The sequence below is a fragment of the Campylobacter showae genome, assembly GCF_963515975.1.
Lineage (GTDB): Bacteria > Campylobacterota > Campylobacteria > Campylobacterales > Campylobacteraceae > Campylobacter_A > Campylobacter_A showae_F.
This window is the reverse complement of record NZ_CAUPZM010000002.1, coordinates 57,672-115,342: the sequence shown is the minus strand read 5'-3', so window position 1 is coordinate 115,342 and position 57,671 is coordinate 57,672. Positions and strand designations below refer to the sequence as shown.

The window sequence follows — 57,671 nt, the reverse complement described above, 5'->3', positions numbered from 1 at the left end:
ACTTTGAGAACAAAAACAAGCAAACGGGCGTAAAAACGTACGATGAGAGCGGCACTAGCTATGCGGCGAGCTTTATTTATCGCCCTATCGAAAACGTAAGCCTATACTTAACGTATGCAGACAGCTTGCAAGCAGGCTCAAGCTATACTTATGAAAGAACCAATCCAAGATACGGCGAAACGGTCGTTTTAAAGCCGTTTAGAAGCAAGCAATACGAGATCGGCGCAAAAGCCAGGATAGAGGATATCGACCTATCTACGGCACTTTATGAGATAAAACGCCCGATAGCCTATCTAGGCGACAACAACGAGTATAGCATCCAAGGCGAGCAGGTAAATAGAGGCCTAGAATTTACCGCAGGAGGCAAGATAACAAACGATCTTAGCGTAATGGGCGGCGTCGCGCTAATACAGCCGAAGCTAAAAAAGGCAAAACAAGCCTACGCGCAGGGCAAGATCGTGGTCGGCGAACCAAAAGTTCAGTCAAATTTACTCTTTGACTACGTCGTGCCAAATACAAACAAGCTAGCCCTAAGCGCAAATTTACACTACACGGGCAAACGCTACGCCGATCAGCGCAACGTAAATGCTGTACCTGCGTACTTTACGACCGATCTTGGCATCCGCTACGTGACCAAAGAGTGGCTAGGCAAGCAAACTACGCTAAGATTTAACGTAAATAACGTATTTGATAAAAAGTACTGGGTCGGAATGTTCCCGTCAAATATCGACGGAACTACGACGGGTGCTGGCACAAGTATTTTTTTAGGACAGAGCAGAACGTTTATGCTATCGGCTGAAGTTAAATTTTAGCGGCATGTCTCGCGAGCGCCTTTAAATTCGGCAGCGATTTACCTAGTTGTCATTTTAAAAATTTTACCTTCAAATTTTGAAGTCAAATTTTAATTCGGCTTCAAAATTTAAAATTTAAATATTTTGGAGAAAAAATGCAAGGACTACTAAACTGGCAGGCAATCAGGGAGCTTAAATTTGCCCCGATGACGCGAAACGGAGCCGGCGGAAGCGCGGTTAATTGGGATGAAATAGCCCAGATGTATAACGGCATGGCCGAGCTTGAAAAACATAGCGCGCAAATTTTAGCGGATGCTTTACCGATAACGTCCGAAGATAGCGTACTAGACGTTGGTTGCGGACCAGGGCGCCTTAGCGTACCGATGGCAAGGCGAGCCAAAAGCCTAACCGCGCTTGATGCATTTGGCGGGATGCTTAAATTTTGCAAGCAAAACGCCGAAAATGCCGACGTAAAAAATATAAATTTTTTACAGAAAAGCTGGCTAGACAAAGATGCGTTAGAAATAATCGGTAAGCACGATGTCGTCGTCGCCTCGCGTTCGGTCGGTCTTGGCGATATAAAAAAACTAAACGACGCAGCAAAAAAATACGTATGTATAACTTGCTTTTTGGAAGATTATCCAAGTCTTAGAGAAATTTGGATGGATCTGCTTGCAGGTATCGACGAAAGAGCTTCAAAACGTCCGCCTTTTATAAACGAAAACCCGAGGATGTTTGGCTACAACGTCACCTTTAATATGCTTTACGATCTGGGCGCAAACGTAAACGTGCGTATCTTTGACACAATTTATGAAAAGAGCTTTGCAAGCAAGGATGAGGCTTACGAATTTTTAAAATTCGTCGGCGAGATCCCAAAAGAAAAAGAGAAAATTTTTAGAAAAAACGTGGATAAATGGCTAGTAAAAGATGAGGGCGGAGTTAAATTTTACCGCACGACGAAAAGCTACGCGATGTGGTATGACGTAAGCGAGGTAAAATTTGAATAACAAAGCCCTTTTTATCGTTTTAACGGTAGTGCTGATAGTTTGCGCTTTTATCTCTCTTACTCTTGGTAGATATAGCCTTAGTGCGTCTGAAATTTTTGCTAGTTTACACTCCTTGCTAACCGGCTCCAGCGTACAAAACGAACAAGCAAACGCCGTAATAACGCAGATCAGACTCCCTCGCATCGCCTTTGCGTTGCTTGTAGGTGCCGCCCTTTCCGCATCCGGCGCGGTCTATCAGGGGCTTTTTAAAAATCCTCTCGTATCTCCCGATATCTTAGGCGTATCTAGCGGCGCGGCGGTAGGCGCCAGCATCGCTATCATACTTTCCCTACCCGTGCTTTACGTTTCGCTAACGGCTTTTGGCTTTGGACTAGCCGCCGTTTTTGCGGTGGTTTTTTTAAGCCAATTAATAGCCAGAGGCAAGCTAAACGTTATCATAATGGTGCTTTCAGGCGTCGTTATATCCTCGCTTTTTGGAGCTTTTAGCTCGCTTTTAAAATTTCTAGCAGATAGCGAAAACAAGCTGCCTGAGATCACGTTTTGGCTGATGGGAAGCCTAGCTCGCACGGGAGGATATCAAAACGTCCTTTATATGCTAGGCGTCACGGCGTTTTGCTCGGTGCCTCTGTTTTTGCTTAGATTTAGGCTAAATATCTTAGCCTTTGGCGAAGAAGAAGCTAAAGCCATGGGCGTAAACGTCAAATTTTATAGCTTCATCATCATCTGCGCTTCTACCTTGCTGACGGCTTCTAGCGTGGCTTTTTGCGGTATAGTAGGATGGGTCGGACTCATCGTACCGCACATCGCCCGCTCTATCGTCGGGGCGAATTTTAACGTCTTGCTGCCCGTTTCTATGCTATTAGGCGCGCTATTTTTGCTAGTAGTCGATACTATCGCAAGGTGCGCGATGGCTAGCGAGATACCCCTTGGCATCATCACCTCGCTCATCGGCGCGCCCGTTTTTATCTACCTGCTTTATCAGAGCAAAAAGGGCTGGCTATGAAATTTGAGATAAAAAATTTAAGCTGCGGATACGGCAAAAAGCTAGTCGTGAAGGAATTTAGCGCCGAGCTAAAAGACGGAGAAATTTTATGCTTGCTCGGGCCAAACGGCGTGGGTAAGACGACGGTTTTTAAGACGATTTTGGGATTTTTAAAGCCATTTGGCGGAGAAATTTTAGCAGACGGGCGAGATTTTTTCGCCTTAAGCGACAAAGAGCGAGCAAAGATCGTTAGCTACGTGCCTCAGGCTCACACGCCGCCCTTTGCTTTTAGGGTTTTAGACGTCGTTTTGATGGGACGCTCGCCTTATATCGGAGCTTTTGAAAATCTAAGCGCAAATGACGTAAATATCGCCATGCAAAAGCTTGATATGCTAGCAATGAGCGAATTTGCGGATAAAATTTACACCGATATCAGCGGCGGCGAGAGGCAAATGGTCTTAATAGCAAGGGCTTTAGCGCAGGAGGCAAACGCCGTGATGCTTGACGAGCCGGCTTCAAATTTGGACTTCGGCAATCAAGTAAAAATCCTAAAAGCCGTAAAAGAGCTAGCGGCAAACGGGCATAAAATCATCATGACCTCGCACTTTGCCGAGCATGCTTTTTATATAGACGCCAAGGTCGCGCTTTTAAAAAGAGATCAAAACATCATCTGCGGCAGCGCTAGCGAAGCGATAACAGATGAAAATTTAAAACTCGCTTACGGCGCCGATATAAGAGTAGTAAAAAACCAGATCGAAGGCAGGAGCGTTTATTCCTGTGTTCCCATCATTTAAGGAGAAAAAATGAGAAAAATTTTGACGGTTTTGATACTTGCGGCTTGTCTTTTACAAGCGCGTATCATAGTAGACGACGGCGGCAAAGAGGTAAAAATACCTGATAACGTAGAGCGCGTAACGCCGATGATAGGAGCATTTACGCAGATGAGCGCGATGCTAACGGGCGAAGATAAAATCGTCTCGGGCGCGGCTAGGCTGCCTGAAATGATGAGTAAAATTTTTCCTAAAATAAAAACGATGAATAACGTAAGCGGCTCGCTAACAAGCAGCGCCGAAAGCATTATCGCCTCAAATACGCAGGTGGTTTTTGGGCCCGTCGGTATGATATTTGACGAAAATCAAAGAGCGCAGCTAGAAGCCGCCGGCATAGCGGTCGTAAATATTAATAAATTTAGCAACGCTAGCGAGATAAAAGGCGCTGTTAGCAAAATAGCCGAGATTTTAGGCGGCGATGCGGTAAAAAAGGCGGAGGAATTTAACGAGTATTTTGACGAAAATATAAAATACGTAAACCAAAAAGTTCAAAATATCAAGGATAAAAAGCGGGTTTTGGCTCTAAATTTTAACTCGGGAAATTTTAGCACGATCAGCAGCAAAGATATCGGCGCAGAGTACATAAAAATCGCAGGCGGCGTAAATTTAAGCTCGCAGGACAACGAGACGGATTTTAAGATTTCAAAGACGATAAACGAGGAGCAAGTTATCATCTTTAACCCTGACGTCATCATCACGAATTCTCGCGAAGGCAAGGAAAGAATCCTAAATAATCCCGCGTTTAAACAACTAAAAGCGGTCAAAGAGGACGCCGTTTTCGTCGTGCCTAGCGGAGTTTATCTGTGGTCGGTTAGAAGCGCCGAGGGCGCCTTGCAGCCGCTTTGGCTGGCTAAAATATTTTATCCGAAGGTTTTTAGCGAGTTAAATTTAGAAGAAGAAGTGAAGAAATTTTACCTTAAATTTTATCGCTACGAACTAAGTGACGAGGAAGTAAAACAAATACTAAATCCAAAATAAAACAGCTAAATTTTCGCCTCGCTCGGCAAACGCGGGGCGAATAAATTTAGCCCTCGCCGCTTTTGCGTTTTTATAAATTTAAGCCCGTTTGGGTATAATCTGCCCTTTTAAACGCGAGGAAAATATGCCCCTTTCAAAACTAAATCAAGAACAATACGCCGCCGCAACCGCCCCCGCCGGACACAATCTAGTCATAGCAAGTGCCGGCACCGGCAAAACCAGCACCATCGTCGCGCGCATCGCTCATCTCCTAAATTTAGGCGTAAAGCCCGAAAAAATCCTACTTCTAACCTTCACCAACAAGGCCGCGGCCGAGATGATCGAGCGTCTAAACCGACATTTTGATAAAAAAATCACCTCGCGCATCACTGCGGGCACCTTTCACTCGGTTTCTTATTCGCTGCTTAAATTTCTAGAAAAATCGGTCACGCTAAAGCAGCCTAGCGAGCTAAAAACGCTACTAAAATCGCTCGTCGAGAGGCGCAAATTTAACCACCTAAGCGACGTTAAGCCTTACGGGGGCGCCTATCTTTACGACGCGTATTCGCTGTATCAAAATTTAGCCTTAAAGCAAACGTTTGGCGAGTGGCTAAAGGAGCGAAGCGACGAACAAGGCGTTTATGCCGAGATTTATGAGGACGTTTTGCGCGAATTTGAGGAGGAAAAGAGCAAATTCGGCTATGCGGATTTTAACGACTTGCTTATCAAAATGCGTAACGAATTGAGAAAAGGCGCGCCGCTAAAATTTGAGGAAATTTTAGTCGATGAGTATCAGGACACGAACTCCCTGCAAGGCTCGCTAATCAGCGCTTTTGAGACAAAAAGTCTCTTTTGCGTCGGGGATTTTGACCAGAGCATTTACGCCTTTAACGGCGCAAACATCGAGATCATCGGCTCGTTTAAGGACCGTTTCACAGACGCTAAAATTTACGCGCTAAACATCAACTACCGCAGCAGCTCCGCCATCCTATCCCTTGCCAACAAAGTCATCGCAAACAACCCGCGCCTTTACGAAAAAAAGCTAGTCGTCGGCCGCGAGGGTAAATTTACTTCGCCAAAGCTGCTAGTTTACAACGAGCTTTTCGACCAGTACGCAAACATCGCGCAGATCATCGCCGTTTCGAAATATAAACAAGAAAATATCGCCATCATCTTCCGCAACAACTCAAGCGCCGACGGCCTAGAAGTCGCGCTGCGAGAGCTGGGTATCGGCTCCAAACGCAAGGGCGGCGTGAGCTTTTTTGAAAGCCGCGAGGTGCGCGCTGCGATGGATCTGCTAGGCATCCTCATAAACCCAAAAGACATCATGGCCTTTATCCACGTGTGCGAATACGCAAAAGGCGTGGGCGCTGCGCTTAGCAAGGAGATTTTCGAGGTGCTAAGCAAGGTCGGACACGGCGACGTCGTGCGCGGATTTTTGCAGCCTGATGAGAGCGTTGAGGCATTTGCTAAAAAAACCAAAAACTACCAACTAGGGCTTTTTGACGAGCTTGACGAGGTCGGGGGGAAGTCGCGCTTTGCTAAATTTAACTTTTGCGAGGATTTTTTTGCGCACCCGATTTTAAAAATGCAAAAACTAAGCGAGAGCGGCGGGCAATTTTTGTATGAAATTTACAACTTTTTAAGCGCCGCCAAACGCCACTCGCGCCCAACCTCGCTGATAGAGGATCTCAAAAATAGCAAAATTTACGCCCTCATCGCGGATAGCCTCGCGACCAAGCGCGCCACACAAAAAAACGGCAACATCGACGAAACGCTAAAAAAAGAGGCCCTGGAGCGCATCGCGGGCAAGCTAGAGGTGCTGGGCGAACTAGCCAAAAACTACTCGGAGGCGGAGAAATTTTATAACTTTATCACTCTGGGCAGCAGCGAGATGAGCAGCGGCGAAGGTGTAAATTTGCTAAGCGTGCACGCATCAAAGGGGCTTGAGTTTGACCTCGTTTTCGTAGTCGATCTCGCGCAAAATCGCTTCCCGAACCTCAAACTCATGAGCATGGGCGGCTCGCTCGAGGAGGAACGGCGACTCTTTTACGTAGCGGTCACGAGGGCGCGCGACGAACTGATTTTAAGCTATGCCAAATACGACAAAATCAAAAAGATAAACTACCAACCCAGCCAGTTTTTGATCGAGGCGGGGATGGCTAGCGCCGGGATTTAAATTTGACGGCAAATTTGACCGATGTGAAATTTGAAGTCGTTTAAATTTAGCCGCCTTATTTTATCTTTCATATGCCGCAGTCGGCGCTTGGCATAACCTGCACCTTGAAAAGGCATTTTTTTAAATCAATCTCCGCCGATGCAAGCGGACTAAATTTCAAATCAAATTCGAGTAGCTAGAAGTAGCGCCGCTAAATTTAACTGCGCCGCCCAAGCCCCAAATTTACGCCTACATAAAGCTCGGCGCGTCGTTTGAAAAAAGGATCAGATCGCCCGCTCTGGTGTTTTGTGCTAGGGCTTCTTGTATTTTTGATTTGTCCTTGATGACGATGACTTTTGGCCTGCTTAGGTGCTTTAGTAGCGCGACGGCGTTTAGCGAGCTTGTTAGCATAACGATGTCAAAGGTCTTGTTGATGATCTTGCTTAGCTTTTCGTTCTCTTCGTCGCTGCTCTCCATGATGCCGGGCGTCACGAGCACCTTTCGCCCCTCGTAGCTACCGACTAGCTCGTAGCTCGCGCTCATACCGTTAAAGTTACCGTTAAAACCGTCGTCGATGATGATTTTACCGCCGGCATCGATACGTTCGAGTCTATGCTCGACGTTTTTTAGGCGCGAGAGAGCGGAGGCGATCCTGGCCTCGTCTAGCCCCAGATATAGCGCGGTTTTGACGCAGGCGGCTAGATTTGCGGCGTTAAATTTACCAAGCAGCGGCGAGCTAAATTCCCTCTCTCCAAGCTTAAATTTGACCCCATCCAAGCTTGCCTCCACGCCGCTTAGGTTTTTATCGTAAATTTCTATCTTCTCGCCCTCGCTTGCCTGCGTGCTACTGTGCACGAAAGCCTTTTCTAGGCGCTTTGAGTTAAGGGCTTCAAGCTTTGTAGCGCGGATATTTTCAAGCGTCTTAAAGTACTCGATATGCTGCGCGCCGATCTCGCCGACGATCGCGATCTGCGGGTTCAAAAACTCCGTGATCTGCGCGATGTCGCCTTTTAGACGCGCGCCCGCCTCGGCGATATATATCTGCGTACCGGCGGCAAGTTCGTTATTTACGTCTTGGATGAGGCCTGCTAGCGTGTTTACGCTGCGAGGGGTTTTGCGGCAGGCGAAGTCATTTTTAAGTAGCTCAAATAGGAAATTTTTGATGCTGGTTTTGCCAAAACTCGCCGTTATCATGATGATTTTAAGCTCAGGCATCGAGGCTAGCTTTTTGCGCGCGCTGTTTTCGTAGGCCTTAAATTTAGCCTTTTCCAGCAAAAAGCTAAGCGCAAAAGAGAGCACGAGCGGCAGGACGACGCCTAAATTTACGCGGTGCTGCGTCGCGAGATAGACGGCGTAGCTAGCGATAACCGCGAGCGCTAGGATAACAAAAAATCGCTTGACTCGCGGCGTAAAAACCAGCTTTTTATCAAGCTTTTTATGCCAAAGAGTGAGGCTTGGCACCAGCGCAAAGTAAAAATAAATCCAGAAAAATCGCTCCGCCCCGTAAAAAAGCACGATCGGCACGATGAGGAAAAACACGTGCCACAGCGGCCTAGTGAAGTGAAACAGCACGCGCTCAAACTTGTATGAAAACCACTGAAGGCAGGTGATGAGATAAAATCCGAGTGCAAACGTAAATAAAATTTGCGTCGCGGCAAGGCCGATATTTATGAGGGTTTCGTTCATTTTTTCTCCTAGGTTCACTTAAGCGGGCTTTTGTTTGCGCCATTTTTTGCCAAATTTAGCGTTTTGCAGTTTGTTTTTGCGTGCTTGACGTAAATTTGATAGTTTTTCCGTTAAATTTGAGAGCAAATTTATCCGCCTTGTTTTTTACGCCGTAAAACGCAAATTTGTCAGCCTAGATTTTACAGATTTTGGGCTTAAATTTAGCTCGTAAATTTGATGCAGGCCCGCCAAACCCGCATAAATTTAATGCTAATAACTAAGTCAAAAGCACAAATACAAAATTTGCGCGCTAGTTTAAATCAAACGTTTGTTGCACAGGCTTTTTGGGGCTTTTTTGAGCGTCTTGCTCATCTTTTGGTAAAATTTGATTTTGCTCGTCTCTGCTTAAAACGCCATTTTTGGGTTCCGATTGATTTTGTGCGATTTCTTGTCCGTCAAACAAATTTTCTTTAAAAACTTGACCGTTTTTGGCGCTTATATCGTCAAGCTGCGGATTTTGATCCACAAGGTCGCCGCTTTGCGACTGCTCGTCAAAAAGGCTGCTTTGAGAGACGGTTTTTGTGTTTATGGCTACCTCTTGCTCCAAAGTCTCTTGCGTAGATTCCGTCAAATTTTGCTCGGTAGCGTTTTTAAGATCGCCGTTTTCGTTGGCGCTCTCGTCATCCTCGCTCAAATTTTCACGGTTTTTCGGACTTAAAATTTTCACGCTTTCTATCCCGCTTTCATCGTCCAAGTCCGTCAAATTTAACCCCGCGTTCACGACGCCTTCGATATAGCGCGCGTGGAGTAAAAAGAAAAAATGATCGCCCTTTAGCGCGTGAAATTCGCTGTTTTTGATGAGGCGACTCACGCGTTCGCCGCTTTTTAGGGGTGTGGCTTTGTCCTCTTCGCCCCAAAATATAAACGCCTTACCGCCAAAGTCTGCAAATTTAGAGCTAAAGTCCTCGTCAACGACGTTTTTTAGGGTCTCGTACATCGTTTTGCTCATGCCTTTTACGTCTTTCGTAGCGAAAAATTTGTATAAAAACCCAAGCCCGAACAGCTTTAAAAACTTAAACAATGCGATCTTAAATCGCACCCAAAGCGGCTTTTTAGCCACGATGCCCGCCGAGCTTAAAAGCGCGATATATTCAGGATTTAGCAGGGTTGCGACCTTGCCTCCGAAGCTATGTCCGAAGATGATTTTGGGGTTCGCGCCAAGCTCGTCTAAAAAGGATTTTATGATTTTTGCGTAGTCTTTCGTCGCTAGCGCGCCGTGCATACTGCTCGCGCCAAAGCCCGGCATATCGACATAAACGTGCCGAAAGTCCTTAAAATACGCACCGAAAGCCTTTTTCATGATCTCTTTGTTTGCGCCCCAACCGTGCAAAAATAGCGCGACGTCCTTGTTTGCAGGATTTACGATTTCGTAGCTGATGCGGTAAATTTTACCGCCGTATTTTACCTCTTTGACCGCCATTATTCGCCGCTTCCGGCTCGTTTTTTAGCCTCATAAATGCTTTGCAGTACCTCGACGGCCTCGCATAGGCGCTCGTACTCGCCCATGTTTAGCAGTACGGCTTCAAATTTATTATTTTTGACGATCACGGCGCGCTTCATCTGCGCCTTGCCGACTTTACCCAAGACGGCGCTAAAATTTCGCACCACTTCGGTCGCCGTGTAAATTTCATCTTTGCTAAAAGTAGTCATTTCTGCTCTTTACGTAAAATTTTGTGTAAAATATAGCATATTATCTTTAAATTCAAATTAAAATATAATGGCGCATTATGTTCTTAAAAATCTATTTTAGAGCGTTTTATGTTTTTGGCGTGAAATTTGCGAGAGTATAAAAAACAGGATGGTAAAATTTGATTGAAACTAGCCGTTGTAGAGAAAATAAGCGAATCAAATTTGGCCTACAAATCGGCACTTTAAGAAAAAGAAGCCACGATTTTGCCTAGCAAGCGTAATAGCCGTCAAATTTAAAAGAATTTAATAGCAATAAAACAAAAAAGCCGCTAAAAGCAAGCCGTTTAAAGCGGTTAAATTTGCTAGAAATAGGCGTGCAAAAATGCTGACGTCTCTTTACAGCTTGCCCTTTGCCGACGTTATGGAGTTGATAAATTTGTAGTCGATATTTATCTCGCGTTCTTTTGGCAAGCTTGCGGCTAGGCGACCAAGCGTGCCCTCAAAATCGTCAAATAGATAATTCGCCATGCTACCAGGGTTTGGATTGATCTCGTTTAGATAGACTTCGCCGTTTATCTCGAAAAAGTCGCAGCGTATCAGCGCCCCGTCAAAGCCGCAGTTGTAGATGCGCTCAAAGCTTTGTTTTAGCTTGGCGGCTAACTCTGTGCCGATGTCGGCCTCGCGCGCCCTGCTCTCGTTTGAAAAGCTCATATATTTTTGCTCGTAGTCTAAAAATTCCTTCTTTTTAGGCTCTTCGATGATGGAAAATTTGATCTCGCCATCGGCCTTGTAGCCTGCTAGATTGTACTCCTTCACGCCTTCGATAAAGGGCTCTACCAGGATCTCTTTGTCAAACTCATACGCCACGTCCAGGCCGTATTCTAGCTCGCTAGCGTCTTTTATCACGCTAACTCCTATCGAGCTTCCTAGGCGAAGTGGCTTTAGGATCATGGGTAGCGGCAGGCTAGGCGCTTTTCCTCTGCCTACAACCTCGTAGTTTAGGGTATTTACGCCCGCTTTTTGCGCTAGCAGCTTGGTTAGCTCCTTGTTGTAGCTTAGCGCACTAGCCTCCACGCGAGGGCCGACGTAGCTAAGGCCGTAAAACTCTAGCAGCGCCGCGATCTTGCCGTCCTCGCCGTCCATACCGTGGACTAAATTTATAAACACATCCGCCTCAACCTTTTTCTCGCCGAGTAACCCGCCCGCGAAAAATCCGCCCTGTTTTAGAGTGAGCTTTTTGGCGTTTTTATACTTGCCCGAGCTAAAAAAATTCGCCCTCATATCGGCGCCGTTTATCAGGTAAAATTCTCTAAATTTATCGCAAAATATAAACAAAGGCTCATTTTTTAGCACCTTTTTTAGGGCTATGGCGCTCACGATACTGATCTCGTGTTCGTAGCTTTTAGCGCCGAATATCACAGCAAATTTCATATCTTTTCCTTTTTTATGCTAGTTTTTTTAGGGCTTGTTTGACGAGTTCGCCCGTATTTTGCGCGTCGCACTCGCTAAGCGCCTTGGTTATCTTTTCTCTTTTAAAGCCGAGGCTCTCAAGCGCCAAGATCGCTTCGTGCTGGTGGCTAGGCAGATTTTCGTCCATCGTCATCTTTGCGTCACTAAGTTCGGCGATGATGCGTCTAGCCGTCTTTGCGCCGATGCCCGGCACCGTTTGTAGCGCCGCCGCGTCTCCGCTTTTTACCGCGTTTAAGAATGCGTTCGGATTTAGGCTCGAGCACACCGCCATCGCCGTCGCAGTGCCGATTCCGCTTAGTTTTATCAGCATCTCAAACATCTTTTGCTCGTTGCTATCTAAAAATCCGTAAAGCAAGTCCGCATCCTCGCGGATGATCTGCGTGATGTTTAGCTCCACGCTCTGGCCTCGCTCGAGCTTTGCCGAGCAAAAAAGCGAGATAGCTACGCCGTAACTCACGCCGCCTGCTGTTTTTAGGATGAGATTTGCGGGCTCTTTTTTGGTTATGACGCCCTCGATCGCTTTTATCATCGTTTTCCTTTAAAATTTGCGATTATCTCTAAAATTTGATTAATTCTTGCAAAAATTTGTCCGTAACCTCGCTAAATGCGGCGTTTAGCGCCTTCATCGCGATTTCGCCCTCGTCCGCGCCTGCGTCTTTTTGCGAGCTTAGCACGACGCTTTTTAGCTCTTTGCCGTCTTTAAAAAAGCTAAACATCATCGAAATTTGCGCTTTTTGATCTTTGATTTGAAGGGTGAGTAAATTTGACTTTACGCTTATGTCCGCGTTTTTAAAAGACGGCTTAAACGCGCATTGATCGCTTGCGGCTATGATCAAATTTCGCCTCGCCATCTCGCTTGGGAGCGCTAAAAATTTGACATTTTTTAGCGGACGGATCTCGCCGTTTGCGTCTATCTTTAGGACTTCTCGGCTCTCGTACGCGCCAAAAACCCGCACCTCCTCGATGAAAACCGTTTTTTCGGGCCTATTTTCGCACTCTTTAAATTTATCCTCCGCGCCACCTAGCATAAAATAATTCGTCCTAGGCGCAGGCTTTGCCAAAACGCTACAACCGCTAAAAAACAGCGCCGCCAGAGCTAAAACCGTGCTTAAAATTTTCATTTTTCGTCCTTTTTCTGCGTATCTTTAAAGAAAAATTCGTACGGGTCGTCCTCGAGTCTAAAAAGGGTATTTCTAAAATCCGAAATGAGCTTTTGGAAGCTAAGCAGCGTCCTCTCCGTCTCGTCGCCAATCGTATTTAGCGCGTCTTTCACGTCGTATTCGCCGCTTTTTATCTTTTCTGCTATCGCAGTTTGTAGATTTTTTAGCGCCTGCGCGGCGTCCGTGGCCTTGGTCGTAAACGAATTTACGAACTCAAGCGTGCCCGAGGCGTTTTTTAGCGCTTTTTTTAGCTCGGTTAGCGTCAAATTTGCATTTGCCAAAACCTCGTTCGCGTTTGCGATAGTCGCGTTTATATCGAGATTTCCGGCGTTTATCTTTTTTGCGGCTTCATCAACTGAAACTAGGATAGACGAAAATTTAGCAGCGTTTTCGTCGCTTAAAAATTTATTGATATTTTTAAAGGTAGACTCTAAATTTTTCGTTAGATACTCGGCTCTGTCGCCGATTTTATCAAAAAAGCTCGCCTCAAGCCCGATGTAGGCTTTTTCGTTTTTATCAAAGAGCGGGCTGTCCATGCTACCGCGCGAGATGTTTAGGTAGCCGATGCCCGTGATGCCCTGTATCTCCGCAGACGCCGTGCTATCGGTTCTTATCGGTATGTCTTTCCTTACGGAGAGTTCAAGCTCGATGAGCGCCTCTTTTTCGTCGGCAAATCGGATATCCTTGACCGTGCCCGCGTCTACGCCGATAAATTTGACCGTGGAGTCCTTTTTGATGCCGCTTGGCAGGCTTGTAGTTTTGATGAAATACGACCTGTAATCATCGGCTTTTTTCCCGTATCCGCCCAGCCACCACGCCGCGATACCTAGCGCGCTCACTACGAGCACGAAAAAGAGGCCTATCAAAGTATAATTTATTTTATTTCCCACCGTTTTTCCTTGTTTTTAAAAGCTCTTCGAGCGGATTTTCTGGCATTTGCATCAGCTGCTCAAAGGTCCCCTCGAAGGCTATCTTTTTATCCTGAAGTATCAAAAATCTATCCAAAATCGTACAAATACTATCTATATCGTGCGTTACCATCACGACCGTGACGCCAAGCGTATCTCGTAGCTCCACCACTAGCTCGTCAAACGCCCGAGCGCTACTTGGGTCAAGGCCGGAGTTTGGCTCGTCTAAAAACAGAATTTTGGGACTCAGCACTAGAGCTCTAGCCATCGCCACGCGCTTTTTCATACCGCCGCTTAGCTCGCTTGGATACTGCAAAGCGACGTTTTCGCTAAGGCCAACTTTTTGCAGCCAAAACATCGCTATCTCGCGCATCGATCGCTCGCTCATCCCGCTATACTCTTTTAGCAGGATGTAGATGTTTTCCAGTACGTTCATCGAGGTATAAAGCGCGCCGAACTGAAACATCACGCTGCAAGCGAGCTTTATCTCCTGCCTAGCCGCTTCGTCTAGCGACCATAGATCGCGCCCCAGCATCTCGACTTTGCCGGCGCTTAGCTCTTTTAGATATATCATCGTTTTCATCAGCGTCGATTTACCCGTGCCGCTACCGCCCAGTAGCCCGTAAATTTCAGCCTCGTTTACATGGAAATTTAGCCCGTCGTGGATCACCCGCTCACCAAATTTCGTCGTTAAATCAGTCGCTTTTATTATCATTTATATGCCTAGCTGCGTGAAAATAATCGAAAACAGCGCGTCCACCATGATCACGCCAAATATCGCGTTCACCACGCTCACGGTCGTATATGTGCCCACGCTTTGAGTATTTCCGCTGATCTGAAAGCCTCTCATGCAGCCGATAAACGCGATAACGACGCCAAAAAACGGAGCCTTAAAAAGCCCGACGTAAAGGTGTTTGATATCCACCTCTTGGCCAAACCTCGCCAGATAGCTATCAAAGCTGATGTTTAGGTAGTTTTCCATCACGACCATCTCGCCGAAAATCCCCGCCACGTCGGCTAAAAACACGATAAGAGGCATGGCAACGATAAGAGCTATCACGCGCGGCAGAACGAGAAATTTAAACGGATCAAATCCCATCGTTTTCATCGCGTCGATCTCTTCGGTGATTTTCATAACGCCGATTTGCGCGGTAAAGCTAGACGCCAGACGCCCCGCCACGATGATAGCGGCAATGAGCGGAGCTATCTCGCGCAGAGTTAAAAGCCCCATCATCTCGACGATTATTATCGTGGCGCCGAAACTCTCGAGCAAATTTGATCCCTGATATGCCAGCACGATGCCGATGAGAAAAGAGGTGAGGCACACGATAAAAACCGACTTTATGCCCGCATCCTCGAAATAAGCCAAAATTTCCTTCACGCGGATATTTTTTAGCATAAATATCTTGCTAAATTTGACCAAAAACTCGCCCATAAAATTTAAAAATGCGCAAAATCCCGCAAAAAACGCAGTTAAATTTTTGCCGATTTGAGAGAGCGGATTTTCGTGAGGTTTGGCGTTTATGATCTGCTTTATTTTGGGATTTATTTCGCTATTTATCGAATCAAAAATCTTTTGAGCGTGCGGATTTAAATTTACGAGCTCATACTCTTTGCGAGCGTTTAAAAAGGTATTTTTAAAAAACAGCGCCGCTGCGTAATCAAGCTCTTTTACGTCTTTAAAATTTAAAATGATTTTGTTAAATTTTCTTGAGCCGATGAGCGTGGCCGTCTGAGTCCAAATTTGAGCCGGCAGTTTGTAGGTCCAGTCGTTTTTTAGGTTTATAGTTAGCTTGCCGCCGCTTTGCTCACACTTGTAAAATTCGCTTTCAAATTTTAAAAAAAGAGGCAATTTTAGGCCTTTTTAGCGTTATTTTTTTTCTTTATCACGTAGTCTATGTCGCCGTCCTCGGTCTCGACTTTGGCTATCGTGATTATTCGCGCGATCTCGTTTTCGCGGGTGCTGTACGTGATATCGCGAGCCGGGTCTACGAGCCTAAATTTTATCTCGTTAAATTCGCGCCAATTACTGTGATTTATCACTTTTGAGTTAAATATACCCTCTTGGATATTTGTTATCTCGCCTCTTAGCTCGGCGATCGCGGCTTTTTTCTCGCGAAATTCTTTTAAAAGCGCGTTGTACTCGTGCACTAGCTGCTGATACTCTTTTAGTTTTTTCATAAACGTCGCGGGCGGAGTGTTGTTCGTGCTTTTTAGTTCTTCGATTTTAGCCTTAATGACGTTTATTGGGCCTCTGTTTTCTTCGATGACGCATCTTTTGGACTCTAGCGTGCGCGGCATTTTTACGATCTGTTCTCTGATGGTTTTTATCTTCGCCATGCGCTCGTTTATCTGCTCGCCCGTGTTTTTTATCATGCTAAAATCGACTAAAATTTTATTATTCACGCCTTTTAGTTTTTTTATCTCCAAAGTATCGGCGATTATGATGTTTGAGTTTGATACGAGCGTATCGATGGCGACGCTTTCGGCGATTATCTCGCCGCCGATGACCGATTTTATCACGGCTTTTTTAGCTTTTACCTTGCCGCCTTCTAGCCTATCTATCTCGACGCTCTCGCCTTCAAAGCTACCGATATGTACGGCTATTTTCGCCTCTTTCGCCTCGATGAGAGCTTTGGCGTGGGTTTGTCCGCCGATTGTTACTTTGTTCGCCTTTACTACGGCGTTTGCGGCGACGTTTCCCTCGACGTTTACTTCGTTCGCCTCGACCGTCATACCGGTACCTATGGCGTCTTTTGTTAGATCTTTTTCCTTTACGTTTAGCGTTACGTTGGTATCAAGCCCCGTATCGACCGAGCCAGTGGTTTTAAACGTGATTTCATTTACGTCAAGCTCGTCTTTGATATCAAAAACGCCTTTTTCCTCTTTGACGTAGCCCGGTTTTTTGGCGAAAAATTTTATCCCCTCATTATCTTCTTTTACGTAGATATTTTCGGTGTGTTCGGGCATTTTAGTTATCGTAGCTTTGGCTTTTTGTGCAGGCAGGAAATTCCCCCTCACGTCGCGGCCGCTTGAGCCGTCTCTTAGTTTTACGTATTCGATTATGAGCTCATTTTCGACGACTCCGAGCAGATAGCCTCTGTTTGCGTAGTCGATCTTGTCGTTTTCATCTACGTTTCTGATTTTTGTTTTGTAGTGATAGATTAGCGCGTCGTCCGTGGACGGAACTACATTTACGCCCACAGTCACGGCAAAGGTATAGTCCTTGTCGATAAATTCTTTTACTCTTAAAACCGAAGAAATTTTAGCGACCTCTTCTAGCATCGTTTTATTTCTGATGCCAACCAGGATGCCTACTTTTATCAGCTTTTTGTAGATGAAATTTATCAGCTTTTTATCAAATTCTTTAAAATAAACCGTGTCGGCGTTTTGCGAAACGGTGGCTAAAATTTTGGTCAAATTTTTATTTGCATTGACAGAAACGTTAGGCAAAGGCGTAGGTTTTGCGCGCCTAATGTCGTAAAATTTAACCAGATAGCTTTGCTTGATACTCTCAACTCTATCTACGTAAAATTTATCGTTATCAAAGACGTTTAGCTTGTCTTCGGCGATTTGTCTAGGTTGGCTCTCGCCTACCACCTTGCATTCGGTTTTGATTTCCAAGATATCAAAATCTATAAATTTGCTATCGACGCCGAAGCTCTTTACTAAATTTAATATCTCGCCGTACGGATTGGCGGTCTCAACCTCCATCTCGGCAAGGAAGTTTTGCTGCGCGTTTTGGTTTTCTGGCACGTGATACTCTCGCGTTATTTTTATTTTCGCGAGATTATCTCTAAAATTTCATTAAAAAGACGTTATGCGAGATTTTCGCGCCCGCTTTTACGTATTTTAAAACAAATTTTGTCTATTATTACGCCAATTTTAGATAGGAAATTTTATGCTCATAAAAGGCTTTTTTTCAAACAGCATCGGCATCATGGTTTCGCGAGTTTTAGGGCTCGTGCGCGACCTGCTCACGGCTTCGACTTTAGGTGCGGGCATTTACAGCGATATATTTTTCATCGCGTTTAAGATACCAAATTTACTGCGCCGTATCTTTGGCGAAGGCGCTTTTGCCAACGCTTTTTTGCCAAATTTTACTAAATCAAATAAAAAATCGCTCTTTAGCGCCGAGATTTTTCTTAAATTTCTAGCCTTTATCGGTATTCTCACGCTTTTAGTAAATTTATTCGCTCCTTTTTTTACCTCCATTATCGCCACGGGCCTAGCGGAGAGCGACATAAACGAAGCCGTCCCGCTCGTAAAAATCAACTTCTACTACCTAGCGCTCATCTTTGCCGTTACATTTTTAGCCTCGCTTTTGCAGTATCGCGGGCACTTTGCCACGACGGCGTTTTCGACCGCTTTGCTAAATTTAGCCATGATAGGCTCTTTAGTTTTAGCTCGCGGACAGGAGCCTAAAGTCGCGGCTTATTATTTGAGTTTCGGCGTCGTGGTAGGCGGCGTTTTGCAGCTCATCGCGCACCTTATCGCACTTAAATTTAACGGCATCTCAAAGCTCTTTTTCGGCGGTCTAGTTAAATTTGCACGCGGTAAAAGAGCCGATACGAAGGGATTTTTTAGCAACTTTTTCCATGGTCTAGTCGGATCGTCCGCGATGCAGCTAAGCTCGTTTATGGATACGTGGCTGGCGTCGTTTTTGGCGGCCGGATCGATCAGCTATCTTTTCTATGCCAACCGCATTTTTCAGCTGCCTTTAGCGATATTTGCGATCGCGCTCTCAACCGCGCTTTTTCCTAAAATCACGCGCCAGATCAAGGCCGGTAACGAAGCCGAAGCTCTAAAATGGATGCGGAAAAGCTTTGAAATTTTATATTTCCTGCTCTTTGCGGCGGCCATCGGCGGCATTATTTTGGCTCAGCCCATCATCAAGCTGCTTTTTGAGCGCGGAAGCTTCACGGCATCCGATACGGCGGCGACCGCGAGCGTTTTGGCCGCCTATATGATCGGACTTTTGCCGTTTGGGCTTGCTAAACTTTTTTCGCTTTGGCTTTATGCGCATTTACAGCAAAAACTAGCCTCCAAAATCGCCGTTATCACGCTCGTTTTTAACCTCGTTTTGGCCGCTATTTTGATGCAAGCGTGCGGCGCGTTCGGACTAGCTCTAGCTAGCTCGCTAGGCGGGTTTTTGACGCTAGCCTTAAACGTCAAATTTTTTGGGATAAGGAAATTTTTAGCTATAATTGAGCCTAAAAAGTTAACGCTTTTAAGCGTGGTTTTGGCTTTAGAGGCGGTGATTTTGATATTTTTAAGGAAATTTTTAGATGCAAATTTTTGATAGCGTAAAGAGAAAAAAAGTAGAATTTGAGCCCGTAAAAAGCGACTTTGTCCGTATTTACGTTTGCGGGCCGACGGTTTATGACGATGCGCATTTGGGACACGCCAAAAGCGCGATTAGCTTTGATTTGCTTAGACGCACGTTAAGCGAGCTTGGCTACAAGGTTAAATTTGTGCGAAACTACACCGACATCGACGATAAAATTTTAAAGAAAATGGCGGAGAGCGGCGAGAGTTTAGAAACGATCACGGATAGATACATCGCAAGCTACGAGCGAGATATGAGCGCGCTTAACGTACTTGAGCCAGACGTCAAACCAAAGGCGACGCAGACGCTAAAAGAGATGATAGAGTACATCGAAATTTTGCTAAAAAACGGCTTTGCTTACGAGATCGCGGGCGACGGCATATACTTTGACACCGCAAAAGACGCGCAGTATCTGAGCCTTAGCGGTAAATTTGACACCGAAGCAAACGTCGCTCGCGTCGAGTCAAATTTACAAAAAGAGGATAAAAAAGACTTCGTGCTGTGGAAATTTGACGAGAAATGGTACGAGAGTCCGTTTGGCCGGGGGCGTCCAGGCTGGCACACCGAGTGCGTCGCGATGATAAAAAAGCACCTAAGTAGCGGCGAAAAATTTGAGATCGATATCCACGCAGGCGGACTTGACCTGCTCTTTCCTCATCATGAAAACGAGGCTGCGCAGTGCCGCTGCGCCGAGCGTAAGAGCCTGGCTAAATACTGGCTACACAACGGCTTTATCCAAGTAAATAACGAAAAAATGAGTAAGAGTCTGGGAAATAGCTTTTTCGTTAAGGACGCGCTAGAGCGAAATTTGGGCGAGGCGGTAAGATTTTATCTGATCTCTAGCCACTATAGAGCGAATTTTAACTTTAGCGAAGATGATCTAAACGCGGCAAAAAAGCGCCTAGATAAAATTTACCGCCTAAAAAAACGAGTGCTGGGTGCGGCGGCAAATTTGAGCGCAAACGAGAAATTTAAGAGCGAGTTTATGTCTGCGATGGAGGACGATCTAAATACCTCAAAAGCTCTTGCTAGCGTAGACGAGTTCGTCCGCAACGCAAACGACGAGCTAGACGCAAACCCTAAAGACAAAGCCAAAAAGGGCGAAATCGCGGCAAATTTGGAGCTGATAGCGCGCGTGCTAGGTATCTTGCAAGTAGACGTGTTTGAGTATTTTCAGTTTGGCGTGAGCGACGAAAAGCGAGCCTACATCGAGGATCTGATAAACCAAAGAAACGAAGCTAAAGCGGCCAAAAATTACGAGCTATCGGATAAAATCCGCGATATGCTAGCCGCAAACGGCATCAGCCTCATGGATACGCCAAACGGCTGCATGTGGGAAAAAATATGAAACAGATGAGCCTAAAAGAGGTTTTGCGGCGGTTTGCGCCCTATTTTAGGGATTATATTTCGTATTTTATCATCGCCATCGCCGGCATGCTGATGGCTAGCGGCGGCACTGCGGCGTCGGCGTGGGTGATCGAGCCCGTGCTAAATAAAATTTTTATCGAAAAAAACAAAGACCTGCTTTATCTTTTGCCCTACGCCATCATCGCAATTTACGTTTTAAAGGGGCTCGGGACGTTTTTACAGGCGTATTTTACGGCGTATATCGGGCAGGATATCGTGAGGAGATTTCGCGAGCGGCTGCTAAAAAACCTGCTAAATTTGGATATGAAGTTTTTTAATGACTACCGCACGGGCGAGCTAATAAGCCGAAATATCAACGACATCGACCGCATCAGAAGCATCGTTAGCTCCATGATCCCCGAACTCATCCGCGAGGCTATTACGATCGCGGGACTGCTTTGCATCGTGCTTTATCAGAGCTTGCAACTTGCGTTTTTTGCGCTAGTTATCATGCCTGCAGCCGTATATCCGCTCTCAAAACTAGCAAAAAAGATGAAAAAAATCTCCCGCGCCTCGCAAGAAAAAACCTCCGACATCAGCTCGAAGCTAAGCGAAATTTTTACCAACATCGAAATCATCAAGGCAAATAACGCGCAGGAGTTTGAGCACGCTAAATTTACCGACGAAAACGCTAAATTTTTCAAACTAAATTTAAAAAGCGTAAAAGTAAACGAAATGGTAAGCCCGATGATGGAAATTTTCGGCTCCGTAGGCGTCGCAGCGGTCGTTATCATCGGCGGCAAAGAGGTCATAGACGGAAATTTGACGATGGGAAGCTTCTTTTCTTTCCTAACCGCGCTTTTCATGCTTTATACGCCTATTAAACGCATTTCAGGCCTTTACAACAAGATGCAAGACGCCGTGGTCGCAGCCGAGCGAACCTTTGAGCTACTTGATAAAGAGCCTCAAATTTTAAGCGGCGACAAGCCCGTACCGGCTGAAATAAATTTGATAAATTTTAAAGACGTCAGGCTAAACTACGACGACAAAGAGGTGCTAAAAGGCATAAATCTAAGCGCGAGCAAATCCCAAACTGTCGCGCTCGTAGGCAGTAGCGGCGGCGGAAAAAGCTCGATCGTAAATCTACTCATGAGATTTTACGACGCAAACGACGGAGCGATCGAGATAAACGGCGAAAATATCAAAAATTTTGACCTCGGTTCGCTTAGACAAAATATCGGCCTAGTGACCCAGCGCGTCTATATCTTTAACGACACGGTCGCAAACAACGTCGCCTACGGCCGCGAATACGACGAAGCCAAAGTCGAACTCGCGCTAAAAACGGCAAATGCGTATGATTTCGTGTCAAATTTACCCGAGGGCACGCAGACTGTTTTAAATGAATTTGGCACCAATCTCTCAGGCGGCCAGCGTCAGCGTATCGCCATCGCCCGCGCGCTCTACGACGACCCGCAGATTTTGATATTTGACGAGGCTACGAGCGCCCTAGATAACGAAAGCGAGCAGCAGATAACCAAAGCCATCGCGAATTTACAAAAGGAAAAGATAATATTTATCATCGCGCACCGCCTAAGCACGGTGCAAAATGCCGATAAGATCGCCGTTATCAGCGGCGGAAAAGTGGTCGGTTTTGATACCGACGAGGCGCTTAGCAAGAGCTGCGAAATTTACGCGAAACTAAAAGGCGAAGCCCTTGTTTAAGCCTAAATTTGATAAAATCGCTCAAAATTTAAGGATAAAATTTGAATTACGAAACACTAAAATCCATATTTTTTAAATTTGACCCCGAAACCGCTCACAAAATCGTCGAAAAAACGCTAAGTATCTCAGACTGCGTATTTCCGGGGCTTTATAGCATCGTCGCCAAAAACTGCGTCGTTACGGACGCGGCTCTTTCGCAAAATTTGCTGGGAACTAGCTTTTTAAATCCCGTAGGAATCGCCGGCGGCTTTGATAAAAACGCCACCATGCTGCGTCCGCTAGCAGCGCTCGGATTTGGGCACGTGGAGTTTGGCACCGTGACGCCAAAAGCGCAAGAGGGCAACGCAAAGCCGCGCCTTTTTCGCCTAATCGAAGAAGAGAGTATCCAAAACGCGATGGGCTTTAACAACGAGGGCGCAGACGCTCTTGGCGCGCGCGTCGGCAAACTATATCCGTTTGCGATACCGCTTTTTGCCAACATCGGTAAAAACAAAATCACTCCTAACGAAGAAGCGATAAAAGACTATGAAATTTTAGTCGCTAAATTTAACGAAATTTGCGACTGCTTCGTTATCAACGTCTCCTCGCCAAACACTCCGAATTTACGCGAACTACAAGAAGAAAGCTTTATTAAAGATCTATTTGCGCGCCTATCGCCGATCGCAAAAAAGCCGATAATCTTTAAAATAGCGCCCGACATGGACGACGACAAGGCCGTGCAGATCTGTAAAACGGCCGTCGAAAGCGGCGCGAAGGGCGTCATCGTAAATAATACGAGCGTGGATTATTCGCTATCAAAATCTGCGAATTTACAAAATTTCGGCGGACTAAGCGGTAAGGTCATCGCTAAACGCTCGCGCGAGCTTTTTAGCGCGGTGGCTAGCGAGCTTTACGGCAAGACGGTTTTGATCGCAAGCGGCGGCATAGACAGCGCCGAGGAGGCATACGCACGCATAAAATCGGGCGCAAATTTGGTTCAAATTTACACTTCCTTTATATTTAAAGGCCCAAACATCGCAAAACAGATAAACGAAGGTATTTTAAAGCTTTTAAAAGAGGATAATTTCGCCTCGATTAGCGAAGCGGTGGGCTGCGATATAAAAAACAAAATTTAAGGAAATTTATGCTTATAAAATACTCCAAAACAAAGCTCAAAAACGGCTTTGAGATCTATTACATCCCCGCCAGCAAGGGCTCTAGCGTAATTAGCGTAGACGTGTTTTACCGCGTGGGCTCGCGAAACGAAACCATGGGCAAAAGCGGCATCGCGCACATGCTAGAGCATCTAAATTTTAAATCTACGAAAAATATGAAAGCGGGCGAATTTGACGAGATCGTAAAGGGTTTTGGCGGCGTAAATAACGCTAGCACCGGCTTTGATTATACGCATTATTTCGTCAAATGCTCAAAAGGCAACCTAGACGAGGCTCTTAGGCTTTACGCCGATATAATGGAAAATTTGAGCCTAAAAGATAAAGAATTTCAGCCCGAGCGCGACGTCGTGACCGAGGAGCGCAGATGGCGCACGGACAACTCTCCGATCGGCTTTTTGTACTTTACGCTCTTTAACGTCGCTTTTAGCTATCACCCGTATCACTGGACTCCGATCGGCTTTATCGGCGATATCAGAAACTGGAGCATAGAGGATATAAAAGAATTTCACGAGACGTACTATCAGCCGCAAAACGCGATCCTGCTAATAAGCGGCGACATCGACAAAAAAAGCGCGTTTGAGCTAGGCAAAAAGCACTTTGAAAATATAAAAAACAAAAAACCGCTACCTAAGTTGCACTGCATCGAGCCCGAACAAAACGGCGCGAAAAGGGCTGAAATTTACAAGGATAGCGAGGTAGAGATGCTAGCGCTTGCCTTTAAGATCCCGCCGTTTAATCACGAGGATCAGCCTGCGTTAGGCGCGCTAGCAGAGTATCTAGGCAGCGGACAAAGCTCTGTTTTGCAGCGCATTTTGATAGATGAAAAATGCCTCGTAAACAGCGTAGACGTCTATAATATGAGCAATATCGACGAGAGCCTGCTCATAGTGCTTGCCGTTTGTAATCCAGGCGTCAAGGCAGAGGTCGTAGAGGACGAAATCTGGCGAGTGCTTGGAAACGCAAAAACGCAAAAAATAGACGAAGACGAGATAACCAAGATAAAAAATAGTTTAAAAAGCGATCTCATTTACTCGCTAGATAGCGCGTCGAAGGTGGCGAATTTATACGGCGGATATCTCGTTAGAGGCGATATAAAGCCGCTTTTTGAGCTGCCTGAAAAAACAGCCGCGCTAAAACCGGCCGATCTAAATGAAATTTGCAAAAAATACGTGAGAAAAGAAAAATCCACGACGATCATCCTAAGAAAGGAAAAAAGTGAATAAAAAAGCAATAACGGGCGCTATGACGGCGCTGATTACGCCTTTTAAAGACGGTAAACTAGACGAAATCGGTTATGAAAAGTTAATCAAAAGACAAATCGCAAACGGCATCGACGCGGTCGTACCCGTAGGCACGACGGGCGAGAGCGCGACGCTAACGCACGACGAGCATAGAATTTGCATAGAAATCGCCGTAAATACCTGCAAAAATACCGGCGTAAAAGTACTCGCGGGCGCTGGTAGCAACGCCACTCACGAGGCGGTAGGCCTTGCAAAATTCGCGCAAGATCACGGCGCAGACGGCATCCTCTCGGTAGCCCCATACTATAACAAACCGACGCAAGAAGGCCTATACCGCCACTACAAAGCGATCGCCTCAAGCGTCGAAATCCCGGTGCTACTCTACAACGTCCCGGGCCGAGTGGGCGTAGATATCCAGCCGTGCACGGTTTTTAGGTTGTTTAAAGATTGCGAGAACGTCTACGGCGTAAAAGAAGCCACCGGCAGCATCGAGCGCTGCGTCGACCTGCTCGCGCACGAACCCAATCTATCCGTCATCAGCGGCGAGGACGCGATAAACTACCCTATCCTCTCAAATGGCGGCAAGGGCGTGATCTCGGTTACGGCAAATTTGCTCCCGGACGAGATCTCAAATTTGACCCACTTTGCACTAAAAGGCGAATTTGCGCGCGCAAAAGCCATAAACGACGATCTTTATGCGGTAAATAAAATAATGTTTTGCGAGAGCAACCCGATCCCGGTCAAAGCCGCGATGTATATCGCCGGGCTCATATCAAGCCTCGAGTACCGCCTGCCGCTTTGCGAGCCGAGCACCGAAAATCTCAAAAAAATCGAACAAACCATAAAACAATACAATATAAAAGGATTTTAATGAATTTCGAAAACGAATTTAAAGGCAAAACTCTAGTAATCAGCGGCGGAACGCGCGGTATCGGACGCGCCATCGTGGAGGAATTTGCCGCAAAGGGCGTAAATATCGCCTTTACTTATAACTCAAACGAAGAGCTAGCCAAAACCCAAGCCGCCGAGCTTGAAGCGACATACGGCATAAAAGCCAGAGCCTACGCGCTAAATATACTAGAACCAGAGACTTACAAGGATCTATTTTTAGAGATCGACGCCGATTTTGACCGTATAGATTTTTTCATCTCAAACGCCATCATCTCGGGTCGCCCGGTAGCAGGCGGATATACTAAATTTATGAAACTTCGCCCTCGCGGTATCAATAACATTTTCACCGCGACCGTAAATGCATTCGTCGTAGGCGCGCAAGAAGCCGCAAAACGCATGGAAAAAACGGGCGGCGGCAGTATCATCTCGCTATCATCGACGGGCAATCTCGTCTATATCGAAAACTACGCGGGCCACGGCACCGCAAAAGCCGCGGTAGAAGCTATGGCGCGCTATGCGGCGACCGAGCTTGGCGAAAAAAACATCCGCGTAAACGTCGTTAGCGGCGGCCCGATCGAGACGGACGCGCTTAGGGCTTTTACGAACTACGAGGAAGTACGCGACAAAACGGCCGAACTAAGCCCGCTAAACCGCATGGGTCAGCCCGCAGATATCGCCGGCGCATGTTTGTTTCTCTGCAGCTCAAAAGCCAGCTGGGTCACGGGTCACACCTTCATCATCGACGGCGGTACTACGTTTAAATGAAAAAAGCAAATTTAGCCTGCGCTCCTTTGCCGATTGTTCGCATTTCGGGCAAATTCGGCAGTATAAATTTAATGCGTTTGCAGGCTAAATTTGAAAATTTAAAATTTAAAAGCAAATTTTGCGGCGCGGACGATTCTTTCAAATTTGATCTAAATTTGAAAGAGTCGAAATGCTTTTTGCCGTTAAATTTAAATCCAAAATCGCTCAAATTTGACGAAGCGACGAGCAAATTTAAGCAAAGCGCAAATCCGCGACCGACAAAAACAAACAAAATGCGAGTCGGCAAATTTTATGCAGGCTTTAGCGCCGAGCCGTCAAATTTTAAACTCCGAAATCAAAAAGAAAGAACAAATAAATGAGCCTAAATTTACCAAACGCCCTAGCCTTCCTGCGCGTATTTCTAGCGCCTCTAATGTTTTGGCTGCTACTTAGCGTAAATTCCTTTTCAGGCGTGCACGTTAGCTGGATGAACTACTTTGCCGCGCTTGTATTTGTGATCGCTAGCGTTACGGACTTTTTCGACGGATTTATCGCGCGCGCATGGGATCAAAAGACCAAACTTGGAGCCGTGATCGACCCGCTTGCCGATAAGATGCTGACTCTTGGCGCGTTTTTAGGACTCATGATGATAGACCGCGCGAGCCCGTGGGCGGTGTATCTCATACTAGTTCGCGAGTTTTTTATCACGGGATTTCGCGTCGTGATGGCGGGCGAAGGCGTAGAGGTCGCCGCGTCGATGGCGGGCAAGGTTAAAACCGTTTGCCAGATGGTCGCAATCGGCTTTTTAACCATGCAGTGGCCTTTTGGCGAGTTTTTGCTCTGGCTTAGCGTCGCACTGACGCTGTATTCGGGCTTTGAGTACGTAAATGCTTATGTAAAGCACGTTAAAAATCAAGCCAAAAAGGCATAAATTTGAGAACAGGAAACGCCATAATCTATCTAGCAAGCTTCGTCGTGGTAGCAGCCGGACTAAAGGCCGCTAGCGTCGTCGTGCTACCGTTTTTGATGGCGGTTTTTATCGCTATCGTGGCGACGCCTGCGATAAATGCGCTCGAAAAGCTCAAATTTCCGCGCGTTTTAGCCTTTGCGCTCGTTACGGCGGTCGTGTTTTTGTCGCTGGGATTTATCGCAAACACCGTGATAAAGACGATAAACGGGCTAGTTAGCTACATGCCCGAGCTTCAAAGTAAATTTAAAGCCCTCGCCGATCATTACCACCAGATGTTAGCGAGCCGCGGTCTAATCGATCCCGAGAGCGTCGCCGCACCCGCAGACTTTGATATAAATAAAATTTTTGCCGTGCTAGGCGGATTTTTAAGGAGCGGCACCGAGCTCGTTTCAAAGAGCTTTTTTGTGTTTTTGCTCGTTACTTTTATGCTTTTTGAGGTGCAGGTATTTTCTCAAAAAGTCGAGTATTTTGCGAGTAAAAATCCGCAAACGAACCAGATCGTAGATACGTTTATATCAAATCTCAAGCGCTATCTCGCGATCAAGTCCGCAGCATCGTTTGCGACGGGCGTTTTTATATTTATCGGGTTAAATTTCATCGGCGTGCCTTACGCGCCGCTTTGGGGGATTTTAGCTTTCGTGCTAAATTTTATCCCGACGATCGGCTCTATTATCGCGGCCGTCCCGGCGCTTTTGGTGGCGCTTTTGCTAAACGACGCAGCCTCTTGCGCTTGGACTGCGGCTCTATATTTAGCCGTAAATATCATTATCGGCAACTTTATCGAGCCGAAATTTCTTGGCAAAGGCCTTGGTATCAGCACGCTTGTGGTGCTTTTGAGCCTACTTTTTTGGGGATTTTTGTTCGGCATCGGCGGTATGTTTTTAGCCGTACCGCTTACCATGAGCCTAAAGATCGCGCTTGACGCAAACCCGAGCACGAAATTTATCGCCGTTTTGCTCAGCGATAAACTCGAGCGGTAAAATCAAATTTAAAGGTAAATTTTGAAAAGCATTATCTTTGTGGCGGCGATGCTAGCCGTCGGCATTTATGCGTACTCTTGGCACTTTTTGATCACGGTTTTGGTGATTAGCTTTCTTATATTTTTCCACGAGCTTGGCCACTTTCTTGCCGCTCGCATGCTAAAAGTCGGCGTGTTAAAATTTAGCGTGGGCTTTGGGCAAAGCGTCTACTCAAAAACCATCGGCGACACCGAGTACGCCATCGGTGCGATACCGCTTGGCGGCTACGTGAGCCTAAAAGGACAAGAGGACTCCAAACTGGGGCTAAAAAACGAGGATGCCGACAGCTACACGAGGCTTAGCCCTCTTGGACGTATTTTTATCCTTTTTGCCGGGCCGTTTTTTAACTTCGCTTTGGCGTTTTTTATCTTTATCGCGCTCGGGCACATCGGGGTTGAAAGGCTTGCGCCGACTGTGGGCAAAGTACTTGAAAACTCCGCCGCGGCAAGTGCCGGACTGCAAAAAGGCGATAAAATTTTAAACATAAACGGCATCAAAATCAGCGAATGGGACGAGATAAGCAAAAACGTAAATTTAACCTCCACGGCGATCATGCTCGAGCGCGCAGGCGAAATAAAAACGATAAATTTGACGCCTAAAATCGGGCAGAGCGTAACAATATTTGGCGAAAAGATAGAAAAACCGCTCATCGGCATTTCGCCCTCAGGCGAGGCCGTCACGATACGAAACACCGGCTTTAGCTCGCTCAAATTTGCGCTCGTTGAGACCGTAAACGCCTCAAAGCTCATATTTACGGGACTTGAAAAGCTGATAGTGGGCGTCGTGCCGCTAAAAGAGATGGGCGGCATCATCCAGATCACCGACATCACCTCAAAAGCCGCAGGCATCGGCCTCTCGACCCTACTCATCATCGCTGCGCTGATCTCCGTAAATTTAGGCGTGCTAAACCTACTCCCGATCCCCGCGCTTGACGGCGGTCATATATTTTTCAACCTTTATGAGCTCGTTTTCCGCCGCGAGATGAACGAAAAAGTCTATATCGGCCTCACCTACTGCGGCTGGGCATTTTTGCTCTGCCTGATGGCGTTTGCGACCTTTAACGACGTGATGCGCCTAAGTGGAGCGGGACAATGAAGCTCGCGCAAATTTTAGAACGCATCGAAAACGCACGCACGGGCGAAGCAGTGAAGCTAATCGCCGTAAGCAAAAACGTAACGACCAAAGAGGTTTTGCAGCTTTTTGAGCAGGGGCAAACGAGCTTTGGCGAAAACCGCGTGCAAGAGCTCAAAAATAAGAGCGAAATTCTGTCAAATTTGCCGATAGAGTGGCACTTCATCGGGCGACTTCAAAGCAACAAAATAAACCACCTGCTAGCGCTCAAACCCGCTCTTTGGCAAAGCTGCGAGAGCGTAGAAGCCGCGCTTGCGGTGGATAAGAGGCTTGACTATGAGCTGCCTTGCCTATTGCAAATAAACTCCGCGCGCGAAGACACGAAACAAGGCATCTCGCCCGAGGCCGCCCAGGATGCATTTTTACAAATCGCGCAGGAGTGTAAATTTTTAAAACCCGTCGGCGTGATGAGTATCGGCGCGCACGTAGATGACGAAAAGGTCGTGCAAAAGAGCTTTGAGACTACGCGTAAAATTTACGAAAATCTGCAACCTTGCGGCGCAAAAATCTGCTCGATGGGCATGAGCGGCGACTTTGAACTAGCGATAAAATGCGGCTCAAATATGATTCGTCTAGGGTCGATTTTATACGCGTAAATCGGCCGAATCCTTTGTAAATTTAGAAAAAATCTACCTAAAAAGGAATCAAAATGGGCTACGATGTGAGTTATCATCCGATCAACGAAAACGAGATAAAGCAGTGGTATTTTGACGCATTAAAAAGCGCGAGAGAGGGCGACTGGTCGGTCGTACAAAGGCTTGCAAAAGAGTACGGCATGGAGGATTTTTACGCGCAAAAATACATCGATACCCTAAAAACCGCGCTTGAAACCAAAGATGACGAGAGCTTTTCGACGGGACACGGCTACATACTTGCTACCGTGCAAGGATTTTTTAGAAAATACTTCTACACGCGCGGCACGGCGTTTGGCTTTTTGGCGCAGGAGCACGGCGAATTTAAGCAGTATCTAAGCGATATAAGCGGCGTTATACCGCCTGAAATAAAAGCTAAATTTACGGGCGAATTTGACGGAAACTACTCGTCTGGCGCATTTATAAACGTAACAAATTTGGCCAAATTTTGGCAGGACTACAATGCCGATGAAAATATAAAACAAAAAGTAGATGACTTTTACGCGCAAAATTTGCCTGCGTTTTTGAGCGCAGTTAAATTTAGCGTAGAAAACGGCTACGGGCTGCTTGAGGCGACAGACGTGATTATACCCAACCCGATTGATTTAAATGATTCTGAGTGCTACTCAAATCTTTTTAATTGCGACCCGGAAGGCGCGTTTATCTACGCCGATACGGCAGCTCAGCAACTAAGCAAAGCGATGAAGCTGGATAAAAAGAAAAGCGAAAGCGATAAAAACGAAGGCTCAGGAGGCTTTTTCGGCGCCATAAAGAAGCTTTTTGGAAAATAAAATTTGTATTTTAGGCTCAGGAATTCGGATAATAAATGCCGATTTTCTGAGTTTTTAAATTTTGAGATTTCGTAAGCAAATTTTACTAAAAAATAGCTATCTAAATTTGACGTGAACTCGTTAATTTGGCAATTAAAAAACCGCCTCGCTCAAATTTAACGAGCGAAGCGGCGGAAAGTAGAAAATTAAAAATTAGACTTGTTTTGCTCAACCCATTTGTCGATGCGTTTTGCGTAGTTTTCATCACCCTTAACGTCAAGCGCGAGACCGATAAATTTGCCGTTTACTAAAAACGCGGAGTGGTTAAATTTATATCCGTCCACGTCGCTAGCGCCGAAAATTTGCGCATCTTTTAGATACGGCAGAAAATCCACCGCGCCACTAAAAAGCGTTTGCGGGTGGTTGGCTTGATTGCCGATGGCTACGATGGCAGCTTTTTTGCCTTTACTACCGGCTTTTAAAAGCGGCAGTTTCTCCGCCCAGTCAGACTGCAACTCGCCGTCGCCGTAGCTAGGCGCCGCTACGATGATGACGTCAAATTTAGAAAAATCCTGCGCCCCTGCGCTCTTGACATCTATTAGCTGAGCTCCTATTTTGCCCGCTAGATACTCGCATGCGCTCTTTGTGTGCCCCTTTGTCGTCGTGTAAAAAATACCAACGCTCATTTCGTTCTCCTTAAAATCAAATAAATTAATACCTGAATTATAACGAAATGATACTTAATCTATCTTATTTCAAATCACGCTTTTATTTGCCGTTTTCTATGCAAATTTCGGCGTATTTGAGCCCCAGTTCGTAAGCTTTTTCGTTTTCAGCGTAGACTTTTTTAGGTACTTTTGAGAGCATTACGCGTTTAACCAGCTCAGTATCTAGGCAGCCGCTCATCTGCACGGCGACTGCGAGCGCGACGACGCTTTGGGTTATGACGTTGCCCACTTCGTCTTTAGCGATGGAGATGATGGGTATTTCGTAGATTTTCCACCGTTTTTTATCTTCATCGCTAGCGCGTACTAAATTTGGCTCCACGACGATGATGCCGCCCTCTCTTACGCCGTCTTTAAACTGCTCGAAGCTAACCTGCGCGGTAGCGAGCATAAACTCGATCTCGCCTTCGTTTGCGTAGGGGTAAAATATCTCGCGCTCGCTCAAAATGATATCGACCTTCGTCGGTCCGCCGCGCACCTGCGAGGTGTAGGTCGAGGCCTTGACGCCGTATCCGCCCTCCTCGATCTTGGCCGCGGCTAAAATTTCGCCCGCTAGTATCACGCCCTGGCCGCCCACTCCGACGAATCTCAACTGCCTTTTCATTTTAGCGCTCCAAAGTCGATTTTTTCGCCGTCTCTAGCGGCTTTTATCACCATGTCGTAGGCCTTCGTGTACTCCATGCGAGACTCGTCTTTGTGCAGCACTCCGAGCGGAAATTTACCCTCCCGCTCATCCTCGCTCATCGCGTCAAATTTAGCCTTGCTCACCGTGCGACCGTCTATCCACTCTAGCATCTGCGTGGCCTGCCCCATCTTGTTTTTGCGGCCTAGATTTATGTGGCAGTTTGAAAATACGTCAAAAAAACTGTATCCATCATGCTCGAAGCCCTCGGCAAATATCTTTTCCAGCTTTGCGGGCTCTATCACGCTGCTGCGCGCTACAAAGGTCGCTCCTGCGGCGGTTGCGAGCTTGCACGCGTCAAAATTTGGATCGACGTTACCGTACTGCGCCGTCACCGTCCAAAACCCGGTCGGCGTGGTCGGACTGGTTTGGGAGTTCGTTAGCCCGTAGATGAAGTTATTTATCAAAACGTGGTTTAAATTTATATTTCTGCGGCATCCGTGGATCGTGTGATTGCCGCCTATAGCTAGCCCGTCGCCGTCGCCGGTTACCACGATGACGTGTTTACTCGGGTTTGCTAGCTTGATACCCGTAGCATAGGCTATCGCGCGCCCGTGCGTCGTGTGGACGGTGTTGCAGTTGATGTAGGAGCTAAAGCGTCCCGAGCAGCCGATACCAGAGACCACGCACACATCGTTCATGTCCCAGCCTAGCTTATGGATTGCGCGGATTAGCGCCTTTAGTATCACGCCGTCGCCGCAGCCCCAGCACCACAGAGTCGGCGTTTTGTCCGTGCGTAGGTAGTCGTCGTAGTTAAATGCCATTAAAATTCTCCTATTTTTTGCGCGATTTCTTGCGGGCTGATCGGACGGCCGTTGGCTTTTAGTAGCGTCTTAAAGTCGTCTCTTAGCGTAGCTTTGATTACCTCTCCCGTATACTGGCCCAAATTTAACTCGCAGATCAAAATTTTGCTAAATTTAGCCGAGATCTCGCGTAGTTTCGCACTTGGCGTCGGAAATAGCGTGATAGGCTTAAAAAGCCCTACTTTCACACCTTTTTCGCGTAAATTTAGCACCGCTTCCTTTGCCGCGCGAGCCACGGAGCCAAACGCGATAATGCAAATCTCCGCGTCATCTAGCATAAACTCCTCGCAAAGCTCAAACTCATGCGCATGTGCGTTTATTTTGTTAAAAAGGCGCTTGATGTTGTAGTCCACGACCGCGCCGTCCTCGGTAGGAAAACCCGTCTCGCCGTGATGCAGGCCCGTAACGTGATAGCGGTAACCGCCGAAAAATTTATTTAGTACGGCAGGCTCGTTGGCTGCGGCCCTATATGGGCGGTAGTCCGCGGGATCGCCGCCAAACTGCTTGCGCGAGTAGATCTCTAGCTCGCCGATCTGCGGCAGCACGGCTTTTGCGTGCATGTGTCCGATCGTTTCGTCTAGTAGCAAAAACACGGGCGTCATGAACCTCTCGGCGAGATTAAACGCGCGAACGGTCTGCGTATAGCACTCCTCTAGGCTTGAGGGCGCGATAACGATGCTGTTTACGTCGCCGTGAGTCGGGTTTTTCGCCTGCAAGAGATCGCCCTGCGCCACGCGGGTAGGTAGCCCCGTACTAGGGCCGCCGCGCATGACGTTTACGATCACTAGCGGCACCTCCGCAATAAAGCCAAGCCCGATCTGCTCGGCTTTTAGCGAGATACCGGGACCCGAGCTTGCAGTCATCGCCTTTGCCCCGCTCATCGAGGCTCCAAGCGCCACCGAGATGCCTGCGATCTCGTCCTCCATCTGGATAAATTTACCGCCGTGCTTTGGAAGTAGCACGCTTAGTTCGTGCGCGATCTCGCTGCTTGGCGTGATCGGATAACCGCCGAAAAAGTTACACCCGCACTCCACCGCCGCAAGCGCGACTAGCTCGTTGCCGCTAGCGATGACCTCTCTTTTGCCGCCGTTATTATTTAAAAATTCGCTCATTGCTCCGCCTCTAATTTTTCAAATTTATTCTCTTTTACGGCGGTCGCGCGCTCTTTACTTTGGGCGGTTAGTTTGGCGAATTTAAATCCCTTTTCCGCTACGTAAATCGCAAAATCGGGGCAGTGTAGCTCGCACTCTCTGCACCCGATACAGGCCTCAGGATGCACCACTTCGATCGTTTTACCTAGCACAGCGCGCGGCTCTACGGCCATCGCCAGCACGCCCGCAGGACAGCGGCTCACGCAGATATCGCACGCTTTGCAGCGCGAGATATCGACCCAGACGGGGGCGTCAGTTTTTATCAGCATATTTTTCCTTATCAAATTTAACTCGTAACGATAATTTTATAGCATTTAAGTTAAATTTGGTATTTAAATCGGATAGTAAAATAAAATTTGGAGATTTTTTGTATGAAAACGAGCAAATTTGAAACGCCCTAGCGGATATGCCGTTCTTGATATTTAGGATTTTTGGTTCAAATTTAACGACTACTACGCAATTTGGCGTAGAGTAAATTTAGAAGTTAAATTTACCGCCGCCGATCCGTAAATTTGGCGACGATTTAACGGATACGGCGGTAAATTTGAAGCGATAAGCATAAATAACTAAACTTAGTTTCTCCTTACGCCTGCTTTGCCAAATCCAGAAAATCTATTTGACGCAAGGCACGACGTGCTTTTGTTTTTGCAAGATACGACGTAGGAATTTAGCTCTTTTTTGCCTTTTTTGCGGGTATTTTTATCGTTTAGATTCATAAAATCCACCATATTTTTACCCTTGGTATGGTGCGTAAAAGCTACGGTGCCGTCTTTTTCGACGCTGCTAACGATGCCTACGTGAGTGACGATTTTAGCTTTTTTGTTATTTTTCGTGCTTCTAGTTGTGTTGTTGAAAAATATCAAATCCCCGACCTGCGGATCGTCAAAGGCGATTAGATTTTTACTCTCGTAAAGCTTAAACATCGCTTCGCTTTTTAGGCCGCGCTTGGTGTAAAATTTATCGAGTTCCTTTTCGTCAAAAAAGTCTCGATTAAATTTTTTATTTATAAGCGTCACAAAGCCTGAGCAGTCGCCGCCGTCTCTTTTGCCCACATATTTTTGTATAAGGTCAAGCAGGGCTTTTTCTTTCACGTCAAATCGGTCGCCGACTTTGCTCGTCGTCTCGCTTCCCGAGTTTTGGGCTTTATCTTTTTCTAGCAAAGTCGCAACTTGAATTTGACCTTTCTCCGCCGGCATTACAGCCTGAGTTTGGCTTTGCTTTGTCTGCGTCGCGACCGAGGCTTCATTTTTCGGAGCGCTCGGAGAAACGTTAGCGCAGCCCGAAATAAAAGCCGCTAAAAATAGCGCATGGATTTGTTTTGTTTTGATCTTAGATTTTATAAACATCAGCTACGCGATTACCCCGCTTTCTTTTAAAAATTTGATATTTGCGGCAGTTTGGGCTTCGCCTTTTTCTAGCGCTGCTTTTTCCTCCTCGCTTGGCTGCTTGATCTCGCGTACTCCGCCTTTGCCTAGCTTCACGAGTCTACCGCCCGCGCACTCGCCATCTATCACGCAGCAGCTTAGCCACTGATCGCTGCCGGTTTTTATCGCCTCGCACATCTTGGCCGCAGCCGCGCCCGGAGCGTAATACGCCGACGTACCAAGTAGCTTAACGATCTTTGCGCCGCCCGTTTTAGCCTCCTGCGCTACCGCGTCAAATTCGCCGCCCAAATCCACGCTCACGTTGCTTTGCAGCGCTACCATATCGTCGTTGTGAGAGCCTATGATGTGCGCGCTAAAGGCGCTGTTTTTTAGTCCGGTTTTTTGAGATATCTCGTATTTTAGGCGCGCGGAGTCTAGTTCGCCCGCCATTCCTAGTATCCTGCTTTTATCAAAACCGCTAGTTTTATAGACTAGGTACGTGAGCGCATCGAGCGGGTTTGTTACGTTTATGATGACGCAGTTTGGGGCAAATTTAGCGATTTTCTCCACTGTGCCTTTTACGATGCCGGCGTTTTTTAGCAACAAATCCTCTCTAGTCTGCCCCTCTTTTCTAGGGCTTCCGGCGGTCACGACCACGATGTCGCTATCCTTAATAAGCCCAAAATCATCTCCGCCCGCGACGCTCACGTCCAGACCAAAAACCGCCGCGCTCTGAGATAGGTCGATCGCCTTTGCGCGCGCCACGTCGCCAAAAATATCAACTAGCGCAATATCGTCTGCGATGCCTCTTAGCAAGATAGCGCTAGCCGCGCTTGCACCTACGTTTCCGGCTCCGATAACTGAAATTTTCATTTTTTTCCTTTTTTTATAAAATTTGATTTTGTAAAATTTGATTAAACGTCGCGCTTGGCCTCATCGCCGCGCTTGTCTTTTTATCATCCGGCTTATAGTATCCGCCTACATCGATCTTTCGTCCTTGCGCCGTGTTTATTTCATCCGCGATTACGCTCTCGTTTTTCGCGAGATTTTGAGCGATGAGTTTAAATTTATCGCCTAGCTGCGTGCCGCTAGCGGCAAGCTCGCTCGCCCAGTAAAGCGCGATATAAAAATGGCTCGTACGCGTATCTAGCTGCCCCACTTCAAACCGTGGAACCTTATTTTCTTTTAGATAGCGCTCTACGGCCGCATTTAGGGCATCGGCTAAAATTTGCGCCTCAGGGCTTTGCTTAAAGATAGCTAACTGCTCGAGACTAGCGCCCAGAGCCAAAAACTCGCCAAGGCTATCCCAGCTTAGGTGATTTTGCTCCAGTAGCTGCTCGGCGAGCCTAGGTGCGCTGCCCCCCGCTCCCGTCTCAAAGATACTTCCGCCCTCTAGCAGAGGCACTATAGAGAGCATCTTGGCGCTGGTTTCAAGCTCTAAGATCGGGAAAAGATCGGTCAGATAGTCGCGCAGGACGTTGCCCGTGACACTGATACAGTCCTCGCCGCGCCTCATGATCTCAAGCGACTTTTTGCAAGCAGCCGCGGGAGACATGATCTCTATATCAAGCCCGCTAGTATCCGCGCTTGCTAGCTGCGCTCTTACTTTTTTTAGGATTTCTCGGTCGTGAGCCCTGTTTTCGTCCAGCCAAAATATCGCCTTTTGTCCCGTGATTTTTGCGCGTTTTAGCGCCAGCTCGACCCAGTTTCGCACGGCGACGTCTTTAACCTGCGTCATCCTAAATATATCGCCTTGTTCTAACTCAAATTTAAATAAAATTTCGCCTTTTTCATTTAGTACGCGCGCCTCGCCCGCTTCGCTTATCACAAAGGTCTTATCGTGGCTGCCGTACTCCTCGGCCTTTTTAGCCATCAGTCCGACGTTTGAGACGCTGCCGATTTTAGCCGGATCTAGCGCGCCGTTTGCCTTGATATCCGCGATCGCGGCTTCATAAACGACGGCATAGGTTTTGTCGGGTATCACGGCTTTGGTTTCCCTGGCTATGCCCTCTTTGTCCCACATTTTGCCGCCGTTTTTTATCATCGCGGGCATCGAAGCATCGATGATAACGTCGCTAGGCACGTGTAAATTTGTAACGCCGGCAGCCGAGTTTACCATCGCTAAATTTGGCCTCTTTGCGTAAATTTCATCAAATTTGGCTTTGATTTTTTCCTGCGTAGCTTGAGGTAAATTTAAAATCCGCGCAAAAAGGTCTTTTAGCCCGTTGTTTTCGCTGACGTTTACGCTTTTTAGCTCGCTTTCAAACTCATCAAAAACTTCCGCGAAAAAAATCTTCACGAAATGCCCGAAAACCACGGGATCGCTCACCTTCATCATCGAGGCTTTTAGATGCACGCTAAAGAGCAAATTTTTTGCTTTCGCATCCGCGATTTGCTCCTTGATAAAGGCATCCAGCTCCCGCGCGCTCATAAAGCTAGCGTCGATTATATCGCCTTTTTCTACCGCTAAATTTTCTTTTAGTACGCGTTTTTCGCCGCTTTTTGAGATAAATTCGACGCGTAAATTTTCATCCGTTTCAAAGCTAACCGAGCGCTCGGAGGAGTAAAAATCTCCGCCTTTCATATAAGCGACTTCGGTTTTGCTATCTTTTTCAAAAGGGGTGATTTTGTATGGGTTTTCGCGGGCGTAGCGTTTTACCGCACCGACGCATCTGCGGTCGGAGTTGCCCTCGCGCAGCACCGGATTTACAGCGCTTCCTAGCACTTTGGCGTATCTAGCGGTCGCGTCTTTTTCCTCCGGCGTTTTTGGATCTGACGGATATGGGGGCAGATCGTAGCCCTTAGCGCGAAGCTCGGTGATAGCGGCGTTTAGCTGAGGCAAGCTTGCCGAGATGTTTGGCAGCTTAATTATATTCGCGCGCTTTTCTTGCGTCAAATTTCGCAGCATCTCAAGGTCGTCGCTCACGCGCAGATCGGGCGGTAGCTTGTCGTTAAAAGCGGCGATGATCCGCGCGGCTAGCCCTATGTCGGCCTGCTTTATCTCTATGCCGCCCGCGCGCAAAAACGCCTGCAGGATCGGAAACAACGAGTAGCTAGCAAACAGCGGGGATTCGTCGGTTCTAGTATAGACGATGTCGCTCATCTTTTCTCCTAAATAAATTTCGCAAAATCTTATCCAAATTTATATTAAAACGCCTTTTGGCGGGCTATTTTTGAGAGTTTATCGCGCCTACGTGTTCCTCGTACGTCGCGCTAAATTTATGCTTGCCCGTCTTTTTATCGCGAACAAAGTACAAAAACTCGCTCTGCGCGGGCCTTATCGCCGCTCTTATCGCCGCTAGACCCACGGTGCAGACGGGGCTTGGCGGCAGACCTTCGTTTAGATAGGTGTTAAATTTGCTTTTATCGGTTCGTATGCGCTCGGCCGTGACCGTCTCGTGCGAATATAGCCCGTAGTTTAGCGTGCCGTCCATTTGCAGCTTCATACCCTTTTTTAGGCGGTTTTGGATGACGGAGGCGACAAGGGGCATCTCATCCTCGTTTGCAGCCTCTTTTTGCACGACCGAGGCCGTCACGAGATACTCGCTCCAGCGCTTTTCGTCGTAGCTTCCCAGCAGCTCTTTAGCCGTTTTTTCGTGGGATTTTTTAGATAAATTTACCAGATGCACCGCTAGCTGTTCTTCGTTTACGCCAAGCGGTACTTTGTATGTCTCAGGCACCAAAAAGCCGTCCTCTAGCGGAGCAAATTTGGCGTAAAATTCATTTAGCTTCGCCTCGCTCAAATTTAGCTTTTTTGCGACCTCTTGCAAAAATACGGCCGTCGTTTCGCCAGGAATCAGCGTTATTTGCGTTAAAGCCGCTTTTGCGGTCGTGAGCTTATATAAAAAATCAAGCTTGCTAAGCTTTGCCGCGCCCAGGTCTATCCAGCCTGCTTGCACATGCCCCATAGCGCGCAAGATCACGGCGTCTATTTTATTTGCGTCCGTATTTTTTTCGCTTAGATATGATATAATCCCAAGCGTACTGCCCTGAGGCACGAAAATGACCTCGCTCACGCTCACCGGGCGGCTAAGATAAACAAGAAAGCTCAGAAAAAATATGAAAATCATCTCGCTGATAATGAAGAAAATTTGGCGCATTTTGATCCCTGCGGTTTTGATATTCGTCATTTTTATAGCCGTCCTAAAACACGGCGTCGAGATAGAAAATATCGACGCGGGCGACTTTAAAATAGAGCAATTATATATAAAACTCGATAAAAAAATAATTTTACGCGCGAAAAATATAGAGATACCTAAACAAAGCGCCAAGGATAGCTCCGAGGAAGCGCTACTAGACCTCTCCAAAAACATCGTCTGGATCGACAGGCTATTTGACGAAATTTTGCTCGAACGCGTCAAATTTCTAAACAGCGAGTCCACGCTATTTTACAGAGACGACGTTTTTTACCTAGATAGCCCGTTTTTGGCGGTTAGCTCAAATTTTAAAGACACCGACGACGGCATTACCGCAAATGTTTATCTACTCGAGTTTAAGGACTTTAACATCACTTTAAGCGGCGTTAGCAATGCCGATTTGAGGCGTCAAATTTACGATTTTAACGGTACGTTTTCCAGTCACGAGCTAAACGGAAACGCTACGGTAAATCTCAAAAAAGGCGAGCTATCATACGAGCTAAGCGACATAAATGCGACTAGCCTAAGAGGCTTTATGGACGAGCTGGGCGCAAAAACGGGACTAGATAAAGAGATAAAAAGCTGGATCTACGGCTACATCACAGCGGATAACTACTTCGTAAAATCGCTTCGGGGCAGATTTGACCTAAACAAGCAAGAACCCTATCTAAACGAGCTTAGCGCGCAGGGATTTTCTAAGAACGTAAAGGTTAAATTTCACGAAAAGTTGCCCGCTGCGACCGCCGAAGGAGTAGATGTCGAGCTAAAAAAGGGTTCGCTATTTTTCACGCTAAAAAACCCAAAATGGCAGGGCAAAAATCTAAACGGAAGCAATCTTGAAATCTATAAAATTTTCGAGGAAAAAGGCGCCGGGCTCACGCTAAATCTGCAAACCTCGGCTCTCTACGACAAAAGCGTAAACTCCATACTAAAGGCCTACGATATCGAAGTTCCCGTCGAGCAGCTAAGCGGCAAAACCGACGCCAAACTCGCGCTTGATATCAAATTTGACCCGCTAGAAGTGACGCCTAAGGGCAAATTTAAGATCACCGGCGGACAGACGCTAATCGCTGGAGCTAAATTTAACGTAGATACCGCAGACGTCGAGCTTTTAAACGACAAGTTAAAGGTAAATGCGAAAAACACGGGGATGGATTTTTTTAGCGCGGACGCAGCGGTAAATCTCGATCTAGGAAAGCTCGCAGGCGACATAAACGGTACGCTAAAAGGACTAAATTTAGCCTTCGGCAAGAGCGAAATTTTAAAACTGGGCACGACGCCGTTTGCGGCTAGGCTTGATTTTAGCGGCAAAGATACGAAGCTAGATATCGCGTCTCCGGCTGCCGCCAGTTTAAAATTCGCCGCGCAAAACGAGATAAATTTACCCGACGCGCGCGATCTGCTGCCCTACTCGCCGCTGCTAAAAAGCCTGCAAATCTCTGAAGGCGGCGTAAATATAAAAACCAAGGATTTTGAAAATCTTAGCATAGAGGCTAACGATGTCAAATTTGAAACTCCGCTACTTAAAAAAGACGGCTCGCCGTATGACGCCGATAGCTTTACCATCGACGTAAATGCAAAGGGCGCAACGGGCAAAAGCAAAAGCGGCGGTCTAAATTTCAAAATCGCGGGCGGCAAAACGGAGCTTTTTATAAAGGAGCTCGATCTTGTGCTTAGCGGCGATGAAAATTTGACCGATAAGGAAGGCGACATCGAGTTTGAAGCCAAGGGCTCGAAGCTTGTTTTAAATGATTTTAACGCGACTCTAGATCTGCTAGCATATAGCGGTCAAAGTGCGGGCGGGACGGTGAGATTTGACGCTAAGCCCGCTCGCGGCAACTTTTCGCTTATAAAATCGGACAAAAAATTTGAAATATCGGCAAACGACATCAGAGGCGAGTTTATCAACTCGATCTTTAACATTAAGAGCTTTGAGGGCGGCAGCTTTAAAATGCGCGTTTTGGGTGCTAGCACAGATGATTTTAAGGGTGAAGTAAGGCTAATCGGCGCCACGCTAAAAGACTACACGTTTTACAATCAGCTTCTCACGTTTTTAAACTCCGTGCCGTCCTTGCTCGTGTTTAAGACGCCCGACTTCGGCGCCGACGGCTATCCGGTAAAATTCGGCAAAATTTTATTTGAGAAAAAGGCAGACGTGCTAAAGTTTCTAGCCATCGAGTTAGAGAGCTCGAGCGCGGATATCGGCGGTCACGGCACGATAAATCTCGCAACCAAAGAGATCGACGTGGATCTGGAGCTAAAGCTGCTAAAGGACGCCAGCTCCATCATCGACAAAATCCCGCTCATAAATCAGATCGTGCTGGGTAAAGACCGCACTCTCTCGACCGTCATCAAGGTGCGCGGAACGTTGCAAAAGCCGCAGTACTCGACGCAAATCCTGCAAGATGCGCTTCTCTCGCCGTTTAAGATAATCAGAAACGTACTTGAAGCGCCGTTTTTGATATTTGAGTAAATTTGACGAGTGCAAGCGTCTGCGCCGCTAGTTTGCGGGTTAAATTTAAGCCAAATTTGATACCCAGCACCGCTTGGCTGCGCAAGGCGTTCGCTGAGTATCGGCAAATTTAATCAAATTTGTGGTCTTTGCTATTTTTAAACGGCAAGCATGAGCGCCATACTTAAAAACCGAGTCGAAAACAAAATCCAAAATCGCAGCGTCAATGTCCGCGTAGCAAAAATTTCGCCCTTAAAATAGACTAGAGTCGCTGCGGATTTTCGTAAATTTGTAATCTTTATAGATCGCAACGGCGGTAAAACGGCAAGCAAAACGCCAAATGTCGCCGCAATATTTTACGGCACAAAGTCAAAAATTGCGTACGCGTCAAATTTAATGAAAACGGCGCAAAGGCTGGCAAGATAAACCAGGCGTAGGTGTATAGTATACAGACGCGCTAAATGCGCTCAGGGCAAAAACGGCCTCATAAAATTAGCGCACCGACCGTAGGTTTTTGTGTATTTCCTGCAAATTTGCGGTAGGTTTTGGCGCTCGGCGCCGTCTTGCTAGGACTACGATTTTTATTAAATTTGCTTGCGTTTTAAATTTTTTCGCTAGCGGCTCGGGCGTTTTACGGCGTCAAATTTAGTTTTTGATCTCATCGTCAAAAAGCTCGCGGACGTCCACCCAAAAGCTTTCGGGCATAAAAATCGGCGAGTCCAAAATCTCCAGCAAACCGTCCTTAAAAGATAAAAACTCCGCGACTCTCTGGAGTCCGTCCACGGTTTTTATGCTCATGTCCGCTAGCCGTAGCACCTTTGCGAGCTGCATTTTATCGGCCGTCCACTCGGCAAACGCCAAAAACCGCAAATCGCCCGAAAACGTAAAGCACGCCGTAGCCTGCTCGCTTAGTAAAATTTGCTCAATCTCGCCGCTTCGGCTAAATTTTACGTTTTTGCTCTCGCCATCGCTTTCTTTGCGCTTCAAATTTAAACCCTGCGTCTCCGCGCTCGCGTAAAGCCGTAGCTCGCCAAGACTTGGCGCACCCATGGCTAGGTCGAGACCATCAAATTCCGCGTTAAATTTACTGTCCGCGCTACGCTCTTTCGCGCTGCAATTCCAAGCAGAACCCATTTATTTCCTTTCAAATTTATTTAGTTCAAATTTACCCGCGCATTTGCCTGCGCCGCACAAATCTCGGGGTCTCACGGCTCGAAATCAAAACAGTAAAAATCATCCGCCTCGCCCCAAAGCTCCTCTAGCGAGCGCCCGTCTATCTACGGCGCGACGTAGAGTTCTTGCAGCGTGGCAAAATACCGCTCGCCGCTCGCGTTTGCGCCGGATCCGTCCGCGCACCTTTGAAACGAGCAGCGATGCGCATAGGCGATGATCATGTACTCTGCGCCGCGCAGGCAAAAGCTAAGCTCGGGCTCGCCGCCCTGGGCTACGCATTTTAGCAGCATTTGCTCTATGGTTTCAAACGAATATCTAGGCATCTAGCTTCCTTTTAAATTTATCTAGGCGCTTTTTAGAGGGGCAAGTAGACAGAGTTTCGTCAAATTTGCCGCGTTTTTGGAAGTAAATTTTAAAAATTAGCTCAAATTTAAACGCCGAATTTGAGCTAAAATTTGCGGCAAAATCACCGCATCTCAAGGCGCATGAGGTGCATATCCTCGCCGCCCGTGACATCAAGCTCCTGCGAGCCGCAGGCCGGACAGGTGAAGTCGTTTTCGCTAAGCTCGCCGCTAAAGCCGCAGCTTTTGCACTCCACGGAGACGTTTTGCAAGACGATCAAAAGCTCGGCATTTTCGCAGATCGTGCCCGCTTTATAAACTTCAAACGCGCTTTGCAGATAGTGAGGTTCGACGCCGCTTAGCCGCCCGATACGCACTTCAAGGCGCACGACCTCTTTCGCGCCGTTTGCGGCGGCGTTTTTCTCGCAAAGCACGACTAGGCTTTGCACTATGCTTAGTTCGTGCATCGGCTTGCCTCGCTTGCAGACGGAGCGGATTTTATTTTTACGCACGCGTCTAGGGCGTAAATTTGATAAATTTTGCGAGCCAGCTCGCGTGACGTATAAGCCAGAAAATCTAGCGCATCTAAATTTGATCTAGCCATCGCCGCGCCTAGCATATCCTGGGCAACAGCTCGCCCTTTGGCGCTTCTAAAAAGCGCTTTGAGCCGTATGCGTTTTGCAAGATGACGCGGCCGTTTGAGGCACCCAAAATCTCGCCGATCGAGGCTGCGTTAGCGTCAAATTTGCGTAAAATTTCAAGCGCGCGCGCCTCGTCTTTTTCATCTACGGCCAGCACGAACGTACCCTCGTTGGCTAGCTCATAAGGCTCAAAGCCAAATAGCTCGCAAACGCCCGTCACTTCGTCGCTGACCTTGATATCCTCCTCGCGCACGAGGATATCTAGGCCGCTAAATTTCGCCCATTCGTTTAGCACCGCCGAAAGACCGCCGCGCGTCGCGTCGCGCATACAAAGAGGCTTTACGCCGCCCTCTATCAGCGCCTTTACCGCGCCCATTAGCGCCTTGCAGTCGCTTTTTAGCTCGCTTTGTAGATCCAGCTCCTCGCGGCTAGCCAGCACCACGGCGCCGTGCCTGCCCACGTCGCCCGAGATCAGGATCTTAGCGCCCGCGCGCAGGCTTTTTAGCTCCACGCCCTCGAAGACGATCTCGCCGATGCCGCTCGTGTTGATGAAAATTTTATCGCATTTGCCGCGCGGCACGACCTTGGTATCGCCGCAGACGATTTGCACGCCGTTTTCGCGAGCGACGGCGGCTAGCGAGCCTAGCACGCGCTCTAGTTCGGATATCTCAAGCCCCTCTTCGATTATTAGCGCGCAGCTTAGGTATCTTGCCTCGGCACCGACCATGGCTAGGTCGTTTATCGTGCCGCACGCCGCGATCTTGCCGATGTCGCCGCCGTTAAAAAATATCGGCGTAACCACGAAGCTATCGGTGCTAAAGGCAAGTTTGCCTTTAAATTTAGGTGTCAAATTTGCCGAGCATTTATCGCTCTCGTCCGCGTAAAGGTCGCTAAATTTTAGTATCGCGCTATCGTTGCTCTCGCGCAAAATTTCATTATCGAATATCCTAAAAATCGTCTCGTTTATGAGCGAGTTCATCTCCTCGCCGCCGCCGCCGTGGCTTAGCATTATCTTGCTCAAATTTGTCTCCTCTTAGCCCGCGCTTTTGACGTCGCCGTATTTGTAGTATGCCGCACATGCGCCCTCGCTAGAGACCATGCACGAGCCAACCGGGGTTTTTGGCGTGCAGGCTTTAGCGAAAATTTTACAGTCAAAGGGCTTTGCTCGTCCGCGTAAAATTTCAGGGCAGATACAGGCCTTGCTCTCGCCTTTGCTTTGCACGCTACAGTCAAATTTTACCCTCGCGTCAAGCTTCGCGTACTCGGGGCGTAGCTTCATACCGCTTTGAGCTATAACGCCAAGACCGCGCCACGAGAAGTCGCACGGCTCGAAAAACTCGTCTATGAGCGCCTTTGCTTTTTGATTGCCCTCGCGCGTGACGACTCTTGCGTATTCGTTATAGACCTCGTGCGTGCCCGCGTTTTGCTGGCGAACGAGGTTTAGGATACCGTCCATCAGATCAAGCGGCTCAAATCCGCTAACCGCGATAGGTTTTTTATACTCGGCCGCGATGCTCTCGTAGATGCCGTATCCCGTGATCACGCTCACGTGGCTAGGCCCCAAAAATGCGTCGATCTTGACGTTTTCGTCGTTTAGGATCGCTCGCACGGGTGCGGGGACGGTAACGTGATTTATATGGAAAAATAGATTTTTTAGCCCGAGCTCTAGCGTCTTTTGCACTAAATTTGCGCTCATAGGCGTCGTCGTCTCAAACCCGATCGCAAAAAATATCACGCTCTTGTCGAGATTTTCCCGCGCGATTTTGATGCAGTCTAGCGGGCTATATAGCGCTCTGATATCGCAACCCTCGCCACGTAGCTTTTGCAGGCTGGTGCTTGAGCCAGGGACTCTCATCATATCGGCTAGAGTGCACAGGATGGTGCCCGGCATCTGGGCTAGCTTGATAGCCTCGTCTACGCGACTCCTTGGCATCACGCACACGGGACAGCCTGGGCCGTGGACGAAATTTATATGCTCGCCCACTAGCTGTGGCAGGCCGAATTTCATGATCGAGTGCGTGTGTCCGCCGCAAATTTCCATGATATTTAGCGGTTTTACGCTCTCTTTTTTGATGAGTTTTGAAAGCGCCAAAATAAGCTCTTTATCGCGAAAATCATTGATTAGATTCACGCTTTTTCCTTTGCGCCCGGCTTATTTGCCGCCGCTTGCATGGCACTTAGCCCCGCGTCGCCCTCATTCGCGCCGATCTGGCCGCTTTGCATATCTTTGGCGATTTGGCGGTAGATTTCGATGCTTTCTAGCGCAAATTTCGTATCGATTTTCTCCATCGCGTAGCCGACGTGGATGAGTACGTATTCGCCGACGGCCACGGGCTGGGCGATGAGATCGAGGCTCACGCGGCGACTCACGCCTAGCGTCTCTACGGTAGCGACGTTATTTTCGTCGATAGCGATTACTTTTGAAGGGATTGAGAGGCACATTATCTAAGCTCTTTTTTAAATTTTAAAAAATCCAGCCACTTCTCCATGCCCTCGCCCGTTTTTGCGTCAAGCTCGACGACGTCGACCTTCGGATTTAGCTTGCGAGCCTCTTTGACGACTTTTTTAACGTCAAATTCAAAATGCGGCAACAGCGAAGTTTTGGTTATCACGATAAGATCGGCGGCACGAAACATCACGGGGTATTTGGCTACCTTGTCGTCGCCCTCTGGCACCGATAGCAGCACGACGTTAAAGTGCGAGCCGACGTCGTAGCTAGCAGGGCAAACGAGGTTGCCGACGTTTTCTACGAAAACTATATCAAGGCCCTCTAGGGGCAGATGATGAAGCCCCTCGTGCACCATAAACGCATCCAGGTGACATGCCTGTCCGGTCGTGATTTGGTGGGCTTTGCCGCCGGCTTTTACTATGCGGTCGGCGTCTTGGTTGGTTTCTAGATCGCCCTCGACGACGCCGATTTTAAATTTACCGCTTTTTATCGTAGCTTCTAGTAGCGTAGTTTTGCCGCTGCCGGGGCTACTCATGAGATTTACGCATAAAATCCCGTGCTCGTCCAAGTGAGCGCGGTTGTGCGCGGCCTCTTCGTCGTTTTGGGATAAAATTTTCGTTATCACTTCGACCGTTTTGCTGTCGTTTAGCGCCGGGTGCGCGTGGCCGTGACTATGCTCGTGAGCCGCTCCGTGTCCGTGCTGGGCGCCATGATCGTGAGCGTGCGAGTGAGTCGTGCCGTCGGCGTGAGTATGAGCGTGATCGTGCCCGCCCAGCGAGCATCCGCAATCTTTACACATCTTGCTTCTCCTTAGCGATTTTTTGGGGTTATTATACTCTTAGATGTTAAAAAATTGCTTTAGTTTCATACTTGCGGATATTATTTTGTTGCGTTTTATTTATATTTTGAGATTTTTGTGGCGGCGGCGAGATCGGTCAAATTTGACTCAAATTTAAGCTGAGTCAAATTTTGAAGGCTAGGGCTAAATTTGAGCTTAGATAAATCTAGTCAAATTTAGCCCCTCTAGCCGCCCGTAAATTTAACGCTTGCTAGATTCTCCGACTTTTGGCTTTTCTATTACGATATCCTTGATGCGAGCTTTGCCGTTATCCATCACGCTGATGACGGCCGTGGCGTTAAACTCCATCATATCTCGCTCCATTTGCTTTGCACTTTTGGGCGGCATGAAAAAGGCCTCGATGCCGAAATTTGCGGTATTATAATCAACCCTGCCCGCTAAAAACGTGCCGCCCTTAGGTCGCTCGAAGCTATATCTGTCAAATTTATACCTGCCGTCTTTATCCTGCTTTAAAACGGCGTAAATTTTAGCACCGTGTAGCTGCTGCCTTTTGCTTAAATTCGAGTCTCTTTTGTCTAGTTCGTAAACGCTCGCAAAGCCGTAGCTAAGGCGCACGTAATCGCCGCGAAACATATCGCGCGGATCGTAAACCGTAGTTCGTATCAATATCTCTTTACCAAAATATATCGGCGCGTACGCATACGCAAGCATCGCGATCACGGCTAAAATTTGAAATACCGCGGCGGCAAAAATCAGCTTTAGTTTCATTTCGCGCTCCTTTTTTTAGATATCCTAGAGACCCCGAGCACCACGAGCGCAAATACCAAAAATAGCGCGCTGGCGCTGACGTAATCACCGACTAGATCGACGTAGCGCACGAACGCCACCCAAAAGATAAGCGCTATGCCGAATTTCATATTATTTTGCTTGATAAGAGCGACCGCGACGCAAACGCCGATGAGCGAAAACACGCCCTCCTCGTAGCCCGCAAACGCGTCTAAGATAAAAGGCAGCGCGACTAAAAGCGCTATGGCGGTAGCGGCGGCGTATTTTTTAAAGTAAAACGCAAGCCCCAAAGATACCGCGCAAAATGCGGCAAATAGCGCTCCAAACACGCTTTTTAAAAACGTAACGCCGTTTAAAACATACTCGTAGTTCTGGGCGCCGTAAGACCACGGACGCGAAAAATGCAAATCCTCGTAAAGCGACATATCAAAGCACAAGATGCCCGCACCGCAGACGATGCCGATGTTTTTAAGGTAAAACGCGAGTTCAAATTTACCCGCCCTCTCAAGCAAAAACGAGGCGCAAACGGCGAGCAAGCAGTAGCTAAGCGCAAAAAAATGAACTCCGTAAAGCGCATCGTCCACGCGCAAATCAGCTAGAAAATACCGCTCGTAAAGCACGAAAGAAACGATATAAGCAAACACGCTCGCAAAAAGCGCAGCCATTAGCAACCTGGAGTCGTCGCGCCAAAGCACCGCCGCGCAAGCTACTATAAATAACAAAAATCCGTGCGAAACGCCGCTAAACTCAAACTCCATCAAAAACCAAATAAGCCCCAAAACAAGAGCTTGCAATGCGATGATGGATTTACGCGTCGCAAGCGCTAGCACCAAAGCTCCGACCGCCCACAGCAGCACGCCGTCAGGCATATGCTCGCCTAGGTGGTAAATTTGCGCAACTAAAACGATCGCCGCGCCGTAGCAAAAGTTACCTAGAAAAAACAGCGTCGTAGCCTGCGTCTCTTTGCCGTTTTTTTGCGCCCAAACTCCGCTAAAATTTACCGCTGCCAGTATGCCAAGAACTATAATCAGCCTTAGAGCGCGCGGTAGCTCCTCCCAGTTTGCGCCCACTAGAGTAAATAGCGAAAGCGCCAAAAATAGATATGCAACGAGCTTTAATATAAAGCTTCGCCGCTCGTTTGCGCCCGATAAATCTATATCGTATCTAGCCGCTATCTTGCGCGCCGCCTCATCGCTTATTAGCCCTTCTTCTCGCCACTTCGCAAGCTCGTCTGCGAGAAAATTTTTATGAAATATCATCATTTTTCTACTCCACGCATTTCATTATCCTGTGTCGTCCGGCCCAGTAGAGCATCGAATAGCCCGTCACACCCGAGATCAGCGATGCGATGAGTACCGCGAGCTTATCGGCGTACGCAAACTCGTACGTGTCGTGATAGGAGAGCGAATTTATAAAAAGACTCATCGTAAAGCCGATACCAGCAAGCAAGCAAAGGCCGTAAAACTGAGCTAGATTGCAGTATTTCGGTAGCTTTGCGAGCTTAAATTTGATCGCAAGAAAGCAAAACCCAAACACCCCTAGCTGCTTGCCCGCAAACAGCCCTAGTATGACACCTAGCGACACGGGGTGGAAAATCTGCTCCAGCCCGATGCCTTTTAGCGAGATGCCCGCATTTACAAAGGCAAATACCGGCAGCACGAAAAATGCGACGTAGCCGTGCAGGTCGTGTTCGATCTGTTTTAACATCGAGCCCTCGCCGTCCTTTGCCTTAAGCGGTATGAAAAATGCCGCCACGACTCCCGCTAGCGTCGCATGCACGCCTGATTTTAGCACGCTCACCCAAAGGATTATGCCCAAAATCACGTAGCAGGCTTTTTTATTTACGCCAGCTAAATTTAAGGCCAAAAGCCCTAAAGTAGCCGCTCCGGCAACCACAAACGACATAGCCGAGAGATGTCCGCTGTAAAATATCGCCATTATCAAAATCGCACAAACGTCGTCGATGATAGATAGCGTCACGAGGAAAATTTTTAGACTCGCCGGCACTCTTTTGCCTAAAATCATTATGATACCTAGAGCAAACGCCGTGTCCGTCGCAGTCGGGATCGCCCAGCCTTTTAGCGCGAAAGCGTCGGCGTGGCTAAACGCGTAAAAAACGAGCGCAGGCATGACGATGCCGCCGACGGCGCCTACGATAGGTAGCACGATCTGAGCGGGATTTCGCATCTCGCCCTCGACTATCTCGCGCTTTAGCTCAAGCCCTAAAAGAAAGAAAAAAACTGCCATGAGCCCGTCGTTTACCCACAAAATGAGCGGCTTTTGCAGGCTAAATTCGCCAAAAACCACGCCCATATTTATGCGTAAAAAAGAGTTGTAAAATCCGCTCAAAAAACCGTTTTGAAATATCATCGCAAAAATCGCGGCAAGTATGAGCAAGATACCCGAGCTCGCCTCGTTTTGGACGAAATTTTTAAAAGAAATATGTTTCAAATTTTAGCCTTAGGATAAAAATAGCGATAAATTCCGGCGATTTTAACATCAAAGGGCTAAATGCGCGATAAAAAAAGAGATTTTTGCGGGCAAATTTGATAGAGCTTATCAGACCCGCCCGCATTTTAAGCGCTATGAGCGCGGGATGGCAGCTTTGGTGAGTTTTGCAAATTTAACCCCTTTTAGTCCGCCCATTTTTTCTGAAAATTTCTCGATAGACCCTGCTTTGCCGCGCAGTATCAGAGTTTCTAGGCAGTTATCGTGATCCACATGGACGTGAGTCGTGCAGGCGATATGCAGGTTCGCCTTGTGCTCGATGTCCATCATTTTCACGACGAGGTCGTTTTGGTGATGTAGATAAATGAGCGTCAAAACGCCGATAAGATCCTCATCTGCGTCCTTCCAGCTGTCATTTACTATTTTTTCCCTAATCAGATCGCGAGTGAACTCGCTTCTCGAAGCATAGCCCTGAGCGCTTATTTTGTTGTCAAGTTCGTCTAATAACTGCTTTGGCAACGAGACGCTGAATCTTATGATATTTTCCACTATCGCCTCCTTAAAGAAATTATTAGATATTATACATCAGAAAACTTTAATTTAAATTAATGTAAGCGCGATTTGACCGATAGCTACCGAAGAGTCGTTTGACGAAAAGTTTTTATTTATGTAATACTTCTTACCTTTTTGCTTAAGAATTAAAATTACATTTTCAAGCAGGGCTTTATTTTGAAAAACTCCGCCCGCTAGCAAGACGTCGTTAGGCTGCGCGCAAGCCGCGTCTGCTACGAGCTTTACGAGCCCTTTTATAAAGCCCGTCGCAGCCGTTTTAGCATCGTCTTTTAAAGCTCTTTTAAAGGCCTCTTTAAAGCAAATTTTGTCACTCCTGATTTCAAACTCGTAGCAGGCGTCCAAATTTGCGTCAAAAAGCGCCTCCAGGCTCATCCCCGCCTCCCCCTCGTAGCTAATGCTATCAAGCCCTAAGATCACGGCCGCAAACGCGTCGAAAATGCGTCCTAGCGAGCTGGTTTTGACGCAGTTTATTTGCTTTTCGTGCAGGATTTTTAGATTTTTTAGCTTAGCGGGCTCAAATTTGGCCAAAAACGCCTCCGCCTCGCGCTCTAGATCATATTTTAAAATCGCGGCATAAGCTATCTGCCGGATATTTTTCACGCTAGCTTCGCCGCCGATCAGCAAAATTTCGTCAAATTTGCAAACTCGCTCGTACTCTTTGCCGCGCACTTTCATGATCTCTCCGCCCCATACGCTCCCGTCCGCGCCGTATCCCGTACCGTCAAAGCAAAAGCCCAGATACTCGCGCTTTGCATCCAGATCGTTTTCTAAAATCACCGATAGCAAATGCGCGTGATGGTGCTGGATTTGCGTGATATTTGGGCCAAAATTGGCAGCGTATTCGCGCGCCCATTTTAGGTTTAAAAAATGCGGGTGCAAGTCAGCTACGATCTCGTCGAATTTTAGCTCGTAAATCTCGCTAAAAAGATTGATTAGCGCGCAAAAACGCTCATAGGTCGCGACGTTTTTTAGATCGCCGATATATGGGCTTATCATCAGCTCGCCGTCCTTAAAGATCGCAAACTGATTTTTTAGCTCCGCTCCGACTGCTAAAACGGTCTTTTCGCTCTTAAATTTCGTGCGGATAAACTTAGGATGCACGCCGCGGCTGGTGCGGATAAATATAGGCTCGCCGCCCGCTACGAACGCGATACTATCGTCGCTTGGCGAGCGTATCTCGCGGTCGTTATCTAGGTAAAAATCTATCACGCCGCCTAGCTTTTCTCGCAGGTCTTTTTCGTCGTAGATGATGGGCTCGCCGGAGACGTTGGCCGAGGTAGCGATGACGTCGCCCTCTAGGTACTCAAAAAGTAAGAGATGAACGCCCGTGTATGGCAAAAATATGCCGATTTTATTAAGCCCCGGCGCCAAATTTGACGGAACCGGCGTATCAGGCAAGCTTTGCAAAACGACGATCGGTTTTAAATTTGAGCTTAAAAGCCGCTCTTCTTCGGGCGAAATTTGTGCGTATTTTTTAGCGCGCGTAAGGTCTTTGCACATCACGGCAAATGGCTTTTTAGGGCGCTTTTTTCGCTCTCTTAAAAGCCCCACCGTATCATCCTTTAAGCGGCACATCAGATGAAATCCGCCAAGCCCCTTTACGGCTAAAATTTTACCCTCGTTTATGAGCCGCGCGGCCTGCTTTGCGCTTTCGTTATCCCGCGCTAAAACCCGCCCAAATTTATCTTTTAGAGCAAGCCTGGGGCCGCAGTTTGGGCAGGAGACGGGCTGGGCGTGATAGCGGCGATTTAGCGGATTTTTGTATTCGCCGCCGCAAAATTCGCACATCTTAAACGCGTTCATCGTCGTGTTTGCGCGGTCATAAGGCAGCGATTCGATAATCGAAAACCTCGGGCCGCAGTTGGTGCAGTTGATAAAAGGATAATGATACCTCGGGTCTGTGGGATCGTAAAACTCGCGCTCGCAGTCTGCGCAGAGGGCAAAATCGGGCAAGATGGGCGCGTGTTTTTTGGCTGATTTTGAGGCGACTATCTTAAACTCGTCAAATTTCGCATCCTCTAGCTCGGTTTTTCTCATCTCGTCGATACGAGCGAGGCTTGGTAGCTCCTCATGCAGCGCTTTTTCAAATTTTTCTATCTGCTCGCATAGGCCGCAAAGCGTTAGCTTCACGCCCTCGTCGTCGTTGTAAATTTCGCCCGCAAGGCCGAATTTAAGGGCTAGATTATAAACAAAAGGGCGAAAGCCGACGCCTTGGACTAAACCTGAAATTTCATATTTAAAACATCTCTTCAATCACAAACTCTTTACTAAATTTGGCGTTTAAGCCTGTTTTTAAATGCTTTAACGTCAAATTTGCAAGCGTTTTATTCTCAAAAAGCGAGCCGCAAAGTAGCGCGTTTTGCACGCTAAAATCCTGCTTTATCGCGTCCGAAAAATCGCTCAAAAAATACGCTAACGACTCGGCGTATCCGTAGCTAAGCAGCCTCGCATCGACACCAGCGAGCCTAAAGCTCATGCCGCTTCTAGCAAATTTAACGACGTCAAAATGCGTTTTGTTTAGCATTTTAAAATCAAGCCTAGGCCCTTTTGCGCCGTTAAAATCGCTCGCGTTTTGCAGTAAAATCTCGCCCGCTTTTTGCGTATCGCTATCAAATCCAAGCAGCGCTCCCGCCATACAAAACAGCCCGAAAAAGCCGTTTTGTACGTTTAGCTCGCCGCGCGGCAGGCTAAAGCTTTCGCCGTAATTTTGAAGCAATCTCTCGCCGCCCTCCTCACGCTTTATCTGCGCGTAAAGCTCGTCAAAGCTTGCGGGCAAGGCGAAATTTAAGACGTTAAAATCATCAAATTTGGGGTAAATTTTAACTTCATCGTCTTTAAACCTGCTTAAAAATATCCTAACTATCCCGCCCTCTTCGTCAAATTCTTTTTTTGCGAGATTAAAATTCGCTAGATTTTTATCCGCGGCGCCCTCTACCTCGCTCAAATTTGCGCGCGAATAATAAATCCTAGAGCCGCTAAAAATATATCCGTTTTCAAGCACGATAGCCTTAAACGGCGGCTTTTGCGCTTTTAACGCGATAAAATTTACGCCCGCTTTAAAAAGCTTGTCGCAAAGCGCGTAGAGGAAAATGTCTCTAGCGGCGCAGACGTCAAAAAACCTTGGCGAGTTTGGGTAATTGCCGCGGTAAATCGCCGTCGTTTTTAGCGTAACGGCGGGCTTTTCGTAGCTTGCTAGGGCTACTTGTTCGGCTTCGTTTGCGATAAAAATTTTGGGTAAATTTTTAAGATTTGTAGGCATTAAAAGATTAAAATTTTCGTTTAGCTCGGTAAAATTTAAAGCTTCAAATTCGCCGCTAAGATCTTTAAATTTAACGCTCGCGCCCGCGCTTAAATTTTTAAAAGCAAAATCCAAAAGCCCGTTAAAATTCGCCTTCGTTACGGGCGTAAATTTGTCGTCCGTAAAAACGAAAACATCGCTAAAAACGCCGTTTTCGCACTCTTTTAGCTCGCCTTTAAAATAAGCGCTAACGACGCGCGGCGTGATGTTTGAGAGGGCGTTTTGCGGTTCGCTGGTTTGGCCTTGCGGTAAATTTTGGCCTGCATAGACCTTTGAGCCACGCAAAAACAGGCTGTGAGGCAGCGAGCTAGCAAGCATATCCGAAAACTCCAAAAGCTCCTCTTGTGTGCCCTTGACGTAAAGCGTAGTTAAGCCCCGCTGTTTTTTAATGCTAAAATTTAGTCCGCTTTTTTGCGCGTAAAATTTAAGAAAAAAGGCGAAATTTTCGCTCGCACAGTCAAACTCGTAGGCCAAAATCATATCGCGCCCCTTTTTGAAAACTCTAAAGCGATATCGCAGACGCTAAAATTTGCGATCTTTTCGTAGCTAAATCCAAGCTGCGAAAGCTCGTTTAAAAGCGTCTTTTCCATCAAATTTACGCCCTCTTGCGCCTGCGACGAGATCTCAAAACTCATAGGCTCGATGCGTTTTGGCACGATACCTAAAATTTTAGTCCGCGGCAAATCGCCCGCAAGCTCCATCAGCCGCAATGTTTCTAACATCTCGACCTCGTGCGCGGAGCCGTTCCAGGAAATTGTGGGCGGCATCTGCTCGTAACCGAAAAAATACACGTCCCCCGTCTCGCCGCCATCTGCGCTGATGCAGTCGGCTACTATCAAAACGTCCGCCTGAGCTATGAGGGGCGTTAGCGCCATAGCTAGCGTACCGCCATCGATAAATCTTAGCTCCGAATTTGCGCCGTCTGCATTAAATTTAAAGCCGCCTCGACTAGCCAAATCGCCGCTTAAATTTGAGTTTGCAACGTCCAAATTTGACGCGTCAAATTTATCGTCCAAATTTAAAGCGGAGTCAAATTTAGCCCTGATTTTAGGGCTAAATTTGTAGTTTCGCTCCATCATTTTGACAAAATGCACTCCCACGCCCTCGTCGCCAAACATCACGTTGCCGATACCTAGCACCAAAACGCGCATCAGTGCTCGTCTTTTACGTATTTGTAGCCGCTAATAATCGCGTCCATAGCTCCGTTTTTGCCTTTTACGGCGTTAAAGACGGCCATATACACGTGAATGGCTACAAAAACGATAATGATCCACATGCAGACGCGATGTACCGTGCGGACGTTTGCTAGCCCGCCCATTAGCTCCTCGCACTGCCTCATCGGCTCGTAAAGCAGCCCGCCAAGCCCCTCGTGATAGACGTGAACGTAGAGCGCAAGGCCCGTTAGGCAGATCAGAAAAAGCACGACGTAAAAGAAAAAATACGACGCAAACTGAAGCGGGTTATAAACGCCCTTTAGATGCGGGTGCGGACCTAAAAACAGATAGTATTTTATCTGCGCTATCCAGACTTTCGGGCTAAAAAAATCGACTACGCTCACGACCTCTTTGCGACTGTGTTTGTCGAATATAAATAGATAAAGCTTGAAAATAAAGCACGCTATCAAGATAAATCCCGCGATTTGGTGCGCCATACGCCATTTAGCGTTCATAAAATTCGTCGGTTCGCTCGTGATTTCGGGACTAACGAAAACATACGATATATAGTAGCCGCTCACGACTAAAAACGTGATGGCAAAAAACCTGATCCAGTGCGTCGCCCTAAGCCCGATGGAAAATTCATATTCGCTTTTGCGGTCAAATTTATGCTCGCTCATAGCCGCTCCTTTCACAAATTCGGGTTGATTTTGTATTCGCCCAGCTGCTTGCCGCGCGCATCCATCACGTGCACGGCGCATGCGATACAAGGATCGTACGAATGGATCTTGCGGATGATCTCAAGCGGCTTGGTTAGATCGGCGATCTTTAGCCCGATGAGGCACTCCTCGTAGCTTCCGCGCGCGTTTGCGGCATCTTTTGGCGAGGCGTTCCACGTGCTAGGCACGACTGCTTGCCAGTTGGTTATCACGCCGTCTTTTATGCGGCACCAGTGGCTAAGCGCGCCGCGAGGGGCGTTGCCTTGGAAATTTCCCTTATACTCTTTACCGTTATCTATGACGTACTTAGCGCAGGTTTCTTGATCGGTTTTTAGATTTTCTACTAGGCTATTAAAGGCCGTTAATCCATGATCGGCTACTAGTTTAGCCTCTAGCATCCTGGTTGCGGTTCTGCCTAGAGTAGAAAATACCGCCTCAAGCGGAAGTCCCGTGTCTTTTAAAAATTTATCTACGATCTTTACCACGCGCTCGTTGCCTTTGGCGTAGTTTATGACGATACTGGCAAGAGGCCCCACCTGCATCGGTTTGCCGTCATAGCGAGGGGCTTTGATCCAGCTATATTTGCCCTTTTCGTCAAAGACCTTGGTATCTACCTCTTTGCCGCTGCCGCCCAATGTTTTCATATCTTTTAAGCCGGTGTAGTTTGGCTCGGTCTCGCCGTCGTACGGATGCAGCGGAGCCGGGTTTTTATACCATGCGCGAGTGGCTTCTTCGGTGATCTTGTCGCCGTTTACTTCGTAAACCTTACTGATGTCGCCGTTTAGGATAACTCCGCCTTGGATCAGATACTCGTTTTTGCCGACTAAAAACTCGTCGTAAGCGAATAAATTTGATACGCCGACGTCTTTTAGTACGCTTGGCTCGCTGCCGTAGGCTTTAGCCGCCATGACTAGATCTGGATAATACGCTCGGTTGATAAAATCAGCCGTTTCTTGAAATTTGGTTAGATATTCGCCTAATCTTGCGGGATCTAGCAAGTCCATCACGCAGGTCACGCCGCCCACGGTGAGACTTTGAGGATGAGGCTGTTTTGCTCCAAATATCGCCATCATCTGCGCTACCGTTCTTTGTATCCTTAGGCACTCTAAATAGTGAGAAAGCGCGATCAAATTTTGCTCGGGCGTAAATTTATAGGTCGGATGTCCCCAGTAGGCGTTGGCAAAAGGCCCTAAATTTCCCTTTTTTACGAAGGCCTCGACTCGCTCTTTTACCTCTTTTAGCTTATCTGCGCCCGTAGCGTAAGGCGTGTCGCAGTATTTAAACGCCTCGTCGCTAGCCTTGTGCACGTCCGCGCTTAGAGCCGAGACCACGTCTACCCAGTCAAGCCCGTGAAGCTGATAAAAATGCACGGGATGATCGTGCATATAAAGGGCGTTGTTCATCAGGGTG

56 protein-coding genes (2 of these 56 cut by a window edge) are annotated in these 57,671 nt (G+C 47.3%); 20 read left to right on the top strand and 36 right to left on the bottom strand.

The window, feature by feature from the left end:
- From RWM02_RS01305 to RWM02_RS01280, 6 genes are all read left to right on the top strand, one after another.
- A protein-coding gene (locus RWM02_RS01305) for a TonB-dependent receptor (protein WP_314068610.1) crosses the window boundary here: on the top strand, positions 1–812 show its 3' portion. 1,351 nt of this gene lie to the left of the window's left edge; 812 of the gene's 2,163 nt are visible here — the last part of the coding sequence; the start codon falls outside the window, past its left edge; it ends in the stop codon at positions 810–812.
- A gap of 134 nt (positions 813–946) precedes the next feature.
- Positions 947–1,798, top strand: coding sequence for a class I SAM-dependent methyltransferase (locus RWM02_RS01300; RefSeq protein ID WP_314068608.1), 852 nt, complete (start codon positions 947–949; stop codon positions 1,796–1,798).
- The gene (locus tag RWM02_RS01295; RefSeq protein ID WP_314068607.1) at positions 1,791–2,801 is read left to right on the top strand and encodes a FecCD family ABC transporter permease; all 1,011 of its coding nucleotides are present in this window, start codon (positions 1,791–1,793) and stop codon (positions 2,799–2,801) included. The genes RWM02_RS01300 and RWM02_RS01295 overlap by 8 nt, the downstream gene beginning before the upstream one ends.
- Positions 2,798–3,574: an ABC transporter ATP-binding protein gene (locus tag RWM02_RS01290; protein WP_314068605.1), complete on the top strand. Its 777-nt coding sequence runs from the start codon at positions 2,798–2,800 to the stop codon at positions 3,572–3,574. Before RWM02_RS01295 ends, RWM02_RS01290 begins: the two co-directional genes overlap by 4 nt.
- 9 nt (positions 3,575–3,583) lie before the next feature.
- Positions 3,584–4,588, top strand: a complete 1,005-nt coding sequence (locus RWM02_RS01285) for an ABC transporter substrate-binding protein (RefSeq protein ID WP_314068604.1) — start codon at positions 3,584–3,586, stop codon at positions 4,586–4,588.
- 124 nt (positions 4,589–4,712) lie between these two features.
- A complete protein-coding gene (locus tag RWM02_RS01280) occupies positions 4,713–6,746 on the top strand; it encodes an ATP-dependent helicase (protein ID WP_314068603.1) in 2,034 nt (677 codons plus the stop codon).
- A 228-nt stretch (positions 6,747–6,974) separates the two neighbouring features.
- Here the strand turns inward: RWM02_RS01280 and RWM02_RS01275 are convergent, their stop codons facing one another.
- The 10 genes from RWM02_RS01275 to RWM02_RS01230 all read right to left on the bottom strand — a co-directional run bounded on the left by RWM02_RS01275 (position 6,975) and on the right by RWM02_RS01230 (position 17,373).
- The gene (locus RWM02_RS01275) at positions 6,975–8,411 is read right to left on the bottom strand and encodes a UDP-N-acetylmuramoyl-tripeptide--D-alanyl-D-alanine ligase (protein WP_314068601.1); all 1,437 of its coding nucleotides are present in this window, start codon (positions 8,409–8,411) and stop codon (positions 6,975–6,977) included.
- 289 nt (positions 8,412–8,700) lie between these two features.
- Positions 8,701–9,870: an alpha/beta fold hydrolase gene (locus RWM02_RS01270; RefSeq protein WP_314068599.1), complete on the bottom strand. Its 1,170-nt coding sequence runs from the start codon at positions 9,868–9,870 to the stop codon at positions 8,701–8,703.
- Complete coding sequence (locus tag RWM02_RS01265; RefSeq protein WP_002947827.1) at positions 9,870–10,100, bottom strand: type II toxin-antitoxin system Phd/YefM family antitoxin; 231 nt, start codon at positions 10,098–10,100, stop codon at positions 9,870–9,872. The genes RWM02_RS01270 and RWM02_RS01265 overlap by 1 nt, the downstream gene beginning before the upstream one ends.
- Positions 10,101–10,475: 375 nt before the next feature.
- The gene (locus RWM02_RS01260; protein ID WP_314068597.1) at positions 10,476–11,510 is read right to left on the bottom strand and encodes a D-alanine--D-alanine ligase; all 1,035 of its coding nucleotides are present in this window, start codon (positions 11,508–11,510) and stop codon (positions 10,476–10,478) included.
- Between the two features lie 13 nt (positions 11,511–11,523).
- Complete coding sequence (ruvA, locus tag RWM02_RS01255) at positions 11,524–12,078, bottom strand: Holliday junction branch migration protein RuvA (protein ID WP_314068594.1); 555 nt, start codon at positions 12,076–12,078, stop codon at positions 11,524–11,526.
- Between the two features lie 28 nt (positions 12,079–12,106).
- Positions 12,107–12,670 carry a hypothetical protein gene (locus RWM02_RS01250; protein ID WP_314068593.1) on the bottom strand — a complete coding sequence of 188 codons (564 nt, stop codon included), beginning with the start codon at positions 12,668–12,670 and terminating at the stop codon, positions 12,107–12,109.
- On the bottom strand, positions 12,667–13,599 hold the full coding sequence (locus RWM02_RS01245) for an MlaD family protein (protein WP_122862964.1): 933 nt from the start codon (positions 13,597–13,599) through the stop codon (positions 12,667–12,669). Before RWM02_RS01245 ends, RWM02_RS01250 begins: the two co-directional genes overlap by 4 nt.
- Positions 13,589–14,332 (bottom strand): ABC transporter ATP-binding protein, encoded by a 744-nt coding sequence (locus tag RWM02_RS01240; RefSeq protein ID WP_314068590.1) that lies wholly within the window; start codon positions 14,330–14,332, stop codon positions 13,589–13,591. Before RWM02_RS01240 ends, RWM02_RS01245 begins: the two co-directional genes overlap by 11 nt.
- The gene (locus RWM02_RS01235) at positions 14,333–15,469 is read right to left on the bottom strand and encodes an MlaE family ABC transporter permease (protein WP_314068589.1); all 1,137 of its coding nucleotides are present in this window, start codon (positions 15,467–15,469) and stop codon (positions 14,333–14,335) included.
- A 2-nt stretch (positions 15,470–15,471) separates the two neighbouring features.
- Positions 15,472–17,373, bottom strand: coding sequence for a flagellar assembly protein A (locus RWM02_RS01230; protein ID WP_314068588.1), 1,902 nt, complete (start codon positions 17,371–17,373; stop codon positions 15,472–15,474).
- Between the two features lie 145 nt (positions 17,374–17,518).
- Between RWM02_RS01230 and murJ the strand changes: the two genes are divergently transcribed.
- Genes murJ through RWM02_RS01165 form a run of 13 tightly spaced genes read left to right on the top strand, consistent with a single transcriptional unit; the run spans position 17,519 to position 30,588 of the window.
- Positions 17,519–18,919 (top strand): murein biosynthesis integral membrane protein MurJ, encoded by a 1,401-nt coding sequence (gene murJ / locus RWM02_RS01225; protein ID WP_314068586.1) that lies wholly within the window; start codon positions 17,519–17,521, stop codon positions 18,917–18,919.
- Entirely contained in the window at positions 18,906–20,294 is a 1,389-nt protein-coding gene (gene cysS / locus RWM02_RS01220; RefSeq protein WP_314068584.1) for a cysteine--tRNA ligase, read from the top strand. Before murJ ends, cysS begins: the two co-directional genes overlap by 14 nt.
- Entirely contained in the window at positions 20,291–22,015 is a 1,725-nt protein-coding gene (locus RWM02_RS01215) for an ABC transporter ATP-binding protein (protein WP_314068582.1), read from the top strand. The genes cysS and RWM02_RS01215 overlap by 4 nt, the downstream gene beginning before the upstream one ends.
- A gap of 41 nt (positions 22,016–22,056) precedes the next feature.
- Positions 22,057–23,130 carry a quinone-dependent dihydroorotate dehydrogenase gene (locus tag RWM02_RS01210; RefSeq protein ID WP_314068580.1) on the top strand — a complete coding sequence of 358 codons (1,074 nt, stop codon included), beginning with the start codon at positions 22,057–22,059 and terminating at the stop codon, positions 23,128–23,130.
- 8 nt (positions 23,131–23,138) lie between these two features.
- Entirely contained in the window at positions 23,139–24,392 is a 1,254-nt protein-coding gene (locus RWM02_RS01205) for a M16 family metallopeptidase (RefSeq protein ID WP_314068578.1), read from the top strand.
- A 19-nt stretch (positions 24,393–24,411) separates the two neighbouring features.
- The gene (dapA, locus tag RWM02_RS01200; protein WP_390887711.1) at positions 24,412–25,281 is read left to right on the top strand and encodes a 4-hydroxy-tetrahydrodipicolinate synthase; all 870 of its coding nucleotides are present in this window, start codon (positions 24,412–24,414) and stop codon (positions 25,279–25,281) included.
- The gene (locus RWM02_RS01195) at positions 25,281–26,066 is read left to right on the top strand and encodes an enoyl-ACP reductase (protein ID WP_314068575.1); all 786 of its coding nucleotides are present in this window, start codon (positions 25,281–25,283) and stop codon (positions 26,064–26,066) included. The genes dapA and RWM02_RS01195 overlap by 1 nt, the downstream gene beginning before the upstream one ends.
- The gene (locus RWM02_RS01190; RefSeq protein WP_314068572.1) at positions 26,063–26,425 is read left to right on the top strand and encodes a hypothetical protein; all 363 of its coding nucleotides are present in this window, start codon (positions 26,063–26,065) and stop codon (positions 26,423–26,425) included. Before RWM02_RS01195 ends, RWM02_RS01190 begins: the two co-directional genes overlap by 4 nt.
- Positions 26,422–26,976 (top strand): CDP-diacylglycerol--glycerol-3-phosphate 3-phosphatidyltransferase, encoded by a 555-nt coding sequence (gene pgsA / locus RWM02_RS01185; RefSeq protein WP_299029347.1) that lies wholly within the window; start codon positions 26,422–26,424, stop codon positions 26,974–26,976. The genes RWM02_RS01190 and pgsA overlap by 4 nt, the downstream gene beginning before the upstream one ends.
- Positions 26,977–26,996: 20 nt before the next feature.
- Positions 26,997–27,995, top strand: coding sequence for an AI-2E family transporter (locus RWM02_RS01180; protein ID WP_390887710.1), 999 nt, complete (start codon positions 26,997–26,999; stop codon positions 27,993–27,995).
- Positions 27,996–28,016: 21 nt separating this feature from the next.
- Positions 28,017–29,129, top strand: a complete 1,113-nt coding sequence (gene rseP / locus RWM02_RS01175; RefSeq protein WP_314068568.1) for an RIP metalloprotease RseP — start codon at positions 28,017–28,019, stop codon at positions 29,127–29,129.
- Entirely contained in the window at positions 29,126–29,761 is a 636-nt protein-coding gene (locus RWM02_RS01170; RefSeq protein ID WP_314068567.1) for a YggS family pyridoxal phosphate-dependent enzyme, read from the top strand. The genes rseP and RWM02_RS01170 overlap by 4 nt, the downstream gene beginning before the upstream one ends.
- A gap of 53 nt (positions 29,762–29,814) precedes the next feature.
- Positions 29,815–30,588, top strand: a complete 774-nt coding sequence (locus RWM02_RS01165; protein ID WP_314068566.1) for a hypothetical protein — start codon at positions 29,815–29,817, stop codon at positions 30,586–30,588.
- 185 nt (positions 30,589–30,773) lie between these two features.
- Here the strand turns inward: RWM02_RS01165 and RWM02_RS01160 are convergent, their stop codons facing one another.
- The 9 genes from RWM02_RS01160 to mltG form a co-directional block, all read right to left on the bottom strand.
- Positions 30,774–31,253 carry a flavodoxin domain-containing protein gene (locus RWM02_RS01160; protein WP_314068565.1) on the bottom strand — a complete coding sequence of 160 codons (480 nt, stop codon included), beginning with the start codon at positions 31,251–31,253 and terminating at the stop codon, positions 30,774–30,776.
- Between the two features lie 82 nt (positions 31,254–31,335).
- Positions 31,336–31,896, bottom strand: coding sequence for a 2-oxoacid:acceptor oxidoreductase family protein (locus RWM02_RS01155; protein ID WP_314068563.1), 561 nt, complete (start codon positions 31,894–31,896; stop codon positions 31,336–31,338).
- Positions 31,893–32,738, bottom strand: a complete 846-nt coding sequence (locus RWM02_RS01150; protein ID WP_314068561.1) for a 2-oxoglutarate ferredoxin oxidoreductase subunit beta — start codon at positions 32,736–32,738, stop codon at positions 31,893–31,895. Before RWM02_RS01150 ends, RWM02_RS01155 begins: the two co-directional genes overlap by 4 nt.
- Entirely contained in the window at positions 32,738–33,889 is a 1,152-nt protein-coding gene (locus tag RWM02_RS01145; RefSeq protein WP_314068559.1) for a 2-oxoglutarate synthase subunit alpha, read from the bottom strand. Before RWM02_RS01145 ends, RWM02_RS01150 begins: the two co-directional genes overlap by 1 nt.
- Positions 33,886–34,197, bottom strand: coding sequence for a 4Fe-4S binding protein (locus tag RWM02_RS01140; RefSeq protein WP_314068558.1), 312 nt, complete (start codon positions 34,195–34,197; stop codon positions 33,886–33,888). Before RWM02_RS01140 ends, RWM02_RS01145 begins: the two co-directional genes overlap by 4 nt.
- Positions 34,198–34,500: 303 nt before the next feature.
- Positions 34,501–35,274, bottom strand: a complete 774-nt coding sequence (locus RWM02_RS01135; protein WP_314068556.1) for a CHAP domain-containing protein — start codon at positions 35,272–35,274, stop codon at positions 34,501–34,503.
- A gap of 3 nt (positions 35,275–35,277) precedes the next feature.
- Positions 35,278–36,165, bottom strand: coding sequence for a lactate/malate family dehydrogenase (locus RWM02_RS01130; RefSeq protein ID WP_314068554.1), 888 nt, complete (start codon positions 36,163–36,165; stop codon positions 35,278–35,280).
- Between the two features lie 13 nt (positions 36,166–36,178).
- Entirely contained in the window at positions 36,179–38,395 is a 2,217-nt protein-coding gene (locus RWM02_RS01125) for an NADP-dependent isocitrate dehydrogenase (protein WP_314068552.1), read from the bottom strand.
- Positions 38,396–38,459: 64 nt separating this feature from the next.
- Positions 38,460–39,422, bottom strand: coding sequence for an endolytic transglycosylase MltG (gene mltG / locus RWM02_RS01120; protein WP_390887709.1), 963 nt, complete (start codon positions 39,420–39,422; stop codon positions 38,460–38,462).
- On the opposite strand from mltG, the gene RWM02_RS01115 reads away from it, so the two are divergent.
- Complete coding sequence (locus RWM02_RS01115; RefSeq protein WP_314068550.1) at positions 39,352–41,901, top strand: YhdP family protein; 2,550 nt, start codon at positions 39,352–39,354, stop codon at positions 41,899–41,901. The genes mltG and RWM02_RS01115 overlap by 71 nt on opposite strands.
- 624 nt (positions 41,902–42,525) lie before the next feature.
- On the opposite strand, the gene RWM02_RS01110 is transcribed toward RWM02_RS01115, so the two are convergent.
- The 17 genes from RWM02_RS01110 to RWM02_RS01030 form a co-directional block, all read right to left on the bottom strand.
- Complete coding sequence (locus tag RWM02_RS01110; protein WP_314068549.1) at positions 42,526–43,014, bottom strand: flagellar protein; 489 nt, start codon at positions 43,012–43,014, stop codon at positions 42,526–42,528.
- 143 nt (positions 43,015–43,157) lie between these two features.
- Positions 43,158–43,376, bottom strand: a complete 219-nt coding sequence (locus RWM02_RS01105) for a hypothetical protein (RefSeq protein ID WP_314068547.1) — start codon at positions 43,374–43,376, stop codon at positions 43,158–43,160.
- 143 nt (positions 43,377–43,519) lie between these two features.
- Positions 43,520–43,861 (bottom strand): hydrogenase maturation nickel metallochaperone HypA, encoded by a 342-nt coding sequence (hypA, locus tag RWM02_RS01100; RefSeq protein ID WP_314068545.1) that lies wholly within the window; start codon positions 43,859–43,861, stop codon positions 43,520–43,522.
- Positions 43,849–43,998, bottom strand: coding sequence for a hypothetical protein (locus RWM02_RS01095; RefSeq protein ID WP_314068544.1), 150 nt, complete (start codon positions 43,996–43,998; stop codon positions 43,849–43,851). Before RWM02_RS01095 ends, hypA begins: the two co-directional genes overlap by 13 nt.
- Before the next feature lie 8 nt (positions 43,999–44,006).
- Entirely contained in the window at positions 44,007–45,056 is a 1,050-nt protein-coding gene (gene hypE / locus RWM02_RS01090; protein ID WP_314068542.1) for a hydrogenase expression/formation protein HypE, read from the bottom strand.
- Between the two features lie 12 nt (positions 45,057–45,068).
- Positions 45,069–46,166: a hydrogenase formation protein HypD gene (gene hypD / locus RWM02_RS01085; RefSeq protein WP_314068540.1), complete on the bottom strand. Its 1,098-nt coding sequence runs from the start codon at positions 46,164–46,166 to the stop codon at positions 45,069–45,071.
- On the bottom strand, positions 46,163–46,477 hold the full coding sequence (locus RWM02_RS01080; RefSeq protein WP_314068538.1) for a HypC/HybG/HupF family hydrogenase formation chaperone: 315 nt from the start codon (positions 46,475–46,477) through the stop codon (positions 46,163–46,165). The genes hypD and RWM02_RS01080 overlap by 4 nt, the downstream gene beginning before the upstream one ends.
- Positions 46,477–47,283 carry a hydrogenase nickel incorporation protein HypB gene (hypB, locus tag RWM02_RS01075; RefSeq protein WP_314068536.1) on the bottom strand — a complete coding sequence of 269 codons (807 nt, stop codon included), beginning with the start codon at positions 47,281–47,283 and terminating at the stop codon, positions 46,477–46,479. Before hypB ends, RWM02_RS01080 begins: the two co-directional genes overlap by 1 nt.
- 240 nt (positions 47,284–47,523) lie before the next feature.
- A complete protein-coding gene (locus tag RWM02_RS01070) occupies positions 47,524–48,051 on the bottom strand; it encodes a GDYXXLXY domain-containing protein (RefSeq protein WP_314068534.1) in 528 nt (175 codons plus the stop codon).
- Complete coding sequence (locus tag RWM02_RS01065) at positions 48,048–49,331, bottom strand: DUF2157 domain-containing protein (protein ID WP_314068532.1); 1,284 nt, start codon at positions 49,329–49,331, stop codon at positions 48,048–48,050. Before RWM02_RS01065 ends, RWM02_RS01070 begins: the two co-directional genes overlap by 4 nt.
- A 4-nt stretch (positions 49,332–49,335) precedes the next feature.
- Entirely contained in the window at positions 49,336–50,520 is a 1,185-nt protein-coding gene (gene nhaA / locus RWM02_RS01060; protein WP_314068530.1) for a Na+/H+ antiporter NhaA, read from the bottom strand.
- A gap of 132 nt (positions 50,521–50,652) precedes the next feature.
- Positions 50,653–51,066, bottom strand: coding sequence for a nickel-responsive transcriptional regulator NikR (nikR, locus tag RWM02_RS01055; RefSeq protein ID WP_185898886.1), 414 nt, complete (start codon positions 51,064–51,066; stop codon positions 50,653–50,655).
- 51 nt (positions 51,067–51,117) lie between these two features.
- Positions 51,118–53,343 carry a carbamoyltransferase HypF gene (hypF, locus tag RWM02_RS01050; RefSeq protein ID WP_314068528.1) on the bottom strand — a complete coding sequence of 742 codons (2,226 nt, stop codon included), beginning with the start codon at positions 53,341–53,343 and terminating at the stop codon, positions 51,118–51,120.
- Positions 53,327–54,868: a hypothetical protein gene (locus RWM02_RS01045; protein ID WP_314068526.1), complete on the bottom strand. Its 1,542-nt coding sequence runs from the start codon at positions 54,866–54,868 to the stop codon at positions 53,327–53,329. Before RWM02_RS01045 ends, hypF begins: the two co-directional genes overlap by 17 nt.
- Positions 54,865–55,539: a HyaD/HybD family hydrogenase maturation endopeptidase gene (locus tag RWM02_RS01040; protein ID WP_314068524.1), complete on the bottom strand. Its 675-nt coding sequence runs from the start codon at positions 55,537–55,539 to the stop codon at positions 54,865–54,867. The genes RWM02_RS01045 and RWM02_RS01040 overlap by 4 nt, the downstream gene beginning before the upstream one ends.
- Positions 55,539–56,222: a Ni/Fe-hydrogenase, b-type cytochrome subunit gene (cybH, locus tag RWM02_RS01035; RefSeq protein ID WP_314068522.1), complete on the bottom strand. Its 684-nt coding sequence runs from the start codon at positions 56,220–56,222 to the stop codon at positions 55,539–55,541. Before cybH ends, RWM02_RS01040 begins: the two co-directional genes overlap by 1 nt.
- 11 nt (positions 56,223–56,233) lie before the next feature.
- Positions 56,234–57,671, bottom strand: the 3' portion of a protein-coding gene (locus tag RWM02_RS01030; protein ID WP_314068520.1) for a nickel-dependent hydrogenase large subunit. The gene runs 281 nt beyond the window's last position; 1,438 of the gene's 1,719 nt are visible here — the last part of the coding sequence; its start codon lies off the right edge, out of view; the stop codon is at positions 56,234–56,236.

Excerpts from the sequence above, each read along its gene's own strand:
- RWM02_RS01150 (WP_314068561.1), bottom strand. The coding sequence starts at position 32,738 with ATGGCATTTAACTACGACGACTACCTACGCACGGACAAAACGCCGACT.
- hypA (WP_314068545.1), bottom strand. The coding sequence starts at position 43,861 with ATGCACGAACTAAGCATAGTGCAAAGCCTAGTCGTGCTTTGCGAGAAA.
- RWM02_RS01040 (WP_314068524.1), bottom strand. The coding sequence starts at position 55,539 with ATGCGCGTTTTGGTGCTAGGTATCGGCAACGTGATGTTTGGCGACGAG.
- RWM02_RS01130 (WP_314068554.1), bottom strand. The coding sequence starts at position 36,165 with ATGAAAATTTCAGTTATCGGAGCCGGAAACGTAGGTGCAAGCGCGGCT.
- RWM02_RS01080 (WP_314068538.1), bottom strand. The coding sequence starts at position 46,477 with ATGTGCCTCTCAATCCCTTCAAAAGTAATCGCTATCGACGAAAATAAC.
- RWM02_RS01105 (WP_314068547.1), bottom strand. The coding sequence starts at position 43,376 with ATGCCTAGATATTCGTTTGAAACCATAGAGCAAATGCTGCTAAAATGC.
- ruvA (WP_314068594.1), bottom strand. The coding sequence starts at position 12,078 with ATGATAAAAGCGATCGAGGGCGTCATAACCAAAAAAGAGCCCGCAAAT.
- RWM02_RS01155 (WP_314068563.1), bottom strand. The coding sequence starts at position 31,896 with ATGAAAAGGCAGTTGAGATTCGTCGGAGTGGGCGGCCAGGGCGTGATA.
- RWM02_RS01070 (WP_314068534.1), bottom strand. The coding sequence starts at position 48,051 with ATGAAACTAAAGCTGATTTTTGCCGCCGCGGTATTTCAAATTTTAGCC.
- RWM02_RS01195 (WP_314068575.1), top strand. The coding sequence starts at position 25,281 with ATGAATTTCGAAAACGAATTTAAAGGCAAAACTCTAGTAATCAGCGGC.
- RWM02_RS01135 (WP_314068556.1), bottom strand. The coding sequence starts at position 35,274 with ATGTTTATAAAATCTAAGATCAAAACAAAACAAATCCATGCGCTATTT.
- RWM02_RS01205 (WP_314068578.1), top strand. The coding sequence starts at position 23,139 with ATGCTTATAAAATACTCCAAAACAAAGCTCAAAAACGGCTTTGAGATC.
- RWM02_RS01270 (WP_314068599.1), bottom strand. The coding sequence starts at position 9,870 with ATGGCGGTCAAAGAGGTAAAATACGGCGGTAAAATTTACCGCATCAGC.
- RWM02_RS01110 (WP_314068549.1), bottom strand. The coding sequence starts at position 43,014 with ATGGGTTCTGCTTGGAATTGCAGCGCGAAAGAGCGTAGCGCGGACAGT.
- RWM02_RS01280 (WP_314068603.1), top strand. The coding sequence starts at position 4,713 with ATGCCCCTTTCAAAACTAAATCAAGAACAATACGCCGCCGCAACCGCC.
- RWM02_RS01215 (WP_314068582.1), top strand. The coding sequence starts at position 20,291 with ATGAAACAGATGAGCCTAAAAGAGGTTTTGCGGCGGTTTGCGCCCTAT.
- RWM02_RS01250 (WP_314068593.1), bottom strand. The coding sequence starts at position 12,670 with ATGAAAATTTTAAGCACGGTTTTAGCTCTGGCGGCGCTGTTTTTTAGC.
- hypB (WP_314068536.1), bottom strand. The coding sequence starts at position 47,283 with ATGTGTAAAGATTGCGGATGCTCGCTGGGCGGGCACGATCACGCTCAT.
- RWM02_RS01145 (WP_314068559.1), bottom strand. The coding sequence starts at position 33,889 with ATGAGCGAATTTTTAAATAATAACGGCGGCAAAAGAGAGGTCATCGCT.
- murJ (WP_314068586.1), top strand. The coding sequence starts at position 17,519 with ATGCTCATAAAAGGCTTTTTTTCAAACAGCATCGGCATCATGGTTTCG.
- RWM02_RS01065 (WP_314068532.1), bottom strand. The coding sequence starts at position 49,331 with ATGATGATATTTCATAAAAATTTTCTCGCAGACGAGCTTGCGAAGTGG.
- cybH (WP_314068522.1), bottom strand. The coding sequence starts at position 56,222 with ATGAGCGAGCATAAATTTGACCGCAAAAGCGAATATGAATTTTCCATC.
- RWM02_RS01170 (WP_314068567.1), top strand. The coding sequence starts at position 29,126 with ATGAAGCTCGCGCAAATTTTAGAACGCATCGAAAACGCACGCACGGGC.
- RWM02_RS01165 (WP_314068566.1), top strand. The coding sequence starts at position 29,815 with ATGGGCTACGATGTGAGTTATCATCCGATCAACGAAAACGAGATAAAG.
- mltG (WP_390887709.1), bottom strand. The coding sequence starts at position 39,422 with ATGACGAATATCAAAACCGCAGGGATCAAAATGCGCCAAATTTTCTTC.
- RWM02_RS01260 (WP_314068597.1), bottom strand. The coding sequence starts at position 11,510 with ATGAAATTTGCTGTGATATTCGGCGCTAAAAGCTACGAACACGAGATC.
- RWM02_RS01115 (WP_314068550.1), top strand. The coding sequence starts at position 39,352 with ATGAAAATCATCTCGCTGATAATGAAGAAAATTTGGCGCATTTTGATC.
- cysS (WP_314068584.1), top strand. The coding sequence starts at position 18,906 with ATGCAAATTTTTGATAGCGTAAAGAGAAAAAAAGTAGAATTTGAGCCC.
- RWM02_RS01300 (WP_314068608.1), top strand. The coding sequence starts at position 947 with ATGCAAGGACTACTAAACTGGCAGGCAATCAGGGAGCTTAAATTTGCC.
- RWM02_RS01045 (WP_314068526.1), bottom strand. The coding sequence starts at position 54,868 with ATGATTTTGGCCTACGAGTTTGACTGTGCGAGCGAAAATTTCGCCTTT.
- RWM02_RS01240 (WP_314068590.1), bottom strand. The coding sequence starts at position 14,332 with ATGATAATAAAAGCGACTGATTTAACGACGAAATTTGGTGAGCGGGTG.
- RWM02_RS01160 (WP_314068565.1), bottom strand. The coding sequence starts at position 31,253 with ATGAGCGTTGGTATTTTTTACACGACGACAAAGGGGCACACAAAGAGC.
- RWM02_RS01095 (WP_314068544.1), bottom strand. The coding sequence starts at position 43,998 with ATGGCTAGATCAAATTTAGATGCGCTAGATTTTCTGGCTTATACGTCA.
- RWM02_RS01265 (WP_002947827.1), bottom strand. The coding sequence starts at position 10,100 with ATGACTACTTTTAGCAAAGATGAAATTTACACGGCGACCGAAGTGGTG.
- RWM02_RS01290 (WP_314068605.1), top strand. The coding sequence starts at position 2,798 with ATGAAATTTGAGATAAAAAATTTAAGCTGCGGATACGGCAAAAAGCTA.
- pgsA (WP_299029347.1), top strand. The coding sequence starts at position 26,422 with ATGAGCCTAAATTTACCAAACGCCCTAGCCTTCCTGCGCGTATTTCTA.
- RWM02_RS01190 (WP_314068572.1), top strand. The coding sequence starts at position 26,063 with ATGAAAAAAGCAAATTTAGCCTGCGCTCCTTTGCCGATTGTTCGCATT.
- RWM02_RS01275 (WP_314068601.1), bottom strand. The coding sequence starts at position 8,411 with ATGAACGAAACCCTCATAAATATCGGCCTTGCCGCGACGCAAATTTTA.
- dapA (WP_390887711.1), top strand. The coding sequence starts at position 24,412 with ATGACGGCGCTGATTACGCCTTTTAAAGACGGTAAACTAGACGAAATC.
- RWM02_RS01140 (WP_314068558.1), bottom strand. The coding sequence starts at position 34,197 with ATGCTGATAAAAACTGACGCCCCCGTCTGGGTCGATATCTCGCGCTGC.
- RWM02_RS01285 (WP_314068604.1), top strand. The coding sequence starts at position 3,584 with ATGAGAAAAATTTTGACGGTTTTGATACTTGCGGCTTGTCTTTTACAA.
- RWM02_RS01125 (WP_314068552.1), bottom strand. The coding sequence starts at position 38,395 with ATGAGCGACATCGTCTATACTAGAACCGACGAATCCCCGCTGTTTGCT.